General features: G+C 71.6%; 44 protein-coding genes and 1 pseudogene (2 of these 45 running past the window's edge). 24 read left to right on the top strand and 21 right to left on the bottom strand.

The genetic code is table 11. The features are described 5' to 3' along the window. The 5 genes in view from OG623_RS32645 to OG623_RS32665 are tightly spaced (at most 50 nt apart) and all read left to right on the top strand, a layout consistent with a single transcriptional unit that may run on beyond the window. Positions 1-748 carry the 3' portion of a FecCD family ABC transporter permease gene (locus OG623_RS32645; RefSeq protein WP_406151204.1) on the top strand. 278 nt of this gene lie to the left of the window's left edge, so the window shows 748 of its 1,026 coding nt (coding positions 279-1,026); its start codon lies beyond the left edge, outside the window; it ends in the stop codon at positions 746-748. Positions 749-798: 50 nt separating this feature from the next. Further along, positions 799-1,740, top strand: coding sequence for a FecCD family ABC transporter permease (locus OG623_RS32650; RefSeq protein WP_406152107.1), 942 nt, complete (start codon positions 799-801; stop codon positions 1,738-1,740). Then, the gene (locus tag OG623_RS32655) at positions 1,737-2,522 is read left to right on the top strand and encodes an ABC transporter ATP-binding protein (protein WP_406151205.1); all 786 of its coding nucleotides are present in this window, start codon (positions 1,737-1,739) and stop codon (positions 2,520-2,522) included. The genes OG623_RS32650 and OG623_RS32655 overlap by 4 nt, the downstream gene beginning before the upstream one ends. A gap of 1 nt (position 2,523) precedes the next feature. Further along, positions 2,524-12,501, top strand: coding sequence for an amino acid adenylation domain-containing protein (locus OG623_RS32660; RefSeq protein WP_406151206.1), 9,978 nt, complete (start codon positions 2,524-2,526; stop codon positions 12,499-12,501). Continuing rightward, positions 12,498-13,898 carry an MDR family MFS transporter gene (locus OG623_RS32665; protein WP_406151207.1) on the top strand — a complete coding sequence of 467 codons (1,401 nt, stop codon included), beginning with the start codon at positions 12,498-12,500 and terminating at the stop codon, positions 13,896-13,898. The genes OG623_RS32660 and OG623_RS32665 overlap by 4 nt, the downstream gene beginning before the upstream one ends. Here the strand turns inward: OG623_RS32665 and OG623_RS32670 are convergent. The 5 genes from OG623_RS32670 to OG623_RS32690 form a co-directional block, all read right to left on the bottom strand. After that, complete coding sequence (locus OG623_RS32670; RefSeq protein WP_406151208.1) at positions 13,893-14,711, bottom strand: hypothetical protein; 819 nt, start codon at positions 14,709-14,711, stop codon at positions 13,893-13,895. The genes OG623_RS32665 and OG623_RS32670 overlap by 6 nt on opposite strands. 40 nt (positions 14,712-14,751) lie before the next feature. Continuing rightward, on the bottom strand, positions 14,752-16,578 hold the full coding sequence (locus tag OG623_RS32675) for a glycoside hydrolase family 2 protein (protein ID WP_406151209.1): 1,827 nt from the start codon (positions 16,576-16,578) through the stop codon (positions 14,752-14,754). A gap of 83 nt (positions 16,579-16,661) precedes the next feature. After that, positions 16,662-17,561, bottom strand: coding sequence for a carbohydrate ABC transporter permease (locus OG623_RS32680; protein WP_406151210.1), 900 nt, complete (start codon positions 17,559-17,561; stop codon positions 16,662-16,664). Positions 17,562-17,564: 3 nt separating this feature from the next. Next, positions 17,565-18,497, bottom strand: a complete 933-nt coding sequence (locus OG623_RS32685; RefSeq protein WP_406151211.1) for a carbohydrate ABC transporter permease — start codon at positions 18,495-18,497, stop codon at positions 17,565-17,567. Positions 18,498-18,519: 22 nt separating this feature from the next. Beyond that, positions 18,520-19,890, bottom strand: coding sequence for an extracellular solute-binding protein (locus OG623_RS32690; RefSeq protein WP_406151212.1), 1,371 nt, complete (start codon positions 19,888-19,890; stop codon positions 18,520-18,522). Between the two features lie 271 nt (positions 19,891-20,161). On the opposite strand from OG623_RS32690, the gene OG623_RS32695 reads away from it, so the two are divergent. Beyond that, a complete protein-coding gene (locus OG623_RS32695) occupies positions 20,162-21,253 on the top strand; it encodes a LacI family DNA-binding transcriptional regulator (RefSeq protein ID WP_406151213.1) in 1,092 nt (363 codons plus the stop codon). Here the strand turns inward: OG623_RS32695 and OG623_RS32700 are convergent. Further along, positions 21,216-22,064 carry a TSUP family transporter gene (locus OG623_RS32700; RefSeq protein WP_406151214.1) on the bottom strand — a complete coding sequence of 283 codons (849 nt, stop codon included), beginning with the start codon at positions 22,062-22,064 and terminating at the stop codon, positions 21,216-21,218. The two genes, OG623_RS32695 and OG623_RS32700, sit on opposite strands and share 38 nt — an antisense overlap. Before the next feature lie 85 nt (positions 22,065-22,149). Between OG623_RS32700 and OG623_RS32705 the strand changes: the two genes are divergently transcribed. Next, on the top strand, positions 22,150-22,947 hold the full coding sequence (locus tag OG623_RS32705) for an AraC family transcriptional regulator (RefSeq protein ID WP_406151215.1): 798 nt from the start codon (positions 22,150-22,152) through the stop codon (positions 22,945-22,947). A gap of 104 nt (positions 22,948-23,051) precedes the next feature. After that, positions 23,052-23,972, top strand: coding sequence for an AEC family transporter (locus OG623_RS32710; protein WP_406151216.1), 921 nt, complete (start codon positions 23,052-23,054; stop codon positions 23,970-23,972). Between the two features lie 118 nt (positions 23,973-24,090). On the opposite strand, the gene OG623_RS32715 is transcribed toward OG623_RS32710, so the two are convergent. Next, a complete protein-coding gene (locus OG623_RS32715; protein WP_406151217.1) occupies positions 24,091-24,624 on the bottom strand; it encodes a TetR/AcrR family transcriptional regulator in 534 nt (177 codons plus the stop codon). A 105-nt stretch (positions 24,625-24,729) separates the two neighbouring features. Between OG623_RS32715 and OG623_RS32720 the strand changes: the two genes are divergently transcribed. After that, positions 24,730-25,437, top strand: a complete 708-nt coding sequence (locus OG623_RS32720; protein ID WP_406151218.1) for an MBL fold metallo-hydrolase — start codon at positions 24,730-24,732, stop codon at positions 25,435-25,437. Positions 25,438-25,537: 100 nt separating this feature from the next. Further along, positions 25,538-25,756: an MbtH family protein gene (locus OG623_RS32725; protein ID WP_406151219.1), complete on the top strand. Its 219-nt coding sequence runs from the start codon at positions 25,538-25,540 to the stop codon at positions 25,754-25,756. Between the two features lie 91 nt (positions 25,757-25,847). Here the strand turns inward: OG623_RS32725 and OG623_RS32730 are convergent, their stop codons facing one another. Together OG623_RS32730 and OG623_RS32735 are read right to left on the bottom strand one after the other, a co-directional pair. Next, entirely contained in the window at positions 25,848-26,915 is a 1,068-nt protein-coding gene (locus OG623_RS32730) for a bile acid:sodium symporter family protein (protein ID WP_406151220.1), read from the bottom strand. A gap of 24 nt (positions 26,916-26,939) precedes the next feature. Further along, positions 26,940-28,580, bottom strand: a complete 1,641-nt coding sequence (locus tag OG623_RS32735; RefSeq protein ID WP_406151221.1) for an ABC-F family ATP-binding cassette domain-containing protein — start codon at positions 28,578-28,580, stop codon at positions 26,940-26,942. Between the two features lie 365 nt (positions 28,581-28,945). Here OG623_RS32735 and OG623_RS32740 point away from each other — a divergent pair, with 365 nt between their 5' ends. After that, positions 28,946-30,067 (top strand): PP2C family protein-serine/threonine phosphatase, encoded by a 1,122-nt coding sequence (locus tag OG623_RS32740; protein ID WP_406151222.1) that lies wholly within the window; start codon positions 28,946-28,948, stop codon positions 30,065-30,067. A 72-nt stretch (positions 30,068-30,139) separates the two neighbouring features. Continuing rightward, positions 30,140-31,777: an MFS transporter gene (locus OG623_RS32745; protein ID WP_406151223.1), complete on the top strand. Its 1,638-nt coding sequence runs from the start codon at positions 30,140-30,142 to the stop codon at positions 31,775-31,777. 34 nt (positions 31,778-31,811) lie between these two features. Here the strand turns inward: OG623_RS32745 and OG623_RS32750 are convergent, their stop codons facing one another. The 3 genes from OG623_RS32750 to OG623_RS32760 form a co-directional block, all read right to left on the bottom strand. Continuing rightward, a complete protein-coding gene (locus OG623_RS32750) occupies positions 31,812-32,603 on the bottom strand; it encodes a DeoR/GlpR family DNA-binding transcription regulator (RefSeq protein ID WP_406151224.1) in 792 nt (263 codons plus the stop codon). Between the two features lie 86 nt (positions 32,604-32,689). After that, positions 32,690-34,048, bottom strand: coding sequence for a gluconate:H+ symporter (locus OG623_RS32755; protein WP_406152109.1), 1,359 nt, complete (start codon positions 34,046-34,048; stop codon positions 32,690-32,692). Then, a complete protein-coding gene (locus OG623_RS32760; protein WP_406151225.1) occupies positions 34,048-35,457 on the bottom strand; it encodes a homoserine dehydrogenase in 1,410 nt (469 codons plus the stop codon). The genes OG623_RS32755 and OG623_RS32760 overlap by 1 nt, the downstream gene beginning before the upstream one ends. A gap of 201 nt (positions 35,458-35,658) precedes the next feature. Between OG623_RS32760 and otnK the strand changes: the two genes are divergently transcribed. From otnK to OG623_RS32785, 5 genes are all read left to right on the top strand, one after another. After that, complete coding sequence (otnK, locus tag OG623_RS32765; protein WP_406151226.1) at positions 35,659-36,942, top strand: 3-oxo-tetronate kinase; 1,284 nt, start codon at positions 35,659-35,661, stop codon at positions 36,940-36,942. Next, positions 36,939-37,580, top strand: a complete 642-nt coding sequence (locus OG623_RS32770; RefSeq protein WP_406151227.1) for a class II aldolase/adducin family protein — start codon at positions 36,939-36,941, stop codon at positions 37,578-37,580. The genes otnK and OG623_RS32770 overlap by 4 nt, the downstream gene beginning before the upstream one ends. A 91-nt stretch (positions 37,581-37,671) precedes the next feature. Beyond that, positions 37,672-38,238 carry a PadR family transcriptional regulator gene (locus OG623_RS32775; RefSeq protein WP_406151228.1) on the top strand — a complete coding sequence of 189 codons (567 nt, stop codon included), beginning with the start codon at positions 37,672-37,674 and terminating at the stop codon, positions 38,236-38,238. A 47-nt stretch (positions 38,239-38,285) separates the two neighbouring features. Continuing rightward, a complete protein-coding gene (locus tag OG623_RS32780; RefSeq protein WP_406151229.1) occupies positions 38,286-40,004 on the top strand; it encodes an acyl-CoA dehydrogenase family protein in 1,719 nt (572 codons plus the stop codon). A 96-nt stretch (positions 40,005-40,100) separates the two neighbouring features. Then, complete coding sequence (locus tag OG623_RS32785) at positions 40,101-40,457, top strand: hypothetical protein (RefSeq protein WP_406151230.1); 357 nt, start codon at positions 40,101-40,103, stop codon at positions 40,455-40,457. Between the two features lie 51 nt (positions 40,458-40,508). Here OG623_RS32785 and OG623_RS32790 read toward each other — a convergent pair whose 3' ends face one another. Next, complete coding sequence (locus OG623_RS32790) at positions 40,509-40,733, bottom strand: DUF5133 domain-containing protein (protein ID WP_406151231.1); 225 nt, start codon at positions 40,731-40,733, stop codon at positions 40,509-40,511. A gap of 120 nt (positions 40,734-40,853) precedes the next feature. On the opposite strand from OG623_RS32790, the gene OG623_RS32795 reads away from it, so the two are divergent. Continuing rightward, a complete protein-coding gene (locus tag OG623_RS32795) occupies positions 40,854-41,501 on the top strand; it encodes a DUF998 domain-containing protein (protein ID WP_406151232.1) in 648 nt (215 codons plus the stop codon). Positions 41,502-41,536: 35 nt separating this feature from the next. Here the strand turns inward: OG623_RS32795 and OG623_RS32800 are convergent, their stop codons facing one another. Together OG623_RS32800 and OG623_RS32805 are read right to left on the bottom strand one after the other, a co-directional pair. Then, positions 41,537-42,352 carry an SAM-dependent methyltransferase gene (locus OG623_RS32800; RefSeq protein ID WP_406151233.1) on the bottom strand — a complete coding sequence of 272 codons (816 nt, stop codon included), beginning with the start codon at positions 42,350-42,352 and terminating at the stop codon, positions 41,537-41,539. 157 nt (positions 42,353-42,509) lie between these two features. After that, a pseudogene (locus tag OG623_RS32805) lies at positions 42,510-43,220 on the bottom strand (polysaccharide deacetylase family protein); the annotation flags it as partial. A 340-nt stretch (positions 43,221-43,560) separates the two neighbouring features. Between OG623_RS32805 and OG623_RS32810 the strand changes: the two are divergent. The 3 genes from OG623_RS32810 (at position 43,561) to OG623_RS32820 (ending at position 47,581) form a co-directional block, all read left to right on the top strand. Then, positions 43,561-44,145 (top strand): TetR/AcrR family transcriptional regulator, encoded by a 585-nt coding sequence (locus OG623_RS32810; protein WP_406151234.1) that lies wholly within the window; start codon positions 43,561-43,563, stop codon positions 44,143-44,145. After that, the gene (locus OG623_RS32815) at positions 44,142-45,299 is read left to right on the top strand and encodes an SGNH/GDSL hydrolase family protein (RefSeq protein ID WP_406151235.1); all 1,158 of its coding nucleotides are present in this window, start codon (positions 44,142-44,144) and stop codon (positions 45,297-45,299) included. Before OG623_RS32810 ends, OG623_RS32815 begins: the two co-directional genes overlap by 4 nt. A 131-nt stretch (positions 45,300-45,430) precedes the next feature. After that, positions 45,431-47,581, top strand: a complete 2,151-nt coding sequence (locus OG623_RS32820; protein ID WP_406152111.1) for a SpoIIE family protein phosphatase — start codon at positions 45,431-45,433, stop codon at positions 47,579-47,581. Between the two features lie 33 nt (positions 47,582-47,614). Here OG623_RS32820 and OG623_RS32825 read toward each other — a convergent pair whose 3' ends face one another. Beyond that, complete coding sequence (locus OG623_RS32825; protein WP_406151236.1) at positions 47,615-49,060, bottom strand: glyceraldehyde-3-phosphate dehydrogenase; 1,446 nt, start codon at positions 49,058-49,060, stop codon at positions 47,615-47,617. 178 nt (positions 49,061-49,238) lie between these two features. Further along, positions 49,239-49,931, bottom strand: coding sequence for an SDR family NAD(P)-dependent oxidoreductase (locus OG623_RS32830; protein WP_406151237.1), 693 nt, complete (start codon positions 49,929-49,931; stop codon positions 49,239-49,241). Positions 49,932-50,032: 101 nt separating this feature from the next. Here OG623_RS32830 and OG623_RS32835 point away from each other — a divergent pair, with 101 nt between their 5' ends. Further along, positions 50,033-50,863: a helix-turn-helix transcriptional regulator gene (locus OG623_RS32835; protein WP_406151238.1), complete on the top strand. Its 831-nt coding sequence runs from the start codon at positions 50,033-50,035 to the stop codon at positions 50,861-50,863. On the opposite strand, the gene OG623_RS32840 is transcribed toward OG623_RS32835, so the two are convergent. Together OG623_RS32840 and OG623_RS32845 are read right to left on the bottom strand one after the other, a co-directional pair. Beyond that, positions 50,838-51,353, bottom strand: coding sequence for a MarR family winged helix-turn-helix transcriptional regulator (locus OG623_RS32840; RefSeq protein ID WP_406151239.1), 516 nt, complete (start codon positions 51,351-51,353; stop codon positions 50,838-50,840). The two genes, OG623_RS32835 and OG623_RS32840, sit on opposite strands and share 26 nt — an antisense overlap. Before the next feature lie 41 nt (positions 51,354-51,394). Beyond that, positions 51,395-52,342: a methionyl-tRNA formyltransferase gene (locus OG623_RS32845; protein WP_406151240.1), complete on the bottom strand. Its 948-nt coding sequence runs from the start codon at positions 52,340-52,342 to the stop codon at positions 51,395-51,397. Between the two features lie 246 nt (positions 52,343-52,588). Here OG623_RS32845 and OG623_RS32850 point away from each other — a divergent pair, with 246 nt between their 5' ends. Continuing rightward, a complete protein-coding gene (locus OG623_RS32850; RefSeq protein WP_406151241.1) occupies positions 52,589-53,947 on the top strand; it encodes a lysine N(6)-hydroxylase/L-ornithine N(5)-oxygenase family protein in 1,359 nt (452 codons plus the stop codon). A gap of 95 nt (positions 53,948-54,042) precedes the next feature. Here OG623_RS32850 and OG623_RS32855 read toward each other — a convergent pair whose 3' ends face one another. Further along, on the bottom strand, positions 54,043-55,698 hold the full coding sequence (locus OG623_RS32855) for an FAD-dependent oxidoreductase (protein WP_406151242.1): 1,656 nt from the start codon (positions 55,696-55,698) through the stop codon (positions 54,043-54,045). A 9-nt stretch (positions 55,699-55,707) separates the two neighbouring features. Further along, a complete protein-coding gene (locus OG623_RS32860) occupies positions 55,708-56,622 on the bottom strand; it encodes a diiron oxygenase (RefSeq protein ID WP_406151243.1) in 915 nt (304 codons plus the stop codon). Positions 56,623-56,971: 349 nt separating this feature from the next. Here OG623_RS32860 and OG623_RS32865 point away from each other — a divergent pair, with 349 nt between their 5' ends. After that, on the top strand, positions 56,972-57,671 hold the 5' portion of the coding sequence (locus OG623_RS32865) for an extracellular solute-binding protein (protein ID WP_406151244.1). It continues 641 nt past the right edge of the window; the window shows 700 of its 1,341 coding nt (coding positions 1-700); the start codon lies at positions 56,972-56,974; the stop codon falls past the right edge of the window.

Here is a 57,671-nt window from a genome sequence, read left to right on the forward strand (position 1 = left end):
GACGCTGGCCCGCAACCCGCTGGCCGAGCCCGGCATCCTCGGGGTCACCGCGGGCGCCGGGTTCGCCATCACCGTCGGCTCGGCGCTGGGACTCGCCGCCGGACAGGCGGGCCAACTCGGCTTCGCGGTCATCGGATCCGTGCTCGCGGCCCTGCTGGTGGCCGCCGTCGGGCGCCGCTCGCCGCTGCGCCTCGTGCTCACCGGCGTGGCCATGACCGCGGTGCTGAGCGGCGTCGCGCTCGGCCTGCGGCTGATGCTGCCCGATGTCTTCGACATGTACAGATTCTGGTCGGTCGGGTCGCTGGCGGCCCGCGAACAGGCGCCACTGGGGCTGCCGTTGACCGCCATCGCGGTCTGCCTGCTCGGTGCACTCCTGCTGAGCAGGGCGCTCAACGCCCTGGCGCTGGGCGAGAGCGTGGCGCACACCCTGGGCGCCGGGGTCGGCCGGGTGCGCGCCGTCGCGCTGGTCCTTATCACCGTGCTCTGCGCCGCCGCGACGGCGGTGGCCGGGCCGATCCTCTTCGTCGGCCTGATCGTGCCGCACCTGGTGCGCAAGCCGGCCGCGGGCTCGGTGCCCTGGCTGATCCTCTACACGATGGTGCTGGGTCCTGTGCTGCTGCTGGTCGCCGACATCGGGTCCCGGGTGCTGCTGCCGACCGGTGAGGTGCCGGTGGGCATCGTGACCGCGTTCCTCGGCGGCCCCATGCTGATCTGGGCCGTTCGGCGTTACGGGGCGGGGTCGCTGTGAAGACACTCGGACTGAGAATCGAACGCCGTACCGTCGTGCTGGTCACGGTCATGGTCGCCCTGATGCTCGGCCTCGGACTGCTCGGGCTGTGCTACGGCGCCTCCTGGGCGTCCCCTGCCAAGGTGTTCGCCGCACTGACCGGCACCGAACGCTCCGTGGTGATCTCGGACTGGCGGCTGCCGCGTGTGCTGGCCGGGCTGGTCTTCGGCGCCGCACTCGGCGTCGCGGGAGCGCTCTTCCAGAACCTCACCCGCAACCCGATGGGCAGCCCGGACGTCATCGGCCTCGACGCCGGCGCCTACACCGGTGCCCTGGTCGCCATCACCGTGCTGTCCGGCACGTCCGTGCAACTGGCCGCGGGCTCCGTGCTCGGCGGACTGGTCGTCGCGGCCGCGATCTACCTGCTGGCGTACGGACGGGGCTTCTCCGGACTGCGTCTTGTGGTCATCGGCATCGCGGTCAACGCGATGGTGACGGCCATCAACTCCTGGATCGTGCTGCGCGCCGAACTGGAGGTGGCGATCGCCGCCGTCGGCTGGAGCGCGGGATCGCTCAACGGTGTGGGCTGGGACGACGTGGGCATCCCGTTCGCGTTGATCGCCGTGCTGCTGATCCTGATGACCACGCGGGCGCACGCCATGCACCAGGCATCGCTCGGTGACGCGGTCGCGGCGACCACCGGGGTCGGACTCAACCGGTTGCGGCTGCTGATGGTGCTGGTCGGCGTCGGCTGCACGGCCACGGTGACCGCGGTGGCAGGACCCATCGCGTTCATCGCCCTGGCGGCCCCGCAGATCGGCCGCAGGCTCGCCGGCGCGGCCGGTGTGCCGCTGCTCCCCGCCGCGCTCACCGGCGCGGTCCTGCTCCAAGGCGCCGACCTGCTCGCCCAGATGCTGCTGGCGCCCGTCGCGCTGCCCGTGGGAGTGGTGAGTACCGCGATCGGCGGTTGCTATCTGATCTGGCTGCTGACCAAGGAGGTGAGGCGCGCGTGACCGCACGCCTGAGCGCGCGGGACATCACCCTGCGCTACGGAGACCGGGTCGTGTCCACACGGCTGAGTCTCGACGTCCCCGACGGCGCGTTCACCGCCGTCGTGGGCCCCAACGCCTGTGGGAAATCGACCCTGCTGCGCGCGCTGGTGCGGCTGTTGCGCCCGGAGGAAGGGCACGTGGAGCTCGACGGCCGTGAGGTCGGCGGGTACGCGCCCAAGGCGCTCGCCAAGCAACTGGGTTTCCTGCCGCAGGATCCGCTCGCCCCCGACGACATCAAGGTCCGTCAGCTCGTGAGCCGGGGACGGTTCCCGCACCAGTCGCTGCTGGCGCTGTGGTCCGCCGAGGACGAGGAGGCCGTCACCGACGCGATGGCCGGCGCCGGGGTCGAGGACCTCGCCGACCGGCCGGTGCAGGAGCTGTCCGGCGGGCAGCGGCAGCGGGTGTGGATCGCCATGGTGCTCGCGCAGCGGACGCCCTACCTGCTGCTCGACGAACCCACGTCGTTCCTCGACATCACCCACCAGTACCAGCTGTTGAGCCTGCTGGCACGGCTGCGTGACGAGGGCCGCACCGTGATCGCCGTCCTGCACGACATCAACCAGGCATGCCGGTTCGCCGATCACCTGGTCGCCATGAGGGACGGCAGGGTGGTCGCCGAGGGCGTCCCCGGAGACATCGTGGACGCCGCCCTGATGAAGGACGTCTTCGACCTGCCCAGCGTCATCGTCCCCGACCCCGTCACCGGCACACCGATGGTCGTGCCCACACTTCAAGGAGAGTAAGTTGAGCACCGCAAGCGTGCCCTCCGGCCGCCTCCCCCTGACCCACGCGCAGTTGGGCATCTGGAACGCACAGAGCCTGGAGCCGGACTCGCCGTACTACGTGGTCGGCGACGTGGTCGAGATATCCGGCAGCGAGCCGGTCGACGTCCAGGCGCTGGTCGAGGCGGTCAGGGCGACCACCGAGGAGGCCGAGACGCTGCGCTTGCGTGTGTACGACACCCCCGACGGGCCACGCCAGGCGGTGAGCGAGGATCCGGTCGAGCCGCCCGAGGTGCTCGACGTCAGGGACGCGGCCGACCCAGTGGCCGCCGCCCAGGCGCTGGTCGACGCCGAGCGGGCGCGGACGGCCGAAGCGTGCCGGGGGATGGTGGACCGGCCGCTCTGCTCACGTACCGTCATCCGGCTCTCGGACAACGAGGTCTGGTACACCCAGCTCGGCCACCACCTGGTGTTCGACGGCTACTCCGCCGCGATGCTCGCCCGCCGCACCGGTGCCCGCTACACCGCCCTCGTGCGGGGCACCCAGCCGGCGAAGTCGAAGTTCGGCAGCTTCGCCGACCTCGTCGCCGCCGACCGGGCCTACCGGGAGAGCGACCGGTTCGCCGATGACCGGGCGTACTGGGTCGAGCGGTTCACCCCGCTGCCCGAACTCGGCTCCCTCGACGGCCCCGGCACCGCCGGCGCGCCCGACCGCACCCTGACCGCCCGCACCGTCCTCACCCCCGAGGAGACGGCCCGGCTGCGCGCGTTCGCCGACGCCGAGGGCGTCACCTGGGGCGAGGCGCTCATCGCCGGGTATGCCGCCTTCCTGCACCGGATGCTGGCCCGCACCGACGTGGTGTTCGCGCTGCCGCTGATGTGCCGGACGAGCCCCGCGGAACTGCGTACGCCCGCGATGGCGGTCAACGTGCTGCCGCTCCGGGTCACCGTGCGCGGCGGCGACCGGCTCGGCGAGCTGAGCACGCGGGTGGCGTCCGCCATGCGCGAGATGCGCGAACACCAGCGGTACAGGGGCGAGGACCTGCCGCAGGACCTCGGCGCCCCTGGCGCAGGCGCCCTGCTGCACGGACGCGGCATCAACCTCAAGGCGTTCGACCTGGCGATCGACTTCGCAGGGTCGGGCGGTGTGATGCGCAACGTCGCCGGAGGCCCGCCGGAGGACATGGGCCTCAGCGTCCTGCCCACCCGTGACGGCGGACTGCTGCTCGGCTTCGAGGTCGACGCGCGGACCAACGACCAGGCGGCCGTCGACAGCCTGTTGTCCGGGCTGCGGACGCTGCTGGCCGCACTCGTCGACGGCACGCCCGTCGGGCGGATCGCCATGACCGGCGACGTGGACCGGCTGATGGAGCCCTGGTGCCCGCCCGCGCTGCCCGGCACCCCGGTGGACGTGCCCACCGCCTTCGACACGATGGCCGCCGCGGGAGACGGACGTACGGCCCTGGTGTGCGGCGAGGTCCGGCTGTCCGCGGAGGAACTCGCCGACCGGGTGCACCGGGTGGCCCGCGCCCTGCGCGCCCGGGGCATCGGCGCCGACGACGTCGTGGCGCTCGCGCTGCCCCGCTCCGCCGACTCCGTCGTCGCCCTGCTGGCGGTGCTGGACGCGGGCGCCGCGTTCCTGCCGCTGGACGCCGCGTACCCGCCCGAGCGGCTCCACGAGCTGATCGACGACACCCGCCCCGCACTGGTGGTGACCTCGGGCGCGATGGACGGGCTGCCCTGGGACACCCTTCTCGGCGAGGCCGCAGGCCTGTCCGGAGCGCCCCTGATCGCCGGTGAACTGGCCGCGCCCCGGCACCCCGAGCACCTCGCCTACGTCATCCACACCTCGGGCTCGACCGGACGCCCCAAGGGTGTCCTGGGCCGGGTCGGCGGTCTGGCCGCACTGCTGCACCACCAGCGCTCCACCGTCGTCGCGGAGGCCGAACAGGCCGCCGGCAGGCAGCTGCGCGTCGCCCACACCTACTCCTTCGCCTTCGACTCGGCCTTCGACCACCTGGTGTGGCTGCTGTGCGGGCACGCCCTGCATGTCTACGACGCCGAGACGATCCGCGACGCCGACGCCCTGCTCACCGCGTACACCCGTGACGGCATCGACATCGTCGACACCACCCCTTCGATGGCCGCCCCGCTGATCGAGGGCGGACTGCTGGACCTGCGGCCCACGCTGCTGGTGCTCGGCGGGGAAGCGACCCCGCCCGCACTGTGGCAGCGGGTCGCCGGATCGGGGACGGCAGCGCGCAACATCTACGGCCCGACCGAGGCGACCGTCGACGCCACCACCGCCCGGATCGACGGCGACGAGCCGACGATCGGCCACCCGCTCGCAGGCACCAGGACCTACGTCCTGGACAGCGCGCTGCAGCCCGTCCCGGGCGGCACCACGGGAGAGCTCTATCTCGCGGGACCGCACCTGGCGCGCGGCTACCTCGGCAGGCCGGGAGCCACATCCGAACGCTTCGTCGCCGACCCGTTCGGCGCACCGGGGGACCGGATGTACCGCACCGGCGACCTGGCCCGCTGGGTGCCTGACCGCGGTCTCGTATACGGCGGCCGGGGCGACGGGCAGATCAAGATCCGTGGACATCGGGTGGAGACCGGCGAGGTCGAAGCGGCACTCGCCGCCGTCCCCGGGGTCACCGCCGCGGCCGCCAGGGTGCTGTCCTCGCGGCTGATCGGATACATCGTGTCCGCGTCCGTCGACGGGGACCAGGCACGCGCCCACCTCGCCGAGCGGCTGCCCGACCACATGGTGCCCGCGGCCGTTGTGGTGCTGCCCGAACTGCCGGTCACACCCAACGGCAAGCTCGACCGCGCCGCCCTGCCCGCGCCCGTCTCCGCCGGCGGAGGCCGGGAGGCGAGCACCGAGCCCGAGCGGCTGCTGTGCGCCGTGCTCGCCGAGACCTTCGAGGTCGAACGCGTCGGTGTGGACGACGACTTCTTCGCACTCGGCGGCGACAGCATCACCGCGATCACCGTCAGCAGCAGGCTGCGCGCCGCCGGTCTCGGGCTGCGCCCGCGTGACCTGCTGGCCCGCCGCAGCTTCGCCGCCCTGGCAGCGTCCGCCGAGCTGCTGGTGGACGTTGCCGAGCCGGTGGACGAACCCACAGGGCCCGTTCCGGCGCCGCCGATCGTACGCGGACTCCTCGATCCCCACCCCGATGTGGACGTCATCGCCGGATACGCCCAGTGGACCGCCCTGAGCGTCGACGCGCTGGACCGGGACGCCCTGGTCACCGGCGTACGGGCGGTGCTCGACCACCACGACGCACTGCGGCTGCGGACGGCCGACGGCCTTGAGGTGCTGCCCCGGGGCACCGTACCGGCGGTCGTGGAGGAGGTCAGCGGCGAGTACGTCGACGCCGACGCCCTGGCCCAGCGGCTGGCGGCGGACCTCGACCCCAGGACGGGCGACCTGCTGCGGGCCGCTCTGCTGCGCACCGGCGACGCCACCCCCGACCGGCTCGTCCTCGTCGTGCACCACCTCGCCATGGACGGGGTGTCCTGGCGAGTCCTGCTGCCCGACCTGCACATCGCCTCCACCGGAGGCGCCCTCGCCCCCGTCGGGGCCTCCTGGCGCAGGCACGCGCTGCTCCTCGCCGAACAGGGCACGACCGGCGCGCGGCGGGGCGAACTCGACCACTGGCGCACCGCGCTGGCCGCCGCGTCCCGGCTGGGAGCCCGGCCGCTCGACCCGGCGCGCGACACGGTGTCGACCGCCCACCGCTCGGTCACCGTCGCCTCGCCCGAGGTCACCGACGCGCTGCTGACCACCCTGCCCGCCGCGTACCGCGCCGGTGTCGACGAGGTGTTGCTGGCCGCGCTCGTGCTCGCCCTGCGTACCTGGGGTCTGCCGGGCGACGACGTGACCGTCTCGATGGAGGGCCACGGCCGCGAACACCTCGATCTGTCCCGCACGGTCGGCTGGTTCACCAGCGAGTACCCCGTCCGTGTCCCCGCGTCCGACGACGTGGGGCGTGCGCTGCGCGCCGCCAAGGAAGCCCGGCGCGCCGTGCCCGACGCCGGCATCGGATACGGCGTACTGCGCCATCTCGACCCGGGGACGAGCGCCGAACTTTCGGCCACCCCGCCCCCGGACGTCCTGCTGAACTACCTGGGCAGGTTCGCCCCGTTGTCCGACACCGGATGGCGGCTGCCCGAGCGCGACGCCTTCTCGGTGACCGAGCCGGGCGCCAAGGCGCTGGAACAGATCCTGGCCCTCAACTGCTTCGTCCACGAGGAGGGCGCGCCCCGGCTGGCCGTCGAGTGGACCGCGGCGACCGAGGTGCTCGGCACCGATGTCGTCGAGGCCCTCCAGAGCGCCTGGGCCACGGCTCTGGACGCCCTGGCCGAGCACGCACTGCACACCCGGGGCGGGCTCACCCCGTCCGACCTCCCGCTGGTCGACCTCGACCAGGCGGCCATCGACACCCTCGAACGCACCGGCCGCATCGCAGACGTACTGCCCGCCACCCCGCTCCAGGTCGGGCTTTCCTTCCACACCCTGCTCCGTGACGACGACGAGACCGACGTCTACGTCGTCCAGGCCGTGACCACCCTGGTCGGTGAGCTGATCCCGGAGCGGATGGCCGAGGCCGCACGCGAACTGCTGCGCCGGCACCCCGCCCTGCGGGTCTACCTGGGCACGGCGGGCGACGACGTGGTGCAGGTGATCCCCTCCGACATCGCCCTGGACTGGCGGGAGGACGACCGGTTCACCGAGGCCGCGCGCGCCGACCTGGAGCACCCGTTCGACCCCAGCAGGCCGCCGCTGATCCGCTTCCTGCTGTCCCGTGTGGGACCCGCCGAGCACAAGCTGGTGATCACCAACCACCACTCCCTGCTCGACGGCTGGTCCATGCCACTGGTCGGCCGTAGCCTGCTCGCCATCTACGCCGAGCTCGGCGGCGGGCCCGCCGCCCCCGCAGGCCGGCCGCTCTCGGAGTACTTCCGGTGGCTGGCGGGCCGGGACCGTGAGGTGTCGCTCGGCGCATGGCGCGACGCCCTGGCCGGCGTCGACGACGCGACGAGGCTGGCACCCGCGAGCACCGGCAGCGGCATCGAGCGCCCCGGCCGCGAAACCGTCGGTCTCGGCCGCGAGTTCAGCGACCGGCTGCGCGCCTTCGCCCGCGAGGAGGGCGTCACCCTGACGACGGTGCTCCAGACCGCGTGGGGACTTCTGCTGGGCCGGCTCACCGGGCGCCAGGACGTCGTGTTCGGCTGCCCGGTCTCCGGGCGGCCCGCCGAGGTCGACGGCGTGGAGTCGATGATCGGCCAGCTCGGCACCACGATCCCGGTACGCGTCCGGCACGGCCGGAACACGACGGCGCGTGACCTGATGGCACAGGTGCACGCCGAGAGCGTCGCGCTGGGCGAGCACCACCACATCGGGCTGCCCGAGATCCAGCGGGCCACGGGCATCGGTGAACTCTTCGACACGATGCTGGTGATGGAGAACTTCCCGCTGTCCAGCCGGAAGCGCACCCCGCTCGCCCCCGGGCTCGACCTGGCGGGCGTGGACATCACCGACGCCACCCACTACGCCCTGACCGTCATCGTGATCCCCGACGACGAGATCACGATCGGCCTCGGCTACCAGCCGCGCGCCTTCGACGCGTCGGCCGTACGCGACTACGGCCGCTGGCTGCACAACCTCCTGCGGGAGATCGTCGACGACCCGGCACGGCCGGCTATCAGGCTGCCCGCGCTCGACGCCGACGAACGGCAGCGGATGCTGCGCACCGGCACCGAGATCGTCGCCGCCAGGGCGCGCGGTCACTGGCTGGACGAGTTCGCCGCCTGGGTGGACCGCAAGCCCGACGCCGAGGCGCTGGTCTGCCGCGACCGCAGCCTGAGCTACGCCGAACTGGACGCCGAGGCCAACCGGCTCGCCCATGCGCTGATCGCGCGCGGGGTACGGCCGCAGGACCCCGTCGCCGTGCTGCTCGGACGTGACATCGAGATGACCGTGGCATTGTTCGGCGTGATCAAGGCCGGTGCCGTGTACGTACCGATGGACGCGAGCTACCCGCGCGAGCGGCTCGCCTACATGTTCGACGACATCGCCCCGGCCGCCGTCGTGACGACGGGCGCCGAACTGCCCGTCGCACGCGAGATCCCGGTGCTGCGCCTCGACGACCCGGCCACCCTCGCCTCGGCGCCCGGCACCGATCCCGCCGAGGCACGCGCCGCGCTCACCGACGACGCGCTCGCCTACGTCATCTACACCTCGGGCACCACCGGGCGCCCCAAGGGCGTCGGCGTGACCCACAGGGGTGTGCCCGACCTGATCGCACTCCAGGAGGAGGTCGTCGGCGTCACCGAGCGCGACCGCTACCTGCACTTCGCGTCGACCAGCTTCGACGTCGCGTTCTGGCAGACCATGGTGCCGCTGCTCTCCGGCGGCACCTCCGTGATCGCGCCCGAGGAGGTGCGCGTACCCGGCGACGAACTCCTCGACTACATCGTGGAGCACCGGGTGACCGGAGTGAACCTGCTCCCCTCGTTCCTCGCCGCGATGCCCGACGACCGCACCGTCGACCCCGACGTCTTCTTCGTCGTCGGCGCCGAGCGCCTGGACCCCGAGCTGGCACGGCGCTGGGGCCAGGGCCGCAGCGCCATGTTCAACGCCTACGGGCCGACCGAGGTCACCATCAACTCCACACTGTGGCGCTACGACCCGGACGACACGGGGCCGCTGCCCATCGGCCGCCCCGACCCCGACGTCCGCGCCTACGTACTCGACGACGGCCTCCAGCCGGTCGGCGTCGGGGTGACGGGTGAGCTGTACCTCGGCGGCCCGAGCCTGGCCCGGGGCTACCTCGGCCGCCCCGGCCTCACCGCGTCGACGTTCGTGGCCTCCCCCTACGGCCCGCCCGGGGAGCGGATCTACCGCACCGGCGACCTGGTGCGGTGGCGGCCCGACGGACAGCTGGTGTTCATCGGCCGTGCCGACCACCAGATCAAGATCCGGGGCTTCCGCGTCGAACTGGGCGAGATCGAGTCCACGCTCACCGGCCATCCCGACGTCCGCGCCTGCGCCGTGATCATGCGGGAGGGCAGGCTCGTCGGCTACGTCATCCCCACCGACGACGCCGAGTTCGACACCGCACGACTGCGCGAGTACCTGGCCGGGGAACTGCCCGACCACATGGTGCCCACGGCACTCGTGCCGCTCGACCGGCTTCCGCTGAGCCCCAGCGGCAAGCTCGACACCTCGGCCCTGCCCGCGCCCGAGATCACCGCGGCCGCACGGCGTGCACCCGCCACCGAGGCCGAGGCCCTGCTGCTCGCGGTGTTCCGGGACATCCTGGGCACCGACGACGTCGGCCTCGACGACGACTTCTTCGCAGTCGGCGGGGACAGCATCGTCGCCCTCCAAGTGGTTTCGCGCGCCCGGCGCCAGGGGCTCGGTCTCGCCGCCAAGGACGTGTTCGAAGGGGAGACCGTCGCCGGCATCGCCGCCCGCGCCAGGGACCTCGACGCGGGTGAGGCACCCGCGGTCGGGGACGCGCCGCTGACCCCGGTGATGCGGGACCTGCTGCGCCGCGCGGGGTCCGCCGCCGACGCCTTCTGCCAGTGGGTGGAGATCTGCGTCCCGCCCGGCGGCGACGAGTCAGGCTGGCGGTCCGTGCTCGACGCGGTACTCGCCCGCCACGACGTGCTGCGGGCCCACCTGGCCGACGACGTCCTGCGCATCCCGCCCGTCGGCGCCGTCACCGGGGCCGACGTACTGACCCGCGTCCCCGCGGGCGGCGACCTGCGGGCAGCGGCCGACTCCGGGACCGAGGCGGCCCGCGCCTCGATGGACCCGCGCACCGGACCCCTGCTGCGCGCGGTGTGGGTGGACGCCGGCCCCGACTGGCCGGGCCGCCTCGTGCTGATCGCCCACCACCTGGTCGTTGACGGCGTGTCCTGGCGCGTCCTGCTGGACGACGTGGAACACGCCCACTCCGGAGGCACCCTGGCCAGGCACGGCGAGTCGTTCCTCGGCTGGGCGCGTACGCTGCGCGCGGCCGACCGGCGCGACGAGCTGCCGCACTGGCAGCGGACGAGCGGCGCCCCGGCACTCGCCGGCCGCCCGCTCGACCCCGCCGTCGACACCGTGGCCACGGCGACGCACCACGAGCTCCGGCTCGACACCGAGGCGACCCGCGCCCTGATCACGACGCTGCCCGCCGCCTACCGCACCACCCCGGACGCCGTGCTGCTCACGGCGCTCACCCGGGCCGTACGCGCCTGGCGCGGGACGCCGCAGCTCCTCGTCGCGCTGGAGAGCCACGGGCGTCCGCGGCAGGTCGACCTGTCCCAGACCGTCGGCTGGTTCACCGCCGTCCACCCCGTGCTGCTCGACGCGGACGACGACGTACAGGCCGTGAAGGAGCGGCTGCGCGCCCAGGGCGACGGACTCGGCCACGGCATCCTCACCACGGCCGGCCTGCTCGACCCCGTGCGGCCCGAGATCGCCTGGAACTACCTCGGCCAGTACCCAGGAGCCCCGGCCGACGAGACACCCTGGCAGGCGCCCCCGGACGCCGACCCCCTCGGCTCCGGCGGGTCAGACAGCATGCCCCTGCCGCACAGCCTGATGGTCAACGCCCTGGTGCGCGACGAGACGCTCGGGGTACGGATCACCTCACCCTCGGCGCTGTTCACCCCCGCCGAGATCGAGGAGCTGGCGGAGCATCTGCGGACCGCGCTCCTGCGCACCGCGTCCGCACCGGAGATCGGCGCGCTCGGCCCCGACCGCCAGGTGGCCGCCGTACAGCCGCTCAGCCCGTTGCAGGAGGTGATGCTGCGGCACTCGCGCACCGAGCGGCCCGACCCGTACACCGTGCAGTCGACGTTCTCCCTCGCCGGCGCGCTCGACGTCGAAGCCCTGCGCGCCGCCGGCGACGAACTGCTGGCCCGTCACCCGAACATGGGCGCCGTCTTCCCCGCCACGCTGGCGGTGATCCCCATGGCGCCCCGCCCGGACTTCCGGGTGACCGACAGGCCGGCCGGCGAGGTGCTCGCCGCCGACCTGGCCGAGCCCTTCGACCTCGCGGCGGGTCCGCTCGTCCGCCTCACCGTGATCCGGCGCGGTGCCGAGCGCGCCGACCTGGTGCTGACCACCCATCACGTCCTGTCCGACGGCTGGTCGGCCCCGCGCATCCTCACCGAACTGTTCGCCCTCTACACGGCGCGGCTCCGGGGCGTGGCCCCGGATCTGCCCGCCCCCGTACCGTTCGGCGACTACCTGACCTGGTGCGCCGACCACGAACCCGACCTGGCCGCCTGGGCGGCCGAGCTCGACGGCCTGCCCGATGGCGACCACCTCGGCGGCGTCGAGCCCGGACCGGCCTGGCAGGAACCCGAGGTCATCGACTTCGACCCGGCCCTGGTGGCCGACCTCACCCGCACCGCGGCCCGGCGCGGACTGACCCGCAACACCCTGGTGCAGGGCGCCTGGGCGGTGCTGCTCGCCCGGCGTTCAGGACGAAGGGACGTCTGCTTCGGCGCCATGGTCGCCTCCAGGCCCCCCGAGCTGGACGGCGTCGAGGAGATCATCGGGCTGCTGGCCAACACCGTCCCCGTACGGGCACGGCTCGACGGCACCTTCGCCGAGACGCTCACCGCACTCCAGGCCGGGCAGCGGGCCCTGGTGGAGCACCAGCACGTCCCGCTGGCCGACCTGGAGCGGCTGACCGGCCGCAGCAGGCTCTTCGACAGCATGGTGGTGTTCGAGAACTACCCGGTCGACCCCGACCGGCTGCGCGAACCCGCCCCCGGGCTCAGGGTCGTCGGCACCCGCTTCCGTGAGGCCACGCACCACCCGGTGACCCTGACGGTCATGCCGGACGGCGAGGGCTGGACCGGTGTGCTCGCCCACCGGGCCGGGGTGGACACCGCAGGGCTCGCCGACGAACTGCTCGATCTGCTCAGGTCCCTCGACAAGCACCTGGACGCGGCTGCGCTCGACCTCCTGGAGGACCGATGAGCGGGGACGTCGCGCCTCCCGCCGAGCGGGTGGACCGGCGGCTGCTGGGGGTCGCCTTCATCCTGGTGCTCGGCACCTTCATGGCGACGCTGGACGCCACCATCGTCAGCGTCGGCATCGACACCCTGACCGAGGAGTTCGGCGCCTCCGTCGCGGAGATCCAATGGGTCACCACCGCCTATCTGCTGGCGGTGGTGGCCGCGGTGCCGGCGTCCGGCTGGCTGGCCGACCGGTTCGGCGGGAAGCGGACCTGGCTCACCGCCGTGGGCGTGTTCCTGCTCGGCTCAGTCCTGTGCGCGCTGGCCTGGTCGGCGACCAGCCTGGTCATCTTCCGGGTGATCCAGGGTCTCGGTGGCGGGCTGCTGCCCGCCACCGGGCAGGCGCTGCTGGCCCGTATCGCGGGACCGAACCGCACCGGGCGGGTGATCAGCGTCGTCGCGGTCGTCCCGCTGCTCTCACCGGTGCTCGGCCCGCTGGTCGGTGGCTCGGTACTCGGCGTGGCGTCGTGGCCGTGGCTGTTCCTGATCAACCTGCCGATCGGTGTGATCGCCGCCCTGCTCGCCCGCCGCTTCGTCCCCGCGGTGGCGCCGTCGACACGCCGGACCCCGTTCGACGCCCGGGGGGCCCTGCTGCTCTCGCCCGGCCTGGCCGTCCTGGTGTACGGACTCACCGAGGTCGCCCACGGCCGCACCCTGCCCGCCGTGGCCGGAGTGGCGGTGGGTCTCGCGATGCTCGCCGGCTTCACCGTGCACGGGCTTCGGACCCGCACAACCCCGCTGGTCGACCCCCGGCTGTTCGCCCGGCCGCCCTTCGGCGCCGCAGCCCTCGCCCTGGTGGTCCTCGGCGCCTCGGTGTTCGGCACGACGTTCCTGCTGCCGCTCTACTTCCAGACCGGCCGCGGACTGTCGGCGTGGCAGGCGGGACTGCTGCTGGCCCCGCAGGGGCTGGGCGCCGCAGCCGGATCCGTCCTGGTCAACCGCACCATCGACAAGGTCGCGCCACGGACGCTCGTGGTGACCGGCATCGTGCTGATCCTCGCGGGGACCGTCCCCTTCACCCAGCTGGGCCACGGGATCCCCGACGCCGTGATCGTCGTGGCGCTCGCGGTGCGCGGTCTCGGCATGGCGATGGTCGGCGCGCCCGTGATGAACATCGTCTACAGCCGCATCGAACCCGAGCAGCTGCCACGGGCGTCCGGAGCGCTCAACCTGCTCAACACCGTGGGCGGTTCGGTGGGTACCGCCGCCCTCGCCGTGGTCCTCCAGAGCCGGCTGTCCCACCGGGGCCAGGACATCCCCTCGGCGTTCGGTGACACCTTCTGGTGGGTGCTCGGCTTCTGTCTGCTGGCCGCCGCCGGGGCCACCAGGCTGCCGAGGACCCGGGCCAGGAAGTCATGAACCGTCCGACGCTCGCCAGGCGCTGGTGAGACCCTCCAGCCAGGCCGGGGGCAGTTCCGCGTGCTCCCACTCCGTCCGCAGAGCCGCCGGTGCGCTCATGAGGCGTTCGAGCACGGCGATGCTCGTGGGGGAGTGGAGGAGGGAGTAGCGGCCGTGGACGGCGATGCGGCTGCCGGGCCCGTACCGGGCGTACAGCCGTTCCAGCCGCTCCCGGTGGGTCTCGGTGAACTGCTCCAGCTGTCCGGCGTAACCGACCCGGCCGACGACACTCAGCGTGCCGATCACCGCGGTGAGCACCTCGTCCGACACCTCGGGGTCGAGGCCCGAGCGCTCGCTGAACGCCAGATAGAGGGGCGTCACGGCGACGTTCACCCGCTCCACGTCCACCCGGCCCACCGGGGGAAGGCGCGCCGCGGTGGAGCCCGACGCCGCCGGGCCGATAGCACGGTCGAGGGCCTGTTCGGCGACGCGGGCGAGCTCGTCGCCGACGGCCCTGGCACCGTCGTGCCAGCCGGTGGTGTACGGCTCCCCGTGGCCGGCCGGGGCGCCCGCGGCCTTCCCGACCTCGCTGTGCGCGTCGGCGACGGCACCGGCCTCCACGAGCGCGATCAGCTCCTCGGCCTCGCCCCTGAACACTCCCGCACGGCCGAGGAGCTCCAGGAGGGTGTTCTTCGCGTTGAGGACACCGGCGGAGTCCAGCGGGCGCCGGCCCGTTTCGGCGGTGTTGATCGCGTCCCCCTCGTCGTCCTCGGTCCGGGCCTCCAGCTTAGACCGACCCGCATACGAGAGGCGGGGGCGCGCGGCCGGTGCCACCCGGGTGCGGGCCCCCTGGGGAGGCCCGCACCCGGATGGGTCAGCGGCCCTCCGACTCCTCGATGGCGGCGGGGCGCGACTGGGCGGCGCGGACGCGTGCCACGTCGAGCTTGGTGCCGCGGTCGAAGCGGTAGATGCCGTTCTCCTCCTGGAAGACGTCCGTCAGCTGCGTGTAGCAGTAGCCGAACATCGCGGGATCCTGGAGCAGCACCCCGATGAGGCCGCTGAAGCGGGCGTGGAACTCCTCCTCGTCGCGTATCCGCTCGCCGTAACCCCAGGAGGCGGTGCGGTCCTCGCCGGACAGCTCGGCCGCGGCCTCCGGGTTCCACCAGATGCCGCCGAACTCGCTGACGAAGTACGGCTGCCCACGGTAGGGCTGGGAGTAGGCGGCCCCGTTCTCGTAGGTGTTGACGAACGGCTCGCCCTTGGCCAGTCCTGACATCAGCTGCCGGAAGGTCTCCGGGTCCTGCTCGTAGTTGTGGGCGTCGTAGATGTCGGTCTCCGCCACCCGGTGGGCGTAACCGGACGCGTCGATCACGGGCCGGGTGGTGTCCAGGGCCTTGGTGGCCAGGAACATGGCCCGGGTGACGTCGTCGAGCCCGGTGATGCGGTCGTGCAGTTTCTGGTACGTCTCGTTCAGCGGGCACCAGCCGACGATCGAGGGGTGCGAGTAGTCGCGCTCAACGGCTTCCAGCCACTGGCTGACGTAGGAGGAGTCGGGCTGCTGGTTGTTCCCCGACGAGCCGCCCGTCTCGCAGCCCCAGTCCCCGAACTCGCCCCAGACCAGGTAACCGAGACGGTCCGCGTGGTACAGGAAGCGCTCCTCGAAGACCTTCTGGTGGAGCCGCGCCCCGTTGAAGCCCGCCTCCATCGCGAGCTCGATGTCGCGCACCAGGGCCTCGTCGGTGGGCGCGGTCATCAGCCCGTCCGGGTACCAGCCCTGGTCGAGCACCAGCCGCTGGAAGACCGTGCGCCCGTTGAGAGTGACCGCCTTGCCCCGCAGCCCGACGGCGCGCAGACCGGCGTAGCTCTCCACCGAGTCGAGCACCTCGCCGCGCTCGTCGACGAGTTCGAGCCCGATGTCGTACAGATGCGGGTCGTCGGGGCCCCACTCGCGCCGCCTGTCCGCCGGGACCGGGAGGTGCAGACGGGGCGCGAGGTCGAGGTCGGCGCGCGCCTCGGCGCGGCTCACCTCTCCGTCCCCGTCGCTCAGGACGGCACGCACCCGGTGTCCCGGCAGAGCGCCGCCGGACAGCGGGAGTTCCAGGTGGAAGGCGGAACCCGCCAGGTCGGGGGTGATGCGGGGGCGCCGCAGATGCACCGCGTGGACGGGCTCGAGCCAGACGGTCTGCCAGATACCGGTCACCCGGGTGTAGTTGCAGTCGTGGTTGGCGTACCGGGTGGCCTGCTTGCCACGGGCCTGCGGGCCCCAGCGGGTGTCGCGGGCCCTGACGGTGATCACCACGTCCCGCCCGGATCCTGCGATGTCTCCGAGATCGGCCGTGAACGGGGTGAAGCCGCCGCGATGGCGTGCGACCTCGGTGCCGTCCGCCCAGACGGTCGTGTCGTGGTCGACGGCCCCGAAGTGCAGCAGGACCCGGCGCCCCGCCCACTCGGCGGGCAGCGACAGGACCCGCCGGTACCAGACGGCCTCCAGGAAGTCGGTGTCGCCGATGCCCGACAGCTCGGACTCGGGCGGGAAGGGTACGAGGATCTCGCTGTCCAGCTCACGGCTGAGGAGGCCCCGCTCGAGACCGCTGTCCCCTCGGTCGGTCTCGAACTGCCAGAGGCCGTTGAGATTGAGCCAGTCGCGGCGCGCGAACTGCGGTCGCGGGTACTCGGGGCGCGGTACGGAGTGGATGGGCACGCGTGCTCCAGTGGGTCGTCGGGCCGGCGGCGTACGGCGGCCCCGTGGTGGTACGGAGGGAGGAAGAGAAGAGAGAAGGCGGGTCAGGATCCGCCGAGGCCTGTGGTGGCCACCGAGCTGACGATGCGGCGCTGGAAGAGCAGGAACACCACGACCAGCGGCAGCGCCGCCAGCAGAGCGGAGGCCATGGCCTGGGCGTACTGGATGCCGAAGGCGTCCTTGACGGTGGCCAGGCCCACCGGGAGCGTCATCAGGTTCGGATCGTTGGTGACGATGAAGGGCCACAGGAAGTTGTTCCAGGCGCCGATGAACACGAAGATCGAGACGGCGGCCACGATCGGCCGGGAGAGCGGCAGCACGACCGACCGGAAGACACGTACCTCGGACGCGCCGTCGAGCCGGGCGGCGTCCTCCAGTTCCTGGGGTATGCCGTCGAAGAACCGCTTCAGGATGAACACCATCATGGGCGCCACCACCTGGGGCAGGATCACCGCCGCGTAGGTGTCCACCAGGTTGAACATCAGCATCTGCTCGAACAGGGGCACGATGAGGAGCTGCGGTGGGACCATGACCGCCGCGATGGTCACGGCGAGCAGGACCCGGCGGCCGCGGAAGGTGCCGCGCGAGAAGCCGTAGGCGGCCAGGGTGGAGATCGTGACGGTGATCAGTGTGACCACCCCGGCGACCAGGAAGCTGTTGGCGGCCCAGAGGAGCACGTTGCCGCGTTCGAGTATCTGCTCGTAGGCGGACAGCGTGAAGGCGCCCTTGAAGGGTGACAGGCCCGGCTTGGAGACGTCCTGCTCACTCTGGAAGGAGGTGGCGACCGCCCACAGGAGCGGCAGCAGCCAGACGGCGGCCAGCACGGTGACCGCACTGCCGGCGAGGATGCGCGGCAGCCGGCCGTGACCGAGGAGCAGGGGGGATCCGGCCTGTTCCCTGGGCGGGCGGCGTCGCGTCCGCAGGGTCGTTGCGGTGGTGGACATCGGTCAGTCCTCCTGGCGGAAGAGACGGAACTGCGCGAGTGAGACGACGATGACGAGCGCGAAGAAGACGTAGGAGACCGCGGAGGCGTAGCCCAGCCGGTAGCCGGTGAACCCGACGTCGTAGACGTACTCGAGGAGGGGGCGGGTCGAGCCGTTGGGGCCGCCCTTGGTGAGGATGTAGATCTGGTCGAACACCTTCAGCGACGCGAGGATCTGGAGCATCGCGACCAGGACGGTGGTCCTGCGCAGCTGCGGGAGGGTCACCGACCACAGCCGCCGCCAGGCACCGGCGCCGTCGAGGGCCGCGGCCTCGTCGTACGTCGTCGGCAGGGACTGGAGAGCGGCGAGGTACAGCAGGAAGTTGAAGCCGACCGTCCACCAGACCGTGAGCACGGCCACCGACCACATCGCGACGGACTCGTCGGACAGCCACCCGACCGGGCCGATGCCGAGCGCCCCGAGCAGTTCGTTGCCGAGGCCGACGTCCGGCTGGTAGAGCCAGGTCCAGATGAGCGTCACGACGGTCACGGGCAGCAGGTAGGGCACGAAGAAGGACAGCCGCCACACCCACTGGCCGGCCAGTCCGCTGTGCACCAGGAGCGCCATGACGAGGGCGATCAGCACCAGAGGGACGCTGGATGCCGCGGTGAAGAAGACGGTGTTGCCGAGGCTGCTCCAGACGTCCGGGTCACCGAACGCCTCCGCGTAGTTGTCGAACCCGACGAACGACGTGGCGCGCAGTGCGAGCGAGCTGTCGGTGAAGCTCATCCAGAGGCCCTGGACCACGGGCCACACCAGAAAGAGCACGAAGGGCACCGCGAAGGGCAGGACGAAGAGCATGCCTGGGCCGCGCCGGCGGGAGCGCCGCGGGCGAGCGGTGGCGAGCGGCGGTTCGCCGGTGGGCGCGGGGGCGCCGACGGGCGTGGTGGTGGTCACGTCGATAACTCCTTCTGCTCGGTCAGGCCACCGGGTTGGGCTGCTGGAGCAGCGCGTTCGCCTCGCGGACCATCTGGCGTACCGCCTTCTCGGCGGAGGTGTTGCCGAGCAGCGCCGACTGGAGCGGCTGGCACATGCGGTTCTGGAAGTTCGAGGCCGCACCGGCGAACCAGTTCGGCGGATCGAGGACCGCCACCTTCCCGGCGTCCGCGTAGGAGGACTGCGGCTTCAGCTCGGCGTACTCCGGATCGGCGAGCACGGGCTGGTAGGCGGGGATGTGTCCGGCGCTCGCCCAGGTCATGCTCTGCTTGAGGATCTGCGCGACATACCGGTGCGCCTCCCGGCGGCGCGCCGGGTCGGGGCTGTCCTGGTGCGGCAGGACGAAGCTGTGGGAGTCGGTGTAGACACCGGGGTGGCCGAACACCTGGGGGAAGGGGGCGGCGCCCAGCGGGATGCCGGACTCCCGGAGGGTCGGCAGCTCCCACTCGCCGAGCATGGCCATCCCGCCCCGGCCGCCCATGAATCCGGCCAGCGCACTGTTGTAGTCGAGGTTGTTCGGGTTGGTACGCCCGTCGAAGAGCTGCTGCATGAACGACACGACCTGCACGGCCGCGTCGGTGTCGATCTCGGCCGTACCGCCGTCCGGCAGCGTGAAGGAGGCGCCGGTCTGGGCGTAGAACGCGGCGAACTGCCGCCAGCTCTGGGCGGTGTCGGTGACATGGCCGAAGAGGATGCCGGACTTGCCGGTCACATCGGCCAGGGACTTGCCGGCCTCGAGGAGCGCCTTGGGCGAACCCATCGGGGCGAGTTCGCCCTTCGAATCGAGGAGCCCGGCCTTGGCGGCGGCGTCGCGGTCGTAGAAGACGATGAAGGGGTGGACGTCCAAGGGGATGGCGTAGACGGCCCCCTGGTGCTTCGTGCGTGACCAGACGGCCGGGGTGAAGTCCTTCTCGGTCACACCGAACTCGGCGAGCACATCCAGGTCGAAGGGGTCCAGCAGCCCGCCCGGTGCGTATCCGGCCAGCCGGGACAGATGCAGGACCGCCACGTCGGAGGCCCGCCCGCCCGCGGCCGACATCGCGAGCTTGGTGTAGTACGACGGCCCCCAGTCGAGGATCGTGCGATCGATCTCGAAGCCGTCGGGGCCCTTGGAGACGGCCTTGATCATGTCGTCCATCAGCATGCCGTCACCGCCCTGGAACAGGTCCCAGACGCTCAGTGCCGAAGCACCGGACGCGGAGGCGGGCGAGGAGCAGCCGGCCAGGGGGCCCATGGCGAGAACCGCGCCCGCGCCGGCGGTTCCGTAACGCAGGAAGCGGCGGCGGCCGATCCCGGGTGCCGGGCCGGGGCCGGGCGCGGCCGACGCCTCGTGGGCGGGGGACGAAGAACTCATCGCGGACCTTTCGACGGCCGGACGCTCATGCCGGAGCGACGGTGGACCGCAGGCATGGGCGGGTCCACCGCACGGGGCACGTGGGTGGTGGCACTGGCTGAAACAGTGCGGTGACATGTTTTTACATCGATGTACATTGGCTGTAAAGAGTTCGGACGGTACGGGTGTTCGACACCCCGGGACGTGCCTCGTGTCGCATCCCGATGCCCCCGACGGCCCCCGGGCGGCCGGGACATAGACTCGGCAGCGATCGAGGGCAGGGAGGGCGGCCGTGGCACGGCCCAGGATCAAGGACGTCGCACGGCACGCCGGGGTGTCGGAGAAGACCGTGTCCAACGTGATCAACGACTACGTCCATGTCTCCGACCGGACCCGGCGTGTGGTCCGCGAGGCCATAGAGCACCTCGGATACCGGGTGAACCTGGCCGGCCGGCACCTGCGCAAGGGCCGCACCGGCATCATCGCGCTCGTGGTCCCCGAGCTGGACGTCCCGTACTTCGCGGAGCTCGCCCGGCATGTGATCCGCGAGGCGGAGCAGCTCTCGCTCACGGTACTGATCCACCAGAGCGGCGCGGACCGCGAACACGAGCTGGCCGCGCTCGCCGGCTTCGGCTCCGACTTCGTGGACGGGATCATCCTCAGCCCGCTCGCCCTCACCGCGGACGACGTGAGGGAGCGGGCGGGTGCCCCGCCGACCGTGCTCCTCGGGGAGCTCCTCGAGGAGGGCGCCGACCATGTGGCCATCGACAACGAGAAGGCCGCGCGCCAGGCCACCGAGCATCTGATCGGCCTCGGGTGCCGGAACATCCTCGCGGTCGGCGGACGCGAGGCCCCCGGTCTCGGGACGGCCGAGGCGCGTACGCGTGGCTACCTCGCGGCTCTGTCCGAGGCGGGTCTCGCCCACCACCCCGAGGCACTGCTGCCGGTGGACGGGTTCCGGATGCCCGAGGGCGCCCGTGCGGTGGCCCTGGCCCTGCGGACCGGCCCCCGGCCCGACGGTCTGCTGTGCCTCAACGACCAGCTGGCCCTGGGGGCGTTGCGCGCCCTGTACGAACACGGCCTCCGCGTGCCCGACGACGTGGCGGTGATCGGCTTCGACGATGTGGAGGGCGGCCGGTTCAGCGTGCCGACACTGAGCACCGTGGCGCCCGACAAGGCGGCGGTGGCCAGGGTCGCCGTCCAGCTCCTGAACCACCGGATCGAGGAGGCCACGGCGCAGGACGCGGGGCCGGGGGAGTCCCGGGTCCAGGCGCCCCAGGACCGTGTGGTGGCGCACCGGCTCGTCCTGCGCGAGAGCACCGAGGGGCCCGTGGGGCCCGAGGGGCCTAGGCCGGGAACAGCACAGCCACGGTCACGGTGGTGAGCAGCCCGATGTAGGCCCACGCGTGGGCGCGGTCGGGGATCCGTGGCGGGCGGCGTCGCAGTATCGCGATCACCGGCAGCGCCCCGATGAGCAGCGCCGATGCGGCTCGGACGTCGACGAGTCCCACCAGGTGCACATGCGCGTCCGTGGCGGCCGGCACTGCGGCGGTGCCCAGGGACACCGCGGTGGCCGGCAGCGCGATGGCGAGGGTCAGGGGGTTGGCCAGCGCGGTCGCCGTGCGCATGGGGTGCCCGGCGCGCCGCATCGCGGGGACGGTCATGACGCTGCCTCCCACGCCGAGGAACGCGGCGACGGCGCCGACCGGTGCGCCGAGCACGGCCGGCAGCGGGCGAGGCGCGCCCGAGGCCGCCCCGTCCGCCTCGCACACCCTGCTCGCCCCGTCCGACCCGTCCGCCCCGTCCGGCACGGACGCGCGCAGGAAGCCGGGGCGCAGGAGCAGGTCGGCGACGGTGAGGGCGACGTAGGCGACGAACGCCCAGCGGACCGGGCCGGCCGGAGCGAGCCGTGCGGCGAGCGCGCCGGCCGAGGCGCCCGCCGCCAGCAGGAGCAGCAGCGCACGGCTGCCCCGGAGCGCGAGGAGCACCCGTCGCGGGGTGACGGCGGTGGCGAACCCCGCGTTCACCACCATCACCAGGGCCGATGTGGCCGTCGCGACCCGCATCGCGTCCCCGCCGAGCCCGGCATCCGCCCACACCACGACCGGCACGGCGACGAATCCGCCCCCGAACCCGAACAGCACGGTCGTCACCCCGGTGAGGAGCCCGACCCCGATCAGCGTCATCACGTCCATGGGACCCACCCCACCAGCTCGGCCGGACGTCCGGCATGCGATGGTCGGCACACTTCTTTCGCGTCCCGGCCGCTACGGTGGAGCGGTGAAGAACGTCCCGCTGACCGAGGTCGACCAGGTGGACCGGGTCGTCCTGCCGATCGGCACCGACTATCCGCCGGGGCACATGCTGGACTGGCACGAGCACCGTCGAGCGCAGTTCCTCCACGGAGCCACGGGCGTCATGGTCGTGGACACCGCCGACGGGACCTGGACCGTCCCACCCGAGCGTGCCGTGCTCATCCCGGCCGCCACCCGTCACCGGGTCCGGATGCTGGGGGTGAGCACCAGGAGCCTGTACATCGAGCCGGATGCCGTCCCCTGGTGGCCCGCCCGCTGCATGGTGGTCGACGTGCCGCCACTGCTGAGGGAACTGCTCCTGGCCGCCGTGGAGTTCGAGCCCGACTACAGCCTCTCGGGGCGCGAGGGGACCATCGCCGCGCTCCTCCTGCATGAGATCTCCGAGCGGGCACCGCTGCCGTTCCATGTGGGGATCCCCGCGTCCGCCGATCTCGCGACGCTCTGCCGCGCCTACCTGGCCGCCCCCGACGCGGGTGTCACCAACGCCGCCTGGGCCGCGGCGACGCATATGAGCGAGCGGGCCTTCACCCGGCGCTTCCGTACGGAGACCGGCGACAGCCCGGCCGTCTGGCGGGCCCGCGCCCGTCTGCTCGCGGCCGTGCCGCTCCTGCGCACCGCGTCGGTCAGTGAGGTCGGTGGCCGCCTCGGTTACGCCTCTCCCGCCGCGTTCACCGCGGCCTTCACACGCGTCTTCGGTACGCCGCCGTCCCGCTTCGCCACCGCCGCCGCGGGGAGAGGCGGCAGCAGCCGCCCGAGGCGATGACCGTAAGCTAAGCCCTGGTCAACACATCAGCGGGAGGGCTTCGAGGAGCCGCGGGCAGCGCGGCGGCTCCAGGACGGCGGCTCCCGGCCTCGGCAAGGACGTTCATGCAGGGAGTACTCACCGGCTTCGCGGTGATCGCCGTCGTCATAGGCATCGGCTACGTCCTCGGGCGCCGCGGACACCTGGGGGACGACGGACGGACGGTCCTCACCCGGCTCGCCTTCAACGTGGCGACTCCCGCACTGCTCTTCACCACCCTGGCGGGCGCCGACCTCTCGGTGGTCTTCTCCCAGCGGCTGCTCGTCACCGCGGCAGCGACGGTCTGCGCGGCCGCCCTCTTCATCACCGTGGGGCTGATACGCGGCTGGGGCGCGGGGAAGGTCACCGTCGGCGCTCTGTGCTCCAGCTATGTCAACGCCGGCAACCTCGGAATCCCCATCGCCGTCTATGTGCTGGGCGACGCCTCCCTCGTCGCTCCCGTCCTGCTCTTCCAGCAGATCGTCGTCACCCCGCTCGCGCTGACCGTGCTCGACCTGAGCCGGCCGGGCGAGCCCCGCCCCCTGTGGCAGCGCCTGACCACCCCGCTGCGCAATCCGATCGCTGTCGGCTCCTTGTCGGGTGTCGTGGTGGCCGCCACCGGATGGACCGTCCCGTCCCCGGCACTCGAACCGCTCACCCTCATCGGCAACATGTCCGTCCCCGCGGTCCTGCTGGCCTTCGGGATCTCCCTGCGCGGCAGCGGCATGCCGGCCCGTGGGGAGAACAAGGGGGCCATCGTCCTGTCCGCCGCCCTGAAGACGACCGCCCAGCCGCTGATCGCCTGGAGCCTGGGCGCCGGCGTCTTCCATCTGCACGGTGCGGCCCTGCTGGACGTCGTCGTGGTCTCGGCGCTGCCCGCCGCCCAGAACCTCTACACCTACGCCTCGCAGTACCGGATCGCCGAACAGCTCGCCCGGGAGTCCATCCTGCTGTCCACCGCGGTCTCGGTCCCGGCACTGATCACCGTCGCCGCTCTCCTCGGGTGACGGCGCCCCGGGTTCCTGTCCCCTCGCCAGGGTGTCCCACTCGACACGCGGGACGTCCGCCCGCCGGGAGGTGAGGCGTTCCGGGGGCGGCCGTGAAGGCGTCGGCGAAAGGCGGCCGTCAGGCCGGGTCGGGCGTGAGGGCCCGGCGCATGCCGCGCAGGCCGTACTCGAAGGCGCCGGCGACGTCGCCCCCGAGCCGGAAGGCGCCGTTGAGCTCCATCTCGATGAAGCCGGTGACCCAGGCGGTCAGCAGGCGCGCGGCGTCGAGCGCGTCCCGCTCGCCCGCGAGTTCCCCGGAGGCCCGCAGCACCGGTCCTGCCGCGCGGGCCAGGGAGCTGGGCGGTGCGTGCGTGGAGTGCATCAGCCGGAACCCCTCGGGCCGGATCCCGGCGAACCGCCGGTAGCAGCGTGCCAGTTCCTCCAGCGAGCCGTCGGTCGTCTCCAGCAGGGAGGTCAGGTCGTCGACGGTGGCCTCGGCCACGGCCGTGAGAAGCGCCGCGCGGCCGGCGACATGCTTGTACAGCGACGGAGCTCTCACCCCCACCCGCTCGGCGACCCCCTGCATCGTCAGTCCCTGCTGACCACCCGCCTCCAGCAGGTCGCGGCCCGCCGTGACGATTGCGCTGAACGAGGTCTTCTCGGGGGTCGGCATGGTCCATCCTTCCGCTCATGGCTATTGACGATAGCCATCATAGCTAAGTATCTTAGCCATCATGTTCCTGTTCGTGTTCGCCGCCCCGGCTTCGGGAGAGACCTCATGAAAATCGCACCCCACCTGCACCGCCTCGGCAACGATCTGGTGGCGTGCTACCTCATCGACACCCCCGACGGCATCACGCTCGTCGACGCGGGGCTGCCCGGCCACTGGCGGGACCTGCAGCAGGAGCTGGAGTCCCTGGGCAAGTCCGCCGACGACATCCGCGGACTCGTGCTGACCCACGGCGACTCGGACCACATCGGCTTCGCCGAGCGTCTGCGGAGCGAGCACGGCGTCCCGGTGTTCGTGCACGCGGCCGACGCCGAGCGCGCCCGCACGGGCGACAAGCCCAAGGTGGCGGTCGGTCCCCTGCGTCTGACCGCGGCGCTCGGCTTCTTCGGGTACTCCCTCCGCAAGAACGGCCTGCGCACCCGTTACGTCGGCGCGGTGACCGAGTTCGGTGACGGCGACGTCCTGGACCTGCCGGGCAAGCCCGAGATCGTGGGCATGCCGGGTCACTCCCCGGGGAGTGTGGCGGTCCATGTCCCGCTCGCCGACGCGGTCTTCGTCGGTGACGCCCTCACCACGCGGCATGTCCTCACCGGGCGTACCGGACCGCAGCCGGCCCCCTTCACGGACGACCCGGCCGAGGCGCTCGACTCCCTCGACCGGATCGCCAGGCTGTCGGCGTCCTGGGTGCTGCCGGGGCACGGCGCCCCCTGGCGCGTCTCGCCTGCGCAGGTGGGTGAGGCGGTCAGGAAGGGCTGAGGGGGCGTGGTCTGTGGGGCGCGGGGCGTCAAGCACCGGCGGACTGGGTAAGGTGGCACCGACAAGTGAAGTTAGCCTTACCTAAGTGCTAGGAGTACCGGTGACCAATCCCTTCGAGGACGAGAACGGCACCTATCTGGTGCTCGTCAACGACGAGGGGCAGCACTCGCTGTGGCCTGCCTTCGCCGAGGTGCCCGGCGGCTGGACCGTGGCCCACCAGGAGGACACCCGCCAGGCCTGCCTCGACTACGTGGAGCAGAACTGGACCGACCTGCGGCCGAAGAGCCTGATACGGAGCATGGCGGCCGGCTCCGCGTAAGGCCGTAAGCCGCCCGACGTGCGAAGGCGTTCGTCCCCGACCGGGACGAACGCCTTCGCACGTCGGGACCGCCGGATGGCCGGGGGCCTGGTCAGGACTCCTCGGCGGTCGCGGCCCTCGGCGCCGTACCGGCGACCGCGTGGGCCTCCTCGTGCCGGGACCGGTGGGACATCCAGGCGGCGACCAGGGCGCCCGAGATGTTGTGCCACACGGAGAACACCGCGGCGGGCAGGGCGGCCAGCGGGCTGAAGTGGGCCGTCGCCAGCGAGGCGGCGAGCCCGGAGTTCTGCATGCCGACCTCGAAGGCCATGGCGCGGCTGGCGGGCGGGCCGAGCCTCGCCAGCTTGCCCGCGCCGTAACCGAGCGCGAGCCCCAGGCCGTTGTGCAGCACGACCGCGATCAGCACCGTCACGGCGGCCGACTTGATCGTGCTGGCGCTGCCCGCCACAACGGCGCAGACGATCGCGGCGATGGCCAGCGACGACAGCCACGGCATCAGACCCAGCACGCGGTCGACGAGCTTCCCGGCGATCAGTCGTACCGCCAGACCGCCGAGGACCGGGAGCAGCACCGTCTTGAGAATGTCCGTGATCATGGACCCGGCGTCCACCGGCAGATACGCGCCCGCCAGCAGCAGCGTCAACGGCGGTGTCACCAGGGGCGCGAGCAGGGTGGAGACGGTCGCGACGGAGACCGACAGCGCCACATCACCGCGCGCCAGGAAGGTCACCACGTTCGACGCCGTGCCGCTCGGTGCGCAGCCGACCAGGATGAGCCCGGCCGCCAGTTGCGGCGGCAGCCCGAGCAGATGGGCGATGGCCCAGCCGAGCCCCGGCATGATCACGTAGTGCGCGACCAGGCCGATCGCCACGGCCCACGGGCGCTTCGCCACGCCCCTGAAGTCGAGCGGAGTCATCGTCAGGCCCATGCAGAACATGACGATCCCCAGCAGGTACGGGACCGATTCCGTCCAGCCGCCGAACGTGCCGGGGGTGACGAGACCGGCTACGCCCGCCACGAGTACGAGGACCGGGAACACCGTGACGGCGCGCCTCGCCGCCTTGTCGTCGGAGGCCGGTTGATCAGGGGGTATCTGTTCGGTTTGCACACGCGCGATAAGACGCCGCAGGCGTGGGCCTCCGCAAGCGTGTCTCACCATGTGGACGTGATGTCCAGGATGCGTTCACTCGGAGGGATGCGTCGAACACGGCCGCAAGCACAGCTCGCGCCCCCGCCAGCGCCTGCGCAGCCAGCGGTCGTGACCGGCCAGGACGATCGCTCCGGGCCCCGCTCCCATGGCGGCCTCGAGTTCGTCGCAGAGCCGGGGCGAGAGATGGTTCGTGGGCTCGTCGAGCAGAAGCAACTCGGGGGGATGCGCCACCAGCAGGGCCAGCGCGAGCCGGCGGCGCTGGCCCACGGACAGGCGGCCGACCTGCTTCCCCAGGTCCGCCTCGCTCATGAGACCCAGCGAGCCGAGCGGCACGGCCTCCGCACGCTCGGCCCCCAACGTCTGCGCGTAGATGTCCCGGACGGTGCGGTCGGGCCGGTCGAACACGGTGTCCTGGGTCAGCAGGCCCACCGAGAGCCCCTCCTTGCGCCGTACCTCGCCGTCCGCCCCGAGCCGCCCGGCCAGCACGGCCAGGAGCGTCGACTTCCCCGCCCCGTTGTCCCCCGTCACGAGCAGCCGCTCGGTCGCCGACACATCGAGACGCCCGACGGAGAGACGGCCAGGCACCCGTACGTCGCGCAGGGAGACGAGCAGGTCGTCACCCGAAGGTCCGGCGAGCGCGGTGCGCCGGAACCGCAGTGGCTGCGGAGGCTCGGCGACCCGGTGCCGCTCCAGCTCGTCCACCCTGCGCGCCGCGTTGCGCACCCGTCGCGAGATCTGGCTCTGCACCCGCCCGGCCCGTAGGCCGTAGCCCATCTTCTCGGTGTCACGCGGTCCACGGTCGGGGGCGACGCGATGCGTCGTCGTGCCGATCGATCCGCGCAGCGCCTCCAGTTCCTGCTGTTCCTCGGAGTAGCGCCGTTCCCAGCGCTCCCGTTCGGCGCGCTTCTCGGCCTGGTAGGCCGTGTAGTTGCCGCCGTACCGCACAGGTCCGTCCACGGCGGGGTCGAGGTCGATCAGGTCCGTGCACACGGCATCCAGGAACGCCCGGTGATGGCTCGCCACGACGACGGCACCGGGCAGACCGCACACCTGCTCCTCCAGGAACGCGGCGGCCCTGTCGTCGAGATGGTTGGTCGGCTCGTCCAGGAGCAGCGCCGAAGGCCTGCGGACCAGCAGGGACGCCAGAGCCAGACGTCCACGCTGCCCGCCGGACAGGGAACCCAGCGTCCGGTCCCGCCGGAGCCCGCCGAGACCCAGACCCTCCAGCACCATCGTGGCGCGCCGGTCCGCGTCCCACGCGCCCTGTTCCTGAGCGCGCTCCAGCCGCACGCCGTAGGCGTCGAGCAGTGCGGCGTAGCCGGGGGAGCCCTCCTCGGTGCCGGCGAGCCGCGCGGAGAGGCGTTCGAGTTCGGTGAGCTCGTCGCGGACCTCGCGCAGGGCCTCGTCCAGCACGTCGGCGATCGTGGCCGCTGCGGCGAACGGCATCTCCTGGTGCAGGAAGCCCAGATCGGCCGGGCGGGTCACGCTGCCCGCGTCCGGTTCGTCGGCCCCGGCGAGCAGGCGGAGCAGTGTCGACTTGCCGACACCGTTCTCCCCGATCAGTCCGATGCGGTGGCCGGGCGCCGCGGTGAGGGAGAAGCCGTCGACCACCCGCCCGGCGCCGAAGGAGCGGACGACATCGCGTGCGAGCAGAGCTGTGGAGGTGTCAGACATGGGAGTGACCTCGGGTGACATACGGCGGGCAGACTTCCGCCCGGGGCGGACGCGGGGAACGGGAGCGACAGGCGGCATCGCGGCACGGTGCGGTCGCGCACCTGCCCACGGCCGATCAGATCCGGGGTGTCACCCGGAGATGTCGTCGTCTCCCACCACGTCCGGTCTCCTCACCGAGAGAGTGCTGTCCGTGGCGACCCTAGCAGTCGGTGATTTCCGCGCGTCCGGCCGAAGATCATCACATGGAGGCGCACCGGCCGGAACCGCGCCACAGGAGGCTCATTCCCGTCGGAAGGCCCGCCCTGTGCGCCGGACATCGACGGCCAGGGGATGCGGAGGGCCGCGCTTGCGGGCAGCGTGGGGGAGTGCCGCAGCGCTCAAGAACCCAGTGGATCCCCGTAGGCCTCATCGTGCTGGCCGTGGCGGTCGACCTGGTCACGCCGCAGGACGTGACCTCCGCGCCCCTTCTCATCGCGGCGCCCGTCGCCGCCGCCCCGCTCTGCGGCGTCCGGGCGATCATCGGCGTCGGCGTCACGGCCATGATCGTGCACGCGTTCCTCGCACAGGTCGACGGAACCTTCGGCTGGCGCGCGGGCGTGGCCAACCAGATCACCCTTGCGGCCGTCACCGCGCTCGCCGTCCTGATGCACCGCACGCTGCGCAGAGGGGACGACCGCGCCCGGCGCGCCCAGCAGGTCGCCGCCGTCGCCCAGCGGGCCGTACTGCCCAGGCCGCCGTCGCGCCTGGGCGACCTGCACATCGACGCGCGGTACGTGCCGGCCGAGAGCGAGGCCCTGATCGGCGGGGACCTGTACGTGGTCCAGAGCACCCCGTACGGCATCCGGGTGATGGTCGGTGATGTGCGCGGCAAGGGGCTCGGGGCGGTGAGCGCCGTCAGCGCCGACCTGGGTGCCTTCCGGTACGCGGCCGACGAGGCCGAGGACCTGCCGCAGCTGGTGACCCGGCTGGAGCGCGCCCTTCTGCGGGAGGGAGGCAGACGCGGCGGTGAGCAGCAGGAGGAGGGCTTCACGACCGCTCTCATCGCGGAGTTCTCCACGGACCTGGAGACCGTACGCCTGGTCAACCGGGGCCATCCGTCCCCCGTACTCCTCGACGTACAGGGCCGCACCACCCTCCTCGAGGCATCCGAGGAGGCGCCCCCGCTGGGCATGAGCGATCTGGGCGCGTGGGCCTCCCCGGTCGACAGCTTCCCCTTCCCGGCCGGTTCCACCCTGCTGTGCTTCACCGACGGCGTCACCGAGTCCCGCGACGCCACCGGACGCTTCTACGACCCCGTCGCCCGGCTGCCCCTCGTGCTCGGCAGACGTACACGCTCCGCCGAACGCCTCACCCCGGGGCAGATCCTGGACACGCTGATCCTGGATGTCCGGCGCCACGTCGGGGGCCGGCCCAAGGACGACCAGGCCATGCTGGCGCTGCACCGGTCCCGTGGCGGCCATGAACGGCTGCTGCCGGGGAAGAGCTGAAGCACCGCCATCCGCCGTACGGGAACGCGGCCTGGACGTGCGGGCGGTTCCCTTCCGGGCCACACTCGGACCATGCGCACCGACCCCCTTCCGGGCACCGGCTCAGGCGCGGCCGGCCCCCCTGCCGGGAGGGACTCCTCCCATCGGTCACTGGCTCTCGCGGCGATGCTCTTCGCCGTGTCGATGACCTTCATCGACCAGACGATCGTCGCCGTCGCCGCTCCGAGGATCATCGATGAACTCGGCCTCTCGTCCTCAGGGATGCAGTGGGTCGTCAACGCCTACCTGCTCGCGCTCGCCGCCTTCTTCGCGCTCGGCGGACGGCTGTCCGACATCTTCGGGCACCGCCGGGTGATGGTGATCGGCACCCTTCTGTTCGTCATCTCCTCCGTGCTGTGCGGGTGTGTCCCGAGGGGTGACTTCGCGCAGACCTGGCTGATCATCTTCCGGGCCCTGCAGGGGCTCGGCGCGGCGTTGATGTTCCCCGCCGCGCTCGCCGTGGTGATCGCCGTGTTCCCCGTGGGGAAGCGGGGCCGTGCGCTCGCGCTGTTCTTCGGTGTGTCGGGTGCGCTCACCGCGGTGGGGCCGTTGCTCGGCGGCTGGCTGATGGTCTGGACGTGGCGGGCGATCTTCTGGGTGAACGTGCCGATCGCCGTCATCGCCCTGGTCCTGGCCGCCATGGCCCACATCCCCGAGAGCCGCAGGCGCGAGAGGCTCGACGTGCCGGGCGCCGTCCTGGTCGCCGCGGGCATGGGGCTGAGCGTGCTCGGCTTCCAGCAGGCGTCCGCCTGGGGCTGGAGCAGCGTCGCCACCTGGGCGTGCATCGTGGGCGGGCTCGTCGTCCTGGCGGTGTTCTGCCGCTACGAGCTGGGGGTGGCGGAGCCCCTCATCAAGCTGGGTGTCTTCCGCGACCGGGCCTTCACCGTCGACATGCTCGTCCTGTTCTTCGCGATGCTGGCGTTCGTCCCGGTGTTCTTCTTCGCATCGGTCTACGCACAGATCTCGCTGAGCGCATCACCGAACCAGGCCGCCCTGTACCTGCTGTACTTCTTCATCGGCTTCGGGATCGCCTCCCAGTGGGGCGGCCGGATCCTCGACCGGCGCGGAGCCCGTCCGGCGATGAAGCTCGGCACGGCGCTCGGCGCCGTCGGGTTCGCACTGTGGGCGAACAAGCTGACGCACCTGTCGATGCACGACCAGTGGCCCTACGCCGCGCTCGCCGGCGCGGGTATCGGCTTCCTCCTCGCTCCCGCCTCGACCGACGCGGTCAACCGGTCGATCGGTGCCTCGTACGGTGAGGTCACCGGTCTCACCCAGACCGTACGCAACTACGCGGCGAGCATCGGCATCGCCGTCTTCGGCACCATCCTCACGCACGTCACCACCGACAAGGTCGTGGACACCCTCAGGTCCGACGGGGTCCCGGCGGGCGCGGCGCACGACGCGGCCCGGTCGGTCGCCGAGGCGGTCACCGGAAATCCGGACGCGCAGCGGCCGACGGGCACGGGGCACGTCGCCACCCTGATGAGGGACTCGATGGACGCGGTCAGACTGGATTTCGCCGAGGCGAACCAGTGGGTGTTCTACGGGATGGCCATCGCGCTCGCGGTCGCGTTCCTGTGCGCACACCGGCATCCGGGCACCCGCGTCACACAGGACACGCCACCGCCGACGCCCGCGTCATCGGCGCAGGACGTCCGCGGCGGCTGAGGACAGGGACCGGGCGCCATCCGGCCGAGTCCCCTCAGGCGCCCACCAGCCGCAGGTCGGCGCCGCCGGCCCGCAGTCCCTCGGCGGCGGCCTCCGCCAGTGAGTCGTCGGTGACGATGGTGTCGAACGCGCTGAGCGGCGCCACCCGGAACTTGCCGAACGTCCCGTACTTCGACGCTCCGGCGACCAGCACGCTCGCCCCCGTGCACTCCATCGCCGCCTGCTTGACCTCCACCTTCGCCGCCGAAGGGGTGGTCACGCCGCGCAGCAGATCCCAGGAGCTGGTGCTGATGAAGGCGATGTCCAGCGCCAGCTGACGCAGCGTCGTGGCCGCGAGCCGGCCCACGCTCGACCGGTTGGACGGGTCCACCTGGCCGCCGATGTGTATGACGTCCAGGTGCGAGGAGCCCATGAGGCGGTCGACGGTCGTGAAGTCGTTGGTGACGACCGTCAGGGACTCATGGCGTGCGAGCAACGGCACCATGGCGAGCAGGGTCGTGCCCGCGTCCAGGTAGACCGTCATGCCCTCCCGTACGAGCTCGGCCGCCGCCGTGGCCATGGCCTGCTTCTCGGGCTGCTCCATCGCCGACTTGGCCTGGAAGCTGGGCTCGCTCTGGAGGTGGCTGGCGATCCGCGCCCCGCCGGGCACGGAGAACACCAGCCCCTGACGCTCCAGTTCGGCGATGTCGCGGCGGACGGTCATGTGGGAGACGCCGAAGAGCTGGGTGATCTGCTGCACGCTCAGGACCCCGTCGCGCCGCAGATGCTTCAACAGGAGCTCGCGCCGTTGATCGGGGATCAGGGGCAACTGCTCTTCGTCGGCCACTGCTTCTTACCTTTCCTCGCGCGACCACCGTGGCCGCTGCTCGATTGTGCCGTCCCGCGCCGCGGGGTCCCAACAGGGCGCGGCGTTCAGGATCCGACGAACGTGCTGAGCAGGAGTACTCCGCCGAGGCTGAGCAGTGACTGGAGGGACAGCATCAGGGTCCAGGTGCGGAAGGTCTGGGCGACCGAGAGCTGGTAGTACTCCTTGAACAGCCAGAACCCGGAGTCGTTCACATGCGACAGCATGACCGCGCCCGACGCCGTCGCCAGCACCAGCAGTTCGGGGGAGAGGCCCGGGTAGGCGCCGATCAGAGGGGCGACGATTCCGGTGGCGGCGGCCGTGGCCACCGTCGCCGAGCCGAGGCAGATGCGCAGCAGGGCGGCGACCAGCCAGGCGAGCAGCAGCGGGGGTATCGACCAGTCCACCGCGTAGTCGGAGATCAGCTTGTCGATGCCGGTCGCGGTGAGCATCGCCTTGAGACCGCCGCCGGCGCCGAGGATCAGCACGATCCCGCCGACCGGGCCGAGGCCCTTGCCCGCCATCTTCTGGAGCTGGTTCAGACCGAAGCCGGAGCGCAGACCCAGCGCGAAGAAGGCGAAGATCACCGCTGCCAGCAGGGAGATGACCGAGGAGTCGCACGCCTCGAAGATCGCGTAGGGCAGCGAGCCCTCCGCGGTGTTCGAGGTGCCCACGGTCCCGATCAGCATCAGGACGGGCGGCAGCAGCACGGTGATCAGGGCGAGCACGAAGGAGGCCGGCCGCTTGCGGTTCTCCGGCTCGGGGCTGGTCTCGGGGATGGGGCCCTTGTCCAGGTCGGGGGCCGGGCCGAACCACCGTGAGGCGAACTTCGTCAGCAGCGGTCCGCTGATCACCGCGATCGGGATGCCGATGATCAGGCCGTACATGATGGTCAGGCCGGTGTTCGCGCTGTACGCCGAGACGGCGAGGGTCGGGGAGGGGTGCGGCGGGAGCAGGCCGTGCGAGATGTAGAGGCCGGCGGCGAGAGGCAGCCCCACGTACAGCAGGTGTGTGCCGGTGCGCTTGGCGACGGCGTACACCAGCGGTACGAGCATCACGAAGCTGACGTCGAAGAGGTGTGGCATGCCGATGAGCAGGGCGGCGGCCGTGATCGCCGTCGGGATCCACTTGACCGGCCGGGCGCCGATGAAGACGGTCGCGATCCGGTCGGCGCCGCCGGAACCCAGCAGGATGCCGCCGAGGATCGTGCCGAGGCCGATGGTGGGCCCGGTGCTCTTCAGCGCGTCGCCGAAGCCGTCCTGGAAGTGGTCGACCGTGTCGCCGGGGCCGAGGCCGGCGGCGAGTCCCAGGCCGAGGGCCGAGAGGGCCAGTGCCAGGAACGGGTGGAGCTTGGCCTTGGTGATCAGCAGGATCAGGACGACGACCGCGGCGGCGCCCAGCAGGAGGTGTTGGAGGTCGGTACTCATCATCGGCTCGCGTGGGTGGCAGGGGCATCGGTGGCGCGCGACGCGCGCCCGGAGGTCCAGGCGTGCAGCAGGTCCGCGTCGGGGTCGGCGAGGTCACCGACGGTGATCAGGTCGCCTGCCCGTACCTCGCGTCCGAGGGTGGCGTGCGCGGCCAGATAGAGGGGAGCCGCGTCGGCGGGGGTGTCCTCGTCGCGGATCAGCACGGCCTGGACGCCGGTGACGTCGTGGTGGTGGCCGCCCATCTCCAGCACGGTGCCGGCGGGCAGATCACGCCGGGCCCGGCCGGCGAGCATGGCGTGGGCGCGCGGGTCGGTGCCGCCGGAGGGCCGGCCGTGGAGCACGGCGGACAGCAGCGAGACGGGCGTCTCGACACCCATGAGGTGGTACGGCAGATAGACGGCCGCGTAGCGCCCGTCCCGGCTGACCACGTGTCCCTTGCCGCGCAGCGTCTCCCAGGTGACCGGGTCGCCGGTCCGTACGACGACGAAGACGCCGCCGGCGAAGGAGGCCTCGTCCGGCAGCCGCAGCGCGCTGAACACGTCGACGGCACCGGCGCGGTGCAGCAGCCCGCCGTCCTCGCGCAGGGCGTAGACGTCGGCGAGCTCGGCGATCCGGGCGACCGGGTAGTGCAGGCGCTCGACGTCCGGCCGGAAGCCGGTGCTGGTGGCGACGACCGCCATCTCGCAGTAGTCGGCGGTGGCGCCGGTCGGCAGCGCGGTCACGGCCGCGGCGCGGGCGGCGAGCGTGGCGCGTACGTCGGAACCGAGGGTCAGCAGCCCGGCCAGTTCGGGAGCGGGGACCGTGGTGTCCAGCTGGGTGACCGAGCCGGTTGCCGGGTCGAACACGAGGTCGTACTCGCTGGACTTGCCGATCGCCACGATGTCGAGGCCGAGCAGCTCCGCCCAGGTCACGAGCGCGATGAGGTTGGCCGGCTGGTCGCCGTCGGCCGTGGTGTAGACGACGCCGTTGTCCCGGGCCAGGTCCGCGAGGTGCAGCCCGGCGACGGAGTCGACCTCCTTGCTGACCATCGCGACGTGCCGGCCGCCGGTCAGCGCCTCCCTGGCCATGGCGTAACCGTCGGCCGGACTTCCGGTCGCCTCGACCAGGATGTCCCAGGGTGCCGCGGACAGCAGCGAGCCGTCCGCGACCAGGGCGACGGCCCCGTCATCGGCGGCCCGCGCGACCTCCTCGGCGTCCGTGCAGACGGCCAGGCGCTCCGCCGGGTAACCGAGCTCGACGAGCATGCCGCGCAGCCGCTCCACGTCACGGTCGCACAGGACGGCGGGGGCCAGACGTCCGATGCGAGGCGTCTGGGCGAGCAGTGTCCGGGCGAAGCCGCCGCCGGCTCCGGACAGCGCGTAGCGCACGGTCCGGTCGCCGGTTCCGGCGAACAGGTGATGCAGGTTCATGGGCTCTCCTAGACGGGCACACGGCTCGGTTGAACGGCTCCGGCAGACGCGGTTCTCGGCCACGGCACGAGCACCACAAGGGAGCGTGTTAACAAGATGTACCAGCAGATATCGTCTGCGTAAAGTCTGTTAACATTTTTTCACACGCAGGCTGCCGGGGAACTCCACCCGGTACCGCACCCCCCAACGCAAGGAGGTCCGATGCCGACCCTCGGGGCCATCGCCGACGACTTCACCGGAGCAACCGATCTCGCCACGATGCTTGTCGCCCGGGGCCACAGGACCGTCGTGGCCGTGGGCCCCGACGCCTGCTCCGACGGCCGGGGGGAGACGGCCGTGCGTGACGCGGACGCGGTGGTGGTGGCACTCAAGTCGCGCACCGCGCCCGTGGAGGAGGCCGTCGCCACGTCACTCGCTGCCCTGCGTGCCCTGCGCGCGTCCGGCTGCGAGCGCTTCTACTTCAAGTACTGCTCCACCTTCGACTCCACCCCGCGCGGCAACATCGGCCCGGTGACCGACGCGCTCCTCGCGGAGCTGGGCGAACACCGCACGGTCGTCGTCCCCTCCTTCCCCGCGACCGGACGCACCGTCCGCGACGGCCTCCTCCTCGTCCATGGCGAGCTCCTCGAAGAGAGCCCCATGCGGCACCACCCGCTCACACCGATGCGCGACTCCCATCTCGGCCGGCTGCTCACCCCGCAGACCGGACACCCGGTCCGCCTCGTCGGGCTCGACACCGTGCGCGAGGGCAGTGACGCGCTGCGCGCCGCCCTGGACGCCCCGGAGCTCGCCGACGCCCTGGTCGTCGTGGACGCCGTGAGCGACGAGGACCTGGTGACCGTCTCGGCGGCCACCGCCGACCTCACCCTCGTCACCGGTGCGGCGGGCCTCGCCCTCGGGCTCACAGGTCCGCACGCCGAAGCCGCCCGCGCCACCCCGGCCTCCCGCCCGGGGGACCCCGGCGTCGTCCTCTCCGGGAGCGCCTCGTCCGCCACCCGCGCCCAGGTCGCCCACGCCCGCGCACACCTGCCGCACCGCAAGCTCGACCTGACCGCCCTGCGCGCCGACTTCACCGGTACGGTCGCCGGACTCGTCGCCTTCGCCCGCCGGGCCTGGGACGACGACCCGGGAAAGCCGCCCCTGATCTACGCTGTCGACGACCTGGGCGACCTCGAACAGCAGGCGCCCCAGCAGGCCACGCCCGCGTCCGAACTGGTCGAGCTGGCCCTCGCCACCTGCGCCGGCGACCTGGTCGCGGCAGGTGCGCGCCGCCTCCTCGTGGCCGGCGGCGAGACCTCGGGAGCCGTCGTCACCGCGCTCGGCATCCGCACCCTGGCCATCGGCACGCCCATCGCGCCCGGTGTGACCTGGGCGCGGGCAGAAGGCCGGGCGCAGGGCCGGGACCACGCCGTGGATCTCGCCCTGAAGTCGGGCAACTTCGGCGACACCACCATCTTCACGGAAGCCTGGAGCGCGCTGGCATGAGCGACCCCCGCACCGATCTCGCCGCCGCGGGCGCCCGGCTGGCGGCCCTCGGACTCAGCCCGGGTTCCTCCGGCAACCTCAGCGTCCGGGCCGGCGACCGCATCCTCATCACCCCCACCGGCGCCGACCTCGCCGAGATCGACCCCGACGGGCTCAGCGAGCTCGCCATCGACGGCACCCACATCGACGGACCGCGTCCGTCGAAGGAGTTCCCCCTGCACAGCGCCTTCTACCGGCGCGACGCCGGCACCCGCGCCGTCGTCCATCTGCACGCCCGACACTCCACGGCGGTCTCCTGCATCCCCCCATGGTCGCCCAGGAGCGCGATACCGCCGCTGACCCCGTACTTCGTGATGCGCGTGGGCCAGACCCCGCTCGTCCCGTACGCCCCGCCGGGCGACGCCGACCAGGCCGAGGACCTGGCCGGGCTGCCCTTCCCGCTCCGCGCCGCGCTCCTCCAGAACCACGGGCCCGTACTCGCCGGCCCCACCATGGCCAGCGCCGTGGAAGCCGCGGTGGAGCTCGAAGAGGTGTCCGCCCTGCTCCTCGCCCTGGGGGAACGGTCCCCTCGCCTGCTCACACCCGAGGAGGCGGGCGCGCTCGCGGAGAAGTACGACTCGCCGTGGGGCGACAGCTGACACCGTCCGGCGCGGCGGCGGTCCGGGTGAGGAGCGTCTCACCCGCCCGCCGCCGCTTGCTATGCAACCAGTTGCATAGAACGATCGGGGCATGGCCCTCGAACACGCGATCCTCGTATCCCTGCTGGAGCAGCCGGGTTCGGGCTATGAACTCGCCCGGAGGTTCGAGCGGTCCATCGGATACTTCTGGACCGCCACCCACCAGCAGATCTACCGCGTCCTCAAGCGCATGGAGAGCGAAGGCCTGCTGGATGTGCGCGACATCGAGCAGGAGCGCCGGCCGGACAAGAAGGAGTACTCCGTCGCCGGACCCGGGCGCACCGTCCTCTCCGGCTGGCTGCACGAACCGATCGAACCCGAGAGCCTGCGCCACGACCTCGCCGTGAAGATCCGTGGCGCGGCCTTCGACGACCCGGCCGCTCTGCTCCAGGAGGTCGAGCGGCACCACCGGGTGCACAGTGACAGGCTCGCGCACTATCTGGCCGGGGAACTCCGTGACTTCACCGGCCCCGACGCACCCGTACCGCTCGACGCGGGGCAGGAGCTCCAGCACGTCGTACTGCGCGGCGGCATCGCCTACGAGCGCATGACGGTCGCCTGGCTCGACGACGTACTCGCCACGCTCCACCGGCTCGGCTCGGCCGGCCGGCGCATCTGAACCGTACCGACCCCTCCCGCCCGTACCCCCCCGGAAGGCGTTCCACCATGGCCGACCCGCTGCTGTTCCACCCGCGTGCCTACGACCCGGCGCGCTTCGACCCCGAGACCCGCAGGCTGCTGCGCGCCACCATCGACTGGTTCGAGGACCGCGGCAAGCGCCGGATCATCGAGGACTACAGGTCACGCGCCTGGCTGGGGGAGTTCCTCGGCTTCGCCGCGAAGGAAGGCCTGTTCGCCACCTTCCTCACCCCCGCCTCCGCCGCCGGGCGCGAGGACCAGCGCTGGGACACCGCCCGGATCGCCGCGCTCAACGAGATCTTCGGGTTCTACGGACTCGACTACTGGTACGCCTGGCAGGTGACCATCCTCGGTCTCGGCCCCGTCTGGCAGAGCGACAACCAGGCCGCCCGTGACCGCGCCGCCGAACTCCTCGCCCAGGGCGAGGTGTTCGCCTTCGGCCTGTCGGAGAAGGCACACGGCGCCGACATCTACTCCACCGACATGCTGCTGACACCGGACGGCGACGGCGGGTTCCTGGCCACCGGCTCCAAGTACTACATAGGCAACGGCAACGCCGCCGGCCTCGTCTCCGTCTTCGGCAGGCGCACCGACGTCGAAGGCCCCGACGGCTACGTCTTCTTCGCGGCCGACAGCCGCCACGACGCCTACCACCTCGTGAAGAACGTCGTCGACTCCTCCAAGTACGTCAGCGAGTTCCGCCTCGACGGCTACCCGGTCGGCCCCGACGACGTCCTGCACACCGGCCGCGCCGCCTTCGACGCAGCCCTCAACACCGTCAACGTGGGCAAGTTCAACCTCTGCACGGCCTCCATCGGCATCTGCGAGCACGCGATGTACGAGGCCGTCACCCACGCGCAGAACCGCATCCTCTACGGCCGCCCCGTGACCGCCTTCCCGCATGTGCGCCGCGAGCTGGCCGACGCCTACGTCCGGCTCGTCGGCATGAAGCTGTTCAGCGACCGCGCCGTCGACTACTTCCGCTCGGCCGGACCCGACGACCGCCGGTATCTGCTGTTCAACCCGATGACGAAGATGAAGGTGACCACGGAGGGCGAGAAGGTCATCGACCTGATGTGGGACGTCATCGCGGCCAAGGGCTTCGAGAAGGACACCTACTTCGCCCAGGCGGCCGTGGAGATCCGGAGCCTGCCCAAGCTGGAGGGCACGGTCCACGTCAACCTCGCCCTCATCCTGAAGTTCCTGCGCAACCACCTGCTCGACCCGGCCGGCTACGAGCCCGTGCAGACGCGCCTGGACGCCGCCGACGACGCGTTCCTCTTCCGGCAGGGACCGGCCCGCGGTCTCGGCTCCGTACGCTTCCACGACTGGCGCCCGGCCTACGACGCCTACGCCTCCGTCCCCAACGTCGCCCGCTTCCGCGAGCAGGCCGACGCACTGTGCGACTTCGTGTCCCGGGCCGCGCCCGACGAGCGGCAGAGCCGGGACCTGGACTTCCTGCTGTCCGTCGGTCAGCTCTTCGCGCTGGTGGTCCACGGACAACTGATCCTGGAGCAGGCCGAGCTGACGGGTCTGGACGAGGACGTGCTCGACGAGCTGTTCTCCGTGCTCGTCCGTGACTTCTCCGCGCACGCCGTGGAGCTGCACGGCAAGGACTCGGCGACCACGGAACAGCAGCGGTGGGCCCTCGACGCGGTACGGCGTCCCGTCGTCGACGACGCCCGCTCGGCGCGGGTCTGGGACCGCGTCGAGGCACTGTCCGGGTCGTACGAGATGGCTCCGTAGGAGGTACGGTCCCGCCGGACCGCATCGCCTGCGCGCCAGGGGGCATATGGAAGGTCCGGCGGCCGGATCGAGCCGACCGCCGAGGAGGAGGCGATCATGGAAACGGTCTGGGCAGTTCCGGCACAGGTGGACCGCTCGCTGGGCGACGACGTGATCGGATACGGCGTCGAAGCGGAGGACGGGAGCATCGGAACCGTCATCAGACTCTCGCCGGTACCGGGATTCGGGCACCTGGTGATAGACGCGGGCGTCTGGAGATTCGGGAGAAGCGTGGTCGTGCCCGCGGGCCTGGTGACGGCTGTCGACGACAGCAGGAGGACGATCAAGGTCGGATGCACCAAGGATCAGATCAAGGACGCCCCGCGCTTCGAACGTGATCAGGACACCGGCGACCTCTACTACCTCCGGCATCTCGGCGCCTACTACGAATCCCTGACGGCCGCCCCGGAGTGAATCCGGTGCCCGGGGCGTCGCCGGATTCACCGGTGACGCCCCGACGGCTGTTCACCGGCCCGGAGTACCGACGGCGGACGGGCGCATACCGAGCATGGTGTCGGCGGCATGAAGGGCCTGCGGAACGGCCTTGGCACCGGTCAGGACACACAGGGTGCGTGAGGCGTCCTCGGTGGCCCGCGCCGTCGCGGCCGTGGAGCGGCGCGCGTCCTCGATGCGTGCGTCGGCGTAGCGGGCCAGAGCGACCCTCAGATCCTGAGGACTGGGTTTCAGCACAGCGGGTTCTCCTCTGTTCGGGGCACGTCCGATGGACGCTCCTACCCGCTCGCGAGCGGGATAGCCCCTCGCCTGCGTGTACACCACCGGTTGTCGGCCGGGACGTTCTACCGTTCACCGATGCGGTCTGTCTCCTGGTGGGTCCTGATCTCCTCGGTGTGCGCCCCGATCCTGCTCGTCGGCGGGTGGGCGGTCGCGGCATGGCTTCAGGGACCCGGTTACGACCCCGCGTCGACGACGATCAGCATCCTGGCTGCCGACGGCGCCGCCGGGTACTGGGTGATGACATCGGCCCTGGTCGCCCTCGGAGCCTGTCATGTGGTCACCGCCTGCGGCCTGCGACCCGCCGCGCCGTTCGGGCGGGTGGCGCTGGCCGGCGGCGGGATCGCGGCGATGCTGCTGGCCCTGTTCCCGGCTCCGAGCAGTGGCGGCTCATACCCCCACGGTGTGATCGTGACCGTGGGCTTCTCGCTCCTCGCGGTGTGGCCGGTGCTGGCCGTGCGACGCGGCACCCTCGTCCCGCGGACCATGTCAGGACCGGGCGCGGCCGGAATCGTGCGTGCGATGACCCCGCCGTGGGGGCTGCGGCTGCGGCCGTCCGTGGCGGCGGCCGCGCTGATGTGGCTCGGCGGCGCCTGGTTCCTGCTCGCCCTCCTCGTGTTCGACATCGCCGGCGCGGCCGAACGCGTCATCACCTTCGCGCAGTCGCTCTGGCCGCTCGTGGTGGTTCTCTCCTGCGTACGGCACCGGGAGCGGCAGGCAGCCTGAGCCACCGTCGGCCGGCCGCCCCCGGGACGGCGGGGCTACGGCTTGCGGCCCACCGCCACATAGCCGGGGCTCACGATGTCGTCCTGGCCGGGGACCGGCTCACCGAGCTCGGGGTGCCAGACCTCGGCCGCCGTGATGCCGGGCTCGACGACGTCGAGGCCGTCGAAGAAGCGGGCGAACTCGGCCCGGGTGCGGGGCGCCAGAGTGAGCGTGTTCGCCTTGTACATCTTGTCGACCGCACGGGTGGACTCCGGGTGGAAGTCGGCGGTGAGATGGGAGATCGCCACATGGCTGCCCGGCGCGAGCACCTCGGTCAGCCTCTCCACCAGCTCGTATGCGCCGTCCTCGTCGCTGACGAAGTGCAGCAGCGCGATCAGTGAGAGTCCGACAGGGCGGCTGAAGTCCAAGGTCTTGCCAGCCTGTTCGATTATGGCGTCCACATCGCCCGCGTCCGCCTGGACGTAGTCGATGGCGCCTTCCTCGGAGCCCTTCAGCAAGGCCTCGGCGTGGGCCAGGACGATCGGATCGTTGTCGCAGTAGACGATCCGCGAGTCCGGCGCCTCCCGCTGGGCGAGCTGGTGGAGATTCGGCTCGGTGGGGATCCCCGTACCGATGTCGAGGAACTGCCTGATCCCCTGGCCGGTCAGCCAGCGGGTGGCGCGGTGCATGAAGGCCCGGTTCACCTTCGCCATGACCGGAACCCCGGGCTCGACGGCGATCATCTGCCGGCCCAACGCCTCGTCCACCGGGTAGTTGTCCTTGCCCCCGAGGAACCAGTCGTACATCCGGGCGGGATGGGGCCTGCTGGTGTCGATGCGCAGGGAGGGGACAACGTTCTCCGGTCCGGACATGGCGTACTCCAGGTGTGCGTGCGCGACAGCGGTGATCAGCTTTCGAACAGAATAGGCAACGTGAGCGCCAAAAGGTGCAGTGTCGCGTCCAACTCGACCGACAGGGACGGCGGGTAGGGCCGCCGATCCCCACGGCCCGGAGAAGTACCGGCCGTCAGCCGGCGCTGTCGGGGGCCACCGCGCGCCCGGTCAGAGGGGAGATCATGCCGGCGCACAGCCCCCGGCCCGCCAGGTCCTGTGCGATGCGCGGGAGCGCGGCGACCGTGTTGGCCGGCCAGTCGTGCATGAGGATGATCTGACCGTCGGTGAGCCGCGCGTTGGCCTGCACGATCGCGTCGGTGCTCGCGCCGTTCCAGTCCTGGGAGTCGACGTCCCAGATGATCTGGGTCAGGCCGTACGAAGCCGCGGTGGCCTGCACGGTCGCGTCGGTCTCGCCGTACGGCGGGCGGAACAGTTTCGGCGTGCCCCCGCCGCCGTCGGCGATGGCCTGCTGGGTCCGGGAGATCTCCGAGTCGACCTGGTCCTGGCTCAGTCCGGTCAGATGCGGGTGGGTGTAGGTGTGGTTGCCGACCCACATGCCGGCGTCGACCTGTGCCCGCACCCGGGCCGGGTCGGCGGCGGCGTACTCGCCCTGGTTGAACATTGTGGCCCGCAGCCCGTTCTGCGTCAGGGCGGCGAGCAGGCCCGCGGTGCTGCCTGACGGGCCGTCGTCGAAGGTGAGCCCGACGTACCCGTTGCAGGCGGCGGCGCGGGATGCGGCGGCGTGGGACGGGGTGGTGTCCACGGCGACGGTGGCGGTCGCGGCCAGCGTGGCCACGGTCAGTGCGGTGATCACCGGCCGTAGGGACAGACGTGGCGTGATGCGCATGGAAGAACCCTTCTCGAGGTCTGCCGACGGCGTCAGTTTTGAACTGACCCTGTCAAGTGTCAATGGTTTCGGCAAGAATTACGAAACCGTCGGAGGTCGAAGCTAGGTGCCGTGGGGGTGATTGTCCCGCTCGGGGGCATGGTGTGCCGGCGTGGAGAGTGGGTGGGTGTCGATTCTCGGGAGAGGTGACTCGGCGTTCGCTCCCCCTCGTGCCGAAAGTTTCGGTAGCTCGGGGTGTCGAACTGAATAGCTATCGTTATTTGCCTAGAGGTATTAGGTAAATGCATAATCGAACTTGCCGGACCGGATCCGCCGGGTCAGGCGAAGGAGAGGGATGGCCATGGCGAGAGCAGGACTGACCGCTGAACGCCTCACGCTGGCCGGGGCGGACATGGCCGACGAGGTCGGCTTCGACAAGGTGACCGTCGCGGCACTCGCCCGGCAGTTCGGTGTCAAGGACGCGAGTCTCTACTCGCACCTGAAGAACTCCCAGGACCTCAGGACGAGGATCGCCCTGCTGGCCCTGGCGGAACTGGCCGACCATGTCTCCGCCGCGCTGGCAGGCAGGGCGGGCAAGGACGCACTGGAGGCGTCCGCGAACGCCTACCGCGACTACGCCAGGGAGCACCCGGGCCGCTACGCCGCCGCGCAGCTGAGGCTCGACCCGGAAGTCGCGGCCGCCAGTGCCGGCGTCAGGCATGCCCGGATGACGCGCGCGATCCTGCGTGGCTACGACCTGTCCGAACCGGACCAGACGCACGCGGTCCGGCTGCTGGGCAGCGTCTTCCACGGCTACATCACCATGGAAGCGGGCGGCAGCTTCAGCCACAGCGACCCGGGCACGGAGGAGACCTGGGTGCGTGTCCTGGACGCACTGGACGCCCTGCTGCGCAACTGGCCCGCTCCGACGGGCGGCGGAAAATGAGCACCGGCGAACTGTTGACCACCCCCCTCACCGCGGATCTCCTGCGTGGCGCCCTCGATCCGGAGCACACCGAGCGAGGTCTGCTGCCGCACCGCCTGCCCGCCCGGGCGCGCGCCCAGAACACCGACGGCCGGCTGGCGACGGCCCAGTCCCAGCCCTCCGGGGTGCGGCTGGTCCTGCGGACCCGGGCGACCGTCGTGGAGCTGGACACGCTGCCCACCAAACGGGTGTACGTGGGCGTCCCGCCCCGGCCCGACGGGGTCTACGACCTGCTGGTCGACGGCCGGCTCACGGACCGGTCCCATGTGCCGGGCGGCAACATCCTGACCATCGACATGACCACCGGATCGGCCGAGGTCACACCGGGGCCGGCGGGAACCCTCCGCTTCGACGGCCTGCCCGCCGAGCTGAAGGTCGTCGAGATCTGGCTGCCGCACAACGAGACCACCGAGCTGATCGCGCTGCGCACCGATGCGCCCGTGGAGCCCGTCCCGGCCCCGGACCGGAGGGTGTGGCTGCACCACGGCAGCTCGATCAGCCACGGTTCGGACGCCGCGAGTCCCACCACCACCTGGCCCGCACGGGCCGCCGCCATCGGCGGGGTGGAGCTGATCAACCTGGGGTTCGGCGGCGGCGCCCTGCTCGACCCGTTCACCGCCCGGGCGCTACGCGACACACCCGCGGACCTGATCAGCGTCAAGCTCGGCATCAACCTGGTCAACGCCGACCTGATGCGCCTGCGGGCGTTCACCCCGGCGGTCCACGGCTTCCTGGACACCATCCGTGAAGGCCACCCCACCACTCCGCTGCTGGTCGTCTCGCCCCTCCTGTGCCCCATCCACGAGGACACGCCGGGTCCCGCCGTACCGGACCTCAGCGGCATCGCCGAGGGGAAGCTGAGATTCCGGGCCTCGGGAGACCCCGCCGAGACCGCCGCGGGAAAGCTCACCCTCGGCGTCATCAGGGAGGAGCTCGCCCGTATCGTCGCGCAGCGGGCGGTGGGCGACCCGCACATCCGCCACCTCGACGGCCGCGAGCTCTACGGCGAGAAGGACTTCGCCGAGCTGCCGCTCCCCGACGCGCTGCACCCCGACGCCGCTGCGCACCTCCGTATCGGCGAGCGCTTCGCCGATCTGGTGCTCCGCGCCGGCTGAGCCAATCGGCTCTGCTCGGGCAGGGGCCGGTTGAGAGCGGGGAGCCGCAGGGGCATTCTTGGACAAAGGTCGCATGGATGTGTCTGTGGGCGGCCTGACCAGGCGGGAGGACGAGTGATCGGCCCGTGAGCATGGACGAGACGGAGCCCGCCGGTCCACCCGCGGGCGGGGGCGCGCCCGAAGCCGCGGGTGACGGGCGGGCCGCCGACGTGCCGTCCGACGCCTTGCGCTGCCGGATCCTGGAGCAGCTGCCGGTGATGGTGGCGTACTTCGACCGGCACGAGAGATTCGCCATGGCCAACACCGCGTCGCTCGCCATGCTCGGCAAGGACGAGGCCTCCATGATCGGACTGCGGCCGGGGGAGTCGGGGCCCGGGGTGGTCGTGCAGGGCGGCGAAGGCCTCCAGGAAGCGATCGACCGGGTGCTGCGGACCGGCCAGGGCGAGCCCTACGAGACATACCTGGTGATAGGGGACCACGAGCACGTATGGCAGGCGGCGCTCTCTCCGGTGCGGGACGCCGCAGGTGAGGTCCAGGGCGTGTCCGTCGTGACCCTCGACACCACCGAACAGTTCTGGGCGAGGAAGCGCCTGGCCGTGCTCAACAAGGCCAGCAGACGTATCGGCAGCACCCTGGATGTGGGCCGCACCGCCGAGGAGCTGGCGGAGCTCGCCATCGAGGACTTCGCGGACTTCGTCGCGGTCGACCTGCTCTCCGAGGTGCTCAGGGGCGACGAGGCGCGTTCGGTGATGAGCAGCGACTCGATCGGCTTCCACCGGGTGGCCCAGCAGTCCGTGCTCGAAGGATGTCCCGAGGCCGTCGTCCCGCTCGGCGGCATCCACGCCTACGACCGGGAATCCGAGGTGGGCCGCGCACTGGTCCACGGAGAACCGGCGCGCTTCACCGTCGACGAGGAGTCGCTGCGGCGCTGGACGGGGGGCGACCCCGCGCGGACGCGAAGCCTCCTGGACAACAAGATCCACTCGGTGCTGCTGGTCCCGCTTCAGGCCCGTGGTGTCACCCTCGGCATCGCCCTGTTCTGCCGGCACCGCACCCCCGGGGCGTTCGGCGCCGCCGATCTGCAGCTTGCCGTCGAGCTGGTGTCGCGGGCGGCCGTCTGCGTGGACAACGCACGCCGGTACACCCGCGAGCGCGCCACGGCACTCGCCCTGCAACGCAGCCTGCTGCCCCGGCGGGCGGTCCGCCAGCAGGCGGTCGAGGTCGTGGCCCGCTACCTCCCGAGCGCCAGCGGCACGGGCATCGGAGGTGACTGGTTCGACGTCATCCCGCTGTCCGGCGCCCGGGTCGCGCTCGTGGTCGGCGACGTCGTCGGCCACGGATTGCACGCCTCGGCCACCATGGGCAGACTCCGCACCGCCGTACGGACGCTCGCCGATGTCGACCTCGCTCCCGTGGAGCTGCTCACCCAGCTCGACGACCTGGTGCTCACGCTGGACCGGGAGCAGCCGGCGGACAGCGCCGACGGCGGGCAGGTCGCCGGCGCGACCTGCCTCTACGCCGTCTACGACCCGGCGACAGGCCACCTCATGATGGCCAGGGCGGGCCACCCCGAGCCGATGCTGACCCGGCCCGACGGCACCGTCAGCCAGCTGGAGCTGCCCACCGGGCCGCCGCTCGGAGTGGGCGGCCTGACCTTCGAGGGGGCCGAGTACCAGCTGCCCGAGGGCAGCAGGCTCGCCCTGTACACGGACGGTCTGATCGAGACGGCGGGCCGCGACGTCGACACCGCGCTGGCCGAGCTCCGTGAGGTGCTCGGCCGTCCCGCCCTCTCCCTCGAACAGACCTGCGACGCGGTCATGGACGCGCTGGTTCCCGAGCAGCCGGAGGACGACATCGCCCTGCTGCTGGCCCGCACCCGGCGCCTCGACGCCGGCCACTACGCCGCGTGGGAGTTCCCCGCCGATCCGGCCATCGTCTCCAACGCCCGTGAGCGGGCCGCCGTACAGCTCGCCGCATGGGGTCTGGACGACGCGGTGTTCACCACCGAGCTGGTGGTCAGCGAGCTGGTCACCAACGCCATCCGTTACGGGGGCGACCCCATCCGGCTCCGTCTCATCCGGGACACCGCGCTGATCTGCGAGGTCTTCGACGGCAGCAGCACCGCCCCCCATCTGCGCCGCGCCCGTATCTATGACGAGGGCGGACGCGGCCTCCTGCTCGTCGCGAGTCTCACCGAGCGCTGGGGCACCCGCTACACCAGTACGGGCAAGACCATCTGGGCCGAACAGCCGCTGCCGGACACCGAGGACGACCTGGTCTGAGGTCGGGGGGCGGGGCCTTCGACCGTTTTTTTATCAGGCCGCCGGGGCCGGGTAGGTCGGATACTCGACCCCCGAGACGTGCTGGACGACCCGGACGACCTGGGACGAGTAGCCGAACTCGTTGTCGTACCAGAGGTAGAGGATCGCGTTGTCCCCCTCGACCTTGGTGGCTCCGGCATCGACGATCGAGGCGTGGCGCGAGCCGATGAAGTCGCTCGACACCGCGTCGGGGGCGGTGATGAAGTCGATCTGGCGCCTGAGCGGCGAGGTCAGGGACACATCGCGGAGATGTTCGAGCACCTCGTCGCGGTCGGTGGCCCGCGCGAGCTGAAGGTTCAGGATCGCGATCGAGACGTCCGGCACCGGGACCCGGATGGAGCTGCCGGTGATCTTCGCGTCGAGGTCGGGAAGCGCCTTGGCGACGGCGGAAGCGGCGCCCGTCTCGGTGATGACCATGTTGAGCGCCGCCGAGCGGCCCCGTCGGTCCGAGTTGTGGTAATTGTCCAGCAGGTTCTGGTCGTTGGTGAACGAGTGGACCGTCTCCACATGGCCGCGCAGCACGCCGTACTCGTCCGCCATCGCCTTCAGCGGCGGGACGATCGCGTTGGTGGTGCAGGAGGCGCAGGAGATGATCTGCTCGTCCGGCTTGATCATGTCGTGGTTGACACCGTGCACGATGTTGGGGACATCGCCCTTGCCCGGCGCGGTCAGGACGACCTTCGCGATGCCGGGGCGCAGATGCCGGGACAGGCCCTCGCGGTCGCGCCAGCGGCCGGTGTTGTCGATGAGGATGGCGTCCTTGATGCCGTGCGCCGTGTAGTCCACCGACGTCGGGTCGTCGGAGTAGATCACCTGGATCTCGTTGCCGTTGGCGATGATCCTGTCGTTCGCCTCGTCGACGGTGATCGTGCCCTGGAACTGGCCGTGGATGGAGTCACGGCGCAGCAGGGAGGCGCGCTTCACCAGGTCCTGTCCCGCGCTGCGGCGCACGACGACGGCGCGCAGCCGCAGGCCGTTCCCCGAACCGGTCTTCTCGATCAGCAGACGGGCGAGGAGGCGGCCGATGCGGCCGAATCCGTAGAGGACCACGTCACGCGCCTCGCGGCGGTCCGTCTTGTTGGCGCCCGTCGCGCCGGCCACCGCCTCGGCGGTGAAGTCGGCCACCGACAGGCCGCGTCCGTCGGTCCGGTACGTCGCGGCGAGCATGCCGAGATCGATCTGCGACGGGCCGAGGTCGAGCGCCGTGAGGGCGTGCAGGAAGGGCAGCGTCTCGGTGACCGAGAGCTCCTCGCCGGCTATCTGCCGGGCGAACCGGTGGGTCTTGAGGATGCTGACCACCGACTTGTTCACCAGGGAGCGGCTGTGGAGCAGGATCGTGACGTCCCGCTCCCGGTGCAGCTTCCCGATGATCGGGATCATCGACTCCGCGATCTCCTCACGGGTCTTCCAACGGGTGAACGTGTCCTCGGTGGCAGTCACAAGTCCATCTTTCGAGCTAGGCGGTGCTCATATGTTAACCATGCCGCGCCCGAGGCCTGAGATCGGCCCGGGCGCGGCATCGTGGCACCTGCGCTCGGGGCTACCGCGCCGCCTCTACCGCGCGGCGGCCGAGGCCCGGTCGACGGCGGACGCCTGAGCGGCCCACCACCGGGGGCGCTCACCAGGGGAGCGGCCCCGAGGCGTCGAAGTAGCCCCCGGTCGGTCCGTCCTGTCCCACCTGCGCCATACGGACGATGATCCCGGCCCCTTCCTCGACGGTCTGCGTGCCCCGGTGCCCGTTGAGGTCGGTGGCGGTGAAGCCGGGCTCCACCGCATTGATCCGGATGCCGGGGAAGGCCTTCGCGTACTGCACGGTGATCATGTTGAGCGCGGTCTTGGAGGCCGGGTAGGCGACACCGGGGTACGCGTGGGTGGGTGTGTCCGGTGCGCTCACCATGGTCAGCGAGGCCAGGCCGCTGCTCACGTTGACCACCACCGGCGCGGCGGACCGGAGCAGCAGCGGCAGGAACGCGTGGGTGACACGCACCGGGCCGTAGACGTTCGTCTCGAACAGCGGCCGCAGGGTGTCCACGGTCGTGTCCCCGGCGCCGACGACCGTCCCCTCGACCCCGGCGTTGTTGATCAGTACGTCGAGCCCGCCGTCGGCCTCGACGCTCTTCGCCGCCTCGGCGACGGACGTCTCGTCGGTGACGTCGATGTGGACCAGGCGTGCGCCCAGCCGTTCGGCGGCCTGCCGCCCCCGCTCGGCGTCCCGGCTGCCGACGTACACGGTGTGTCCCGCCTCGATGAGCCTGCGGGCGGTCTCGAAGCCGAGACCCTTGTTCGCTCCTGTGATCAGTGTGGTGGTCATGGACCCAGACTCGCGCCGCACGGCGGGCCCGGCCAGTCGCCTGCTTTTCCTGGGACCACCGGTACCAGGACGGGCGCGGGCCGGCCGTGCACACTGGGGACATGGCGACGGCGGAATTCGGCAAGGCGGTGCGCCGCCGGCGCGACAGGGTGGCACCCGGCGACGCGGGGCTGCCCGCCGGCGGGCGACGGCGTGCGGTCGGTCTGCGCCGTGAGGAGCTGGCGCTGCTGGCCGGGATCTCCGTCGACTACGTCACCCGCCTCGAACAGGGCCGGGCCTCCCACCCCTCGGCGCAGGTCGTCGAGGCCCTGGCCGGAGCGCTGCGGATGCCGGGGGAGGAACGCACCCAGCTGTTCCAGCTGGCAGGTCTCGCCCCACCAGGCCCTGACACGGTGCCCGCGTACATCCCGCCGAGCGTGCACCGGATGCTGGACAGGCTGGCCGGGACCCCGGTCGCGGTGTACGACGCGACCTGGACCCTGCTGCTGGCCAACCCGCCGTACACGGCGCTGATGGGCGACCCCTCGCAGTGGCGCGGCAACGCGCGCAACGCGGTGTGGCGCAATCTCGTCGGCCCGCCCGGCCGCGCCCGGTACACCCCGGAGGCCCGTGCGCGTTTCGAGGCCGCCCTGGTCTCGGACCTGCGCACGGCCGCCGTCCGCTATCCGGCCGACGAGCGGCTGAAGCAGCTGGTCGATGATCTGCGCGCGCACAGCGCCCGGTTCGCCGGACTGTGGGATTCCGGAGCGTCGGGGCGGCACGAGGCGGCGCGCAAGACCATCGACCACCCGGACGCGGGACCCGTCACCCTGGACTGCGACGTCCTCACGGTGGCGGGCAGCGACCTGCGCATCATGCTCTACACCGCCGAACCCGGCACCGGGGACGCCGGACGCCTCGCGGAGATCACGGCGCCGGCAGCGGTCCGTTGACCGCCCGGTCCCGTTCGAGATGGCTGTGGACACGCCGCAGCAGGGCGGCGAACAGCTCACGCTCCTCGCGGGTCAGCGGGGTGAGGAGGTCCGCCTCGGTCGCGGACACCTCGGTGTTGAGCCGCGCCAGCGCGTACCGGCCCGCCGGCGTGAGGGTGACCTCGATGCGCCGGCGGTCCGAGGTGTCGCGGGCGCACACGACGTAGCCTGCCGTGTCCAGGTCGGTGACGGTCCTGGTCAGATCGCTCTGGTTCATGTCGAGACGCGAGGCCAGATCGCCCTTGGACAGCCGGCCGGCGTCGTCCAGCATGGCCAGGATGGTCAGGTGCCACAGCCGTAGCCCATGAGCCGTCAGGGTGTCGGTGAGCCTGCGCCGTGCGGCCTTGCCCGTCGCGTACATGAGATAGGCGTTGAGGCTCAGCACACTCGACGGCGTCATGCCCGCGGCACGGGGGGCGGGTTCCGCACCCGGAGAGCTCGGCTGCTGCATGGTTCTTCCTATCGTGGCGACGGCCGGGAGGAACCGCGAGATCAGGGCCGGCCGGTGAGGTAGCCGCCCATCGAGGTGAAGTACTCGGTGGCGGGCAGCTCCTGGCCGTCCTCCGTGCGCACCCGGGTGATGGCCAGACCGTGGTTGCGGCCGGTCCTGGCGTCCGCACCGGCGACGATCACCACGCCTTCGCCCTCGCGGTAGAAGATCCTTCCCGGGGTGCCGCCGTAACGGCCCTCCGAGACGACCGCCGTCACGATCTCCAGACGCCTGCCCTTGTGGTAGGTGAACGCGCTGGGATACGGGGCGGACTGCGCGCGCACGAGACGCCCCAGGTCCTCGGCCGGCCAGTTCCAGTCGACGCGGATGTCCTCGGCGGCCCGCTTGTGGAAGAAGGTGGCCTGAGAGCGGTCCTGCCGGGTGAAGTCCGTGCGCCCCGACGCGATCAGGTCGAGCGCCTCCGTGGTCACCGGGGCGATGAGGTCGACGGTCTTGTGGAACAGGTCCGTGGCCGTGTCGGTGGGGCCGACCTCCACGGCGCGCTGCACCACGATGTCGCCCGCGTCGAGTTCGGCGTCCATCATGTGCGCGGTGACGCCCACCTCACGCTCGCCGTTGATCAGCGCCCAGATCAGCGGCGAGAAGCCGGCGTACTTCGGGAGCAGCGAATCGTGCACGTTCAGCGTGCCGTGCGGCGGGAGTCCGTAGATGTGCGGGGGGATCCACGTACGCCAGTTGTTGGCCACGATGATGTCCGGTTCCGCCTCCTTGAGACGGGCGAACAGCTCCTCGTCGTCGGGCCGGTTGCGGATCAGGACGGGTACGCCGTTCTCCTCGGCGAGGTCGGCGACCGAATCGCTCCAGATCTTCTCGTAGGCGTGCTCGCTCCTGGGGTGCGTCACGACCGCCACCACCTCGTGGTCGGAGTCCAGAAGAGCACGCAGGGTCCGGTGCCCCCACGTCTGATAGCCGAACATGACGACCCGCACGAGTTCCTCCTCGGAACGACAACAAGATGCTTAGTTAAGCAAGCCTAACCTAAGTGCGCAATGCCTGTCACCGCAAGGCGAGTTGATGCCCTCCAGTCCCGCCCGTGTCCGATTTGCCCTGTCGACAGCGCGCGAAGATGAGGTTAGCTTTACCTAAGTTCCGCCTCGGCTGCCGCTCAGCCGGTGTGTTCTGTTCCGCTTTTCCCCACGTCCGCCAAGCGGCTGTCCCGCACGATTGGGAGTGACATGTCACAGGCTTCACCCGACGACGCACCACCGGTGCACGACCTCATAGGAATCGGCTTCGGGCCGTCCAACGTGGCCATGGCGATAGCGCTCACCGAGCGCAACTCGCGCGTCGGCAGGCAGCAGGCCGTCACCGCTCACTTCTTCGAGAGCCAGCCGCGCTTCGGCTGGCATCGCGGGATGCTGATCGACGACGCCACGATGCAGGTGTCCTTCCTCAAGGACCTGGTGACGCTGCGCAACCCGTCGAGTGAATTCAGCTTCCTCTGTTATCTGCAGAGCCAGGGGCGCCTGATCGACTTCGTGAACGGCAAGAGCCTCTTCCCGCTGCGGGTCGAGTTCCACGCCTACTTCGAGTGGGCCGCCGCACAGGTCGACGACATGGTGTCCTACGGGCACGAGGTCATCGACGTCCGTCCCGTCGAGGTCGACGGCGTCGTGGAGTACGTGGACGTGACGTCCCGTTCGGGCTCGGACGTGGTGGTCCACCGGGCGCGCAACCTGGTGATCGGCACCGGCCTTCGGCCGCAGATGCCCGAGGGTGTCAAGCGTTCGGAGCGGATCTGGCACACCTCCGACCTGCTGGCCCGGGTGGACGGCCTGGAGAGCGCCCAGCCGAAGCCCACCCGCTTCGTCGTGGTCGGGGCCGGTCAGAGCGCCGCCGAGAACGTGGCGTATCTGCACCGCCGCTTCCCGGACGCCGAGGTCTGCGCGGTCTTCTCCCGTTACGGCTACAGCCCCGCCGACGACAGCGGTTTCGCCAACCGGATCTTCGACCCGGACGCGGTCGACGCGTACTTCACGGCCCCCGACGAGACCAAACGACGGCTGATGGACTATCACGGCAACACCAACTACGCCGTGGTGGACATCGATCTCATCGACGACCTCTACCGCACCGCGTACCAGGAGAAGGTCCTGGGGACCGAGCGGCTGCGGTTCCTCAACGTCTCCAGGGTGACCGACGCGGTCGAGACACCGGACACGGTCCGCACCACGGTGGAGTCACTGGTCACGGGCGAGCGGACGACGCTGGACGCCGATGTGGTCGTCTACGCCACCGGCTATCTGCCCCCCGACGCCCTCGGTCTCCTCGGCGACGTCGCCGAGCACTGCCGACGCGACGACCAGGGACGGGTCCGCGTCGAGCGCGACTACCGGGTGGCCGCCGACCCCGCGCTCCGGTGCGGCATCTATCTTCAGGGCGGTACGGAGCACACCCACGGCATCACGTCGTCCCTGCTGTCGAACACCGCGATCAGGGTCGGGGAGATCCTCGAATCGGTCGTGGAACGCGGGCAGAAGGAGGCGCCGGGCCGGCCGCACGACACGGTCGACGGGGTCGGCGCCCCCCTCTGAGCCCCAGGACCCGCTCAGCGCCCCAGGACCCGCTCAGCGGCGGTACCCGGTCCGTCCGCCGGGTGCCGCCGCTGAGCGCCGGGTGCGGGTCAGGGTCAGCCGGGGATCCGCCGACGGCCGCTCCTGGCCGCGGCCACCAGTTCGGGCAGGGTGGCCAGCTTGACCCGGGGCCGGCCCTCCCGGCGTCCCCTGGCCAGCTCAGCACGCTCGATCCCCGCCAGACCGCGGGCGTCCACGATCCGCCGGTTACGTTGCCGCGCGAGGCGGGCGAACGCCTTCGCGCCGTGCTCCGGCGTGGGCAGCGCCCCGGCTACGGCGTCGTCCAGCAGGGTGCCCACGGTCTCCGCGGCGCAGGTCCGGTTGGCTCCGATACCACCCGACGGGCCGCGCTTGATCCAGCCCACGACATACGTCCCCGGGAGGCCCGCCACCCGGCCGCCCTCGTGGGGAACGGTGCCCGTCGCCTCGTCGAACGGCAGCCCGCCGAGCGGCAGTCCACGCTGACCGACGGCCCGCAGCAGCAGCCCGGCCGGGATCTCCGCGCCCTCGTCGCCGCCGGTGACCCGGACGGCGCGGACACCATCACCGCCGTCACCGAGCGCCTCGACGGGCGCGGAGTGGAAGCGGAACACGATGCGCCGTCCCGCGGGCGGCGGGCGCGACCAGTCCACCTCCTCGCGGGCGACATCCGCCAGCAGGGCAGCCCTGTCGCCCGGCTCAGCGGCGTCGATCGCCGCACCGGTCCTCGGGTCGTGCGCGTCGACCACCAGCTCCACACCGGGCAGGTGCTTGAGCGCGAGCAGCTCCGACCTGGTGTACGACGCGTCCTCGGGCCCCCGCCGCCCCAGCAGCACCACCTCGCGCACCGAGCCGGAGCGCAGGGCGTCCAGCGCGTGGCCGGCGATGTCGCCCGCGGCCAGCGCGTCGGGGTCCGAGACCAGGATCCGTGCCGCGTCGACGGCCACATTTCCGTTGCCGACCACGACGGCCCGCTCGCCGGACAGGTCCACCGCGTCCGGAGCGACCTCGGGGTGGGCGTTGTACCAGGAGACGAACGTCGTCGCGCAGAGGCTGCCCGGCAGGTCCTCGCCCGGAATCCCGAGCCGGCGGCCGGCCGGCGCGCCCACCGCGTAGATCACCGCGTCATGATGCGCGGCGAGCTCCTGCGGGGTGACGTCCCGGCCCACCTCGAGGCCCAGATGCATGCGCACCCGAGGATGGGTGTGGAATCTGGCGAAGGTCTCGCCGGCCTTCTTCGTCGACAGATGGTCGGGCGCCACCCCGTAGCGGATGAGCCCGCCCGCGACGGGCAGCCGGTCGATCAGCGTCACCTCCGCGCCGGTGTGCAGGAGCAGGTCCTCGGCCGCGTACATCCCCGCGGGTCCGGTGCCCACCACCGCGACCCGCAGCGGTGCGAAGTCCGACGGCAGGCTGCGCTCGAAGGCCGGCTCCCCCCACCGGTGGAAGTTCGGCCCCTCGGCGGCCCGCGCCGGCTCCCGGTCCGCGAAGTACGCGGCGTTGAGCGGGCCGTACTCCCGCTGCGGGGCGGGGAGGCTGTCCACCGGGAAGACCGCGTCCACCGGGCAGGCGTCGGCGCAGGCACCACAGTCGATGCAGGACTTCGGGTCGATGTACAGCATCTCCGTCCGCCCGAAGTCGGGTTCGTCCGGCGTCGGGTGGATGCAGTTGACGGGGCACACCGAGATGCAGGTGGCATCGCCGCAGCACGTCTGGGTGATGGCGTAGGTCATGTCGTCCGCTCAGATCAGATGGGCACGCTTGTAGAACACCAGGGCGGGCTTGGTGAGCAGGCGGGCCGAGGCCAGGAACTCCATGAGGCCCGAACAGCTGGAACGCATCATCGACTTGTGGTGCTCGTTCGCCCGTGCCTCGCCGATGGCGCGCTCCGCGTCGAGCCCGGCGTTGGCGTAGACGCCCTTGTTCACCATGCTGGTGACGATCACGTACGACGCGATGGCGATGACGAGTGCGTTGATCCGCCGCCGCACCGGACCCGCACCGCTGAGGTGCCTGCGGGTCTCCGCGCGGGCGAACTTCATGTGCCGGGACTCCTCGACGACATGGATGTTGTTGATGGTGCGGACGAAGGGCACGACCCGCTCGTCCCGCATCCAGTCGCGCTGCATGACGTCGAGGACCTCCTCGGCCACGAGGATCGCCGCGTACGCCGCCTCGCCGAACGCGAGTGTCTTGAAGGCCCGCCCCAGCTCCACCGCGAGCCGGTGCGGGCGGTAGGGCGGGGCACCCAGCTTCTGCGCCCCCCGGGCGAACATGATCGAGTGCCGGCACTCCTCGGCTATCTCGGTCAGTGCCCACTGCACGTCGGCGCTCGTGGGGTCCTTCGCGTAGACGTCGCGCAGGACCATCTGCTGGAGGATCATCTCGAACCAGATGCCCGTGCTGGCCACCGAAGCGGCCTCCTGGCGCGTGAGTTCCTTGCGCTGCTGCTCGCTCAGCTCGCCCCAGTACGCGGTGCCGTACAGGGTGCTCCACTCGGGGCTGGCGCCGTGGAAGTCCTTGTCCAGAGGGGTGTCCCAGTCGACCTCCGTGGCGGGGTCGTACGCCAGTTTGGCGGCCGATTCGAGCAGGCGCCGGGTGAGGTGGTCCTCGGGCGGCCCGTCCTCGGTATTCGGTCGAACGGTGCTGCTTGCCATGGTGCGGCTCCTCGGCTCGTCAGTGATGTCCCTGGTGCGCTCGCCTGACATGTCGGTGACGAGGCGTCATGCACCGTCGTCCCGCTTATTAGACGGAAGGTATAGCAAGGAGGCCGTGGAGCCTACCCCCCGGTAGGAAATGTGTGTGCATCCGCGCGACATCTCCTCGCACGCACCCCTGTGTTCGTCATGTCGAACATCGTTCGCAATTTCAGCGAGAGTCATTGACGCCGTCTTTTCCCGGGCCTACGGTCCCGTCCGAAGTGGCGGGCAGGCGTCGAGATTTCGAACGCGCCGCCCTTCCCGCACGCGTCCCCGCACCTCACTGACGAGCCGAGACGAGCCGCCCATGCGACCACCTCTCCTCAGCCGGCGCCGAGCCCTCGTGGGTGGTGCCGGCGCCCTCGCAGCCGCCGGAGCGCTGGGCTCCCTGTCCGGCTGCGCCGCGCCCGCCACCGCCGCGGGTCCTGGACAGACCCTGCTGCGGTACTGGCATCTGTTCGGCGGCGGCGACGGCGTCAACATGCAGGGAATGCTGGACGACTTCCGGGCCGGACACCCGGAGATCGCGCTGGAGGCCTCGACCCTGCAGTGGGGCGCCCCGTACTACACCAAGCTCGGGATGGCCGGCGCCGGCGGACGGGCGCCCGAGCTCGCAGCCCTGCATCTCGCCCGGCTCGCTGGCTTCGCACCCGGCAGGCTCCTCGACCCGTTCGACCTCGACCTGCTGGCCCAACACGGCATACGGGAGGAGGACTTCCCGCCGGACATCTGGAGCCGTGGCCGGGTGGGAGGCCGGCAGTACGCCGTCCCGCTCGACACCCACCCCTTCGTCCTCTACTACCAGACCGAGGTCTGCGAGAAGGCCGGACTCATGTCGGGCGGCCGGCTCAAACCGATCAGCGGGGCGGAGGACTTCGCCGACGCGCTGCGTGCCGCGAAGAAGGCGACCGGGCAGCCAGGCCTGGTGACCGAGACGCTCGGACCCGACTGCATCACCCCCTGGCGTCTGTTCTCCACCTTCTACGCGCAGACCGGCGGCAAGGTCC

The organism is Streptomyces sp. NBC_01012, assembly GCF_045162755.1.
Lineage (GTDB): Bacteria > Actinomycetota > Actinomycetes > Streptomycetales > Streptomycetaceae > Streptomyces.

Coding starts and splice junctions, on each gene's coding strand:
- OG623_RS32690 (WP_406151212.1), bottom strand. CDS start 19,890: ATGAGTTCTTCGTCCCCCGCCCACGAGGCGTCGGCCGCGCCCGGCCCC.
- otnK (WP_406151226.1), top strand. CDS start 35,659: ATGCCGACCCTCGGGGCCATCGCCGACGACTTCACCGGAGCAACCGAT.
- OG623_RS32745 (WP_406151223.1), top strand. CDS start 30,140: ATGCGCACCGACCCCCTTCCGGGCACCGGCTCAGGCGCGGCCGGCCCC.
- OG623_RS32770 (WP_406151227.1), top strand. CDS start 36,939: ATGAGCGACCCCCGCACCGATCTCGCCGCCGCGGGCGCCCGGCTGGCG.
- OG623_RS32855 (WP_406151242.1), bottom strand. CDS start 55,698: ATGACCTACGCCATCACCCAGACGTGCTGCGGCGATGCCACCTGCATC.
- OG623_RS32720 (WP_406151218.1), top strand. CDS start 24,730: ATGAAAATCGCACCCCACCTGCACCGCCTCGGCAACGATCTGGTGGCG.
- OG623_RS32700 (WP_406151214.1), bottom strand. CDS start 22,064: ATGGACGTGATGACGCTGATCGGGGTCGGGCTCCTCACCGGGGTGACG.
- OG623_RS32780 (WP_406151229.1), top strand. CDS start 38,286: ATGGCCGACCCGCTGCTGTTCCACCCGCGTGCCTACGACCCGGCGCGC.
- OG623_RS32755 (WP_406152109.1), bottom strand. CDS start 34,048: ATGAGTACCGACCTCCAACACCTCCTGCTGGGCGCCGCCGCGGTCGTC.
- OG623_RS32680 (WP_406151210.1), bottom strand. CDS start 17,561: ATGTCCACCACCGCAACGACCCTGCGGACGCGACGCCGCCCGCCCAGG.
- OG623_RS32735 (WP_406151221.1), bottom strand. CDS start 28,580: ATGTCTGACACCTCCACAGCTCTGCTCGCACGCGATGTCGTCCGCTCC.
- OG623_RS32835 (WP_406151238.1), top strand. CDS start 50,033: ATGGCGACGGCGGAATTCGGCAAGGCGGTGCGCCGCCGGCGCGACAGG.
- OG623_RS32860 (WP_406151243.1), bottom strand. CDS start 56,622: ATGGCAAGCAGCACCGTTCGACCGAATACCGAGGACGGGCCGCCCGAG.
- OG623_RS32760 (WP_406151225.1), bottom strand. CDS start 35,457: ATGAACCTGCATCACCTGTTCGCCGGAACCGGCGACCGGACCGTGCGC.
- OG623_RS32815 (WP_406151235.1), top strand. CDS start 44,142: ATGAGCACCGGCGAACTGTTGACCACCCCCCTCACCGCGGATCTCCTG.
- OG623_RS32650 (WP_406152107.1), top strand. CDS start 799: ATGGTCGCCCTGATGCTCGGCCTCGGACTGCTCGGGCTGTGCTACGGC.
- OG623_RS32785 (WP_406151230.1), top strand. CDS start 40,101: ATGGAAACGGTCTGGGCAGTTCCGGCACAGGTGGACCGCTCGCTGGGC.
- OG623_RS32715 (WP_406151217.1), bottom strand. CDS start 24,624: ATGCCGACCCCCGAGAAGACCTCGTTCAGCGCAATCGTCACGGCGGGC.
- OG623_RS32830 (WP_406151237.1), bottom strand. CDS start 49,931: ATGACCACCACACTGATCACAGGAGCGAACAAGGGTCTCGGCTTCGAG.
- OG623_RS32820 (WP_406152111.1), top strand. CDS start 45,431: ATGGACGAGACGGAGCCCGCCGGTCCACCCGCGGGCGGGGGCGCGCCC.
- OG623_RS32730 (WP_406151220.1), bottom strand. CDS start 26,915: ATGGTGAGACACGCTTGCGGAGGCCCACGCCTGCGGCGTCTTATCGCG.
- OG623_RS32850 (WP_406151241.1), top strand. CDS start 52,589: ATGTCACAGGCTTCACCCGACGACGCACCACCGGTGCACGACCTCATA.
- OG623_RS32665 (WP_406151207.1), top strand. CDS start 12,498: ATGAGCGGGGACGTCGCGCCTCCCGCCGAGCGGGTGGACCGGCGGCTG.
- OG623_RS32795 (WP_406151232.1), top strand. CDS start 40,854: ATGCGGTCTGTCTCCTGGTGGGTCCTGATCTCCTCGGTGTGCGCCCCG.
- OG623_RS32775 (WP_406151228.1), top strand. CDS start 37,672: ATGGCCCTCGAACACGCGATCCTCGTATCCCTGCTGGAGCAGCCGGGT.
- OG623_RS32710 (WP_406151216.1), top strand. CDS start 23,052: ATGCAGGGAGTACTCACCGGCTTCGCGGTGATCGCCGTCGTCATAGGC.
- OG623_RS32800 (WP_406151233.1), bottom strand. CDS start 42,352: ATGTCCGGACCGGAGAACGTTGTCCCCTCCCTGCGCATCGACACCAGC.
- OG623_RS32840 (WP_406151239.1), bottom strand. CDS start 51,353: ATGCAGCAGCCGAGCTCTCCGGGTGCGGAACCCGCCCCCCGTGCCGCG.
- OG623_RS32810 (WP_406151234.1), top strand. CDS start 43,561: ATGGCGAGAGCAGGACTGACCGCTGAACGCCTCACGCTGGCCGGGGCG.